At 47.2% G+C, this 43,171-nt stretch carries 28 protein-coding genes and 3 pseudogenes; 14 read left to right on the top strand and 17 right to left on the bottom strand.

Translation table 11 applies throughout. The annotated features are described in order from the left end of the window. The first annotated feature begins 186 nt into the window (after positions 1–186). A pseudogene (locus AKL11_RS21515) lies at positions 187–1,419 on the top strand (ISL3 family transposase). Between the two features lie 431 nt (positions 1,420–1,850). On the opposite strand, the gene AKL11_RS21510 reads toward AKL11_RS21515, so the two are convergent. After that, entirely contained in the window at positions 1,851–2,279 is a 429-nt protein-coding gene (locus AKL11_RS21510) for an acyl-CoA thioesterase (RefSeq protein WP_067521827.1), read from the bottom strand. A 194-nt stretch (positions 2,280–2,473) separates the two neighbouring features. Here AKL11_RS21510 and AKL11_RS21505 point away from each other — a divergent pair, with 194 nt between their 5' ends. Next, entirely contained in the window at positions 2,474–4,117 is a 1,644-nt protein-coding gene (locus AKL11_RS21505) for a hypothetical protein (protein ID WP_067521825.1), read from the top strand. 132 nt (positions 4,118–4,249) lie between these two features. On the opposite strand, the gene AKL11_RS21500 is transcribed toward AKL11_RS21505, so the two are convergent. Then, entirely contained in the window at positions 4,250–5,878 is a 1,629-nt protein-coding gene (locus AKL11_RS21500) for an AarF/UbiB family protein (RefSeq protein WP_157673706.1), read from the bottom strand. Between the two features lie 752 nt (positions 5,879–6,630). Between AKL11_RS21500 and AKL11_RS21495 the strand changes: the two are divergent. Continuing rightward, a pseudogene (locus tag AKL11_RS21495) lies at positions 6,631–7,986 on the top strand (IS1182 family transposase); the annotation flags it as partial. Positions 7,987–8,176: 190 nt separating this feature from the next. Here AKL11_RS21495 and AKL11_RS21490 read toward each other — a convergent pair. The 10 genes from AKL11_RS21490 to corA form a co-directional block, all read right to left on the bottom strand. Beyond that, positions 8,177–10,522 (bottom strand): diguanylate cyclase, encoded by a 2,346-nt coding sequence (locus AKL11_RS21490; protein ID WP_172807354.1) that lies wholly within the window; start codon positions 10,520–10,522, stop codon positions 8,177–8,179. Between the two features lie 169 nt (positions 10,523–10,691). Continuing rightward, positions 10,692–11,681 (bottom strand): alpha-L-glutamate ligase-like protein, encoded by a 990-nt coding sequence (locus tag AKL11_RS21485; protein ID WP_067521816.1) that lies wholly within the window; start codon positions 11,679–11,681, stop codon positions 10,692–10,694. 34 nt (positions 11,682–11,715) lie between these two features. After that, the gene (locus tag AKL11_RS21480) at positions 11,716–13,263 is read right to left on the bottom strand and encodes an inactive transglutaminase family protein (RefSeq protein ID WP_067521814.1); all 1,548 of its coding nucleotides are present in this window, start codon (positions 13,261–13,263) and stop codon (positions 11,716–11,718) included. A gap of 8 nt (positions 13,264–13,271) precedes the next feature. Then, on the bottom strand, positions 13,272–14,408 hold the full coding sequence (locus AKL11_RS21475) for an ATP-dependent zinc protease family protein (RefSeq protein ID WP_172807353.1): 1,137 nt from the start codon (positions 14,406–14,408) through the stop codon (positions 13,272–13,274). Between the two features lie 278 nt (positions 14,409–14,686). Then, entirely contained in the window at positions 14,687–16,030 is a 1,344-nt protein-coding gene (brnQ, locus tag AKL11_RS21470; RefSeq protein ID WP_067521812.1) for a branched-chain amino acid transport system II carrier protein, read from the bottom strand. Positions 16,031–16,368: 338 nt separating this feature from the next. Then, a complete protein-coding gene (locus AKL11_RS21465) occupies positions 16,369–17,562 on the bottom strand; it encodes a sensor histidine kinase (RefSeq protein WP_067521810.1) in 1,194 nt (397 codons plus the stop codon). 23 nt (positions 17,563–17,585) lie between these two features. Next, positions 17,586–18,284, bottom strand: coding sequence for a response regulator transcription factor (locus AKL11_RS21460; RefSeq protein WP_067521808.1), 699 nt, complete (start codon positions 18,282–18,284; stop codon positions 17,586–17,588). Positions 18,285–18,319: 35 nt separating this feature from the next. After that, positions 18,320–18,613 carry a hypothetical protein gene (locus AKL11_RS21455; protein WP_095210597.1) on the bottom strand — a complete coding sequence of 98 codons (294 nt, stop codon included), beginning with the start codon at positions 18,611–18,613 and terminating at the stop codon, positions 18,320–18,322. 12 nt (positions 18,614–18,625) lie between these two features. Next, complete coding sequence (locus tag AKL11_RS21450; RefSeq protein WP_067521806.1) at positions 18,626–19,162, bottom strand: PepSY domain-containing protein; 537 nt, start codon at positions 19,160–19,162, stop codon at positions 18,626–18,628. Positions 19,163–19,292: 130 nt separating this feature from the next. Then, entirely contained in the window at positions 19,293–20,252 is a 960-nt protein-coding gene (gene corA / locus AKL11_RS21445; RefSeq protein ID WP_067521804.1) for a magnesium/cobalt transporter CorA, read from the bottom strand. A gap of 214 nt (positions 20,253–20,466) precedes the next feature. Here corA and AKL11_RS21440 point away from each other — a divergent pair. After that, positions 20,467–21,822: pseudogene (locus AKL11_RS21440) on the top strand (IS1182 family transposase); the annotation flags it as partial. Between the two features lie 190 nt (positions 21,823–22,012). Here the strand turns inward: AKL11_RS21440 and glnD are convergent. Then, complete coding sequence (glnD, locus tag AKL11_RS21435; protein WP_067521799.1) at positions 22,013–24,736, bottom strand: [protein-PII] uridylyltransferase; 2,724 nt, start codon at positions 24,734–24,736, stop codon at positions 22,013–22,015. A gap of 125 nt (positions 24,737–24,861) precedes the next feature. Here glnD and AKL11_RS21430 point away from each other — a divergent pair, with 125 nt between their 5' ends. Beyond that, complete coding sequence (locus AKL11_RS21430) at positions 24,862–25,596, top strand: hypothetical protein (protein ID WP_067521797.1); 735 nt, start codon at positions 24,862–24,864, stop codon at positions 25,594–25,596. An 80-nt stretch (positions 25,597–25,676) separates the two neighbouring features. On the opposite strand, the gene map is transcribed toward AKL11_RS21430, so the two are convergent. The 3 genes from map to AKL11_RS21415 all read right to left on the bottom strand — a co-directional run bounded on the left by map (position 25,677) and on the right by AKL11_RS21415 (position 29,915). After that, positions 25,677–26,474, bottom strand: coding sequence for a type I methionyl aminopeptidase (gene map, locus AKL11_RS21425; RefSeq protein ID WP_067521796.1), 798 nt, complete (start codon positions 26,472–26,474; stop codon positions 25,677–25,679). Between the two features lie 246 nt (positions 26,475–26,720). Then, positions 26,721–28,199: a hypothetical protein gene (locus AKL11_RS21420; protein WP_245673549.1), complete on the bottom strand. Its 1,479-nt coding sequence runs from the start codon at positions 28,197–28,199 to the stop codon at positions 26,721–26,723. Positions 28,200–28,412: 213 nt separating this feature from the next. After that, the gene (locus AKL11_RS21415) at positions 28,413–29,915 is read right to left on the bottom strand and encodes a hypothetical protein (RefSeq protein WP_067521793.1); all 1,503 of its coding nucleotides are present in this window, start codon (positions 29,913–29,915) and stop codon (positions 28,413–28,415) included. Positions 29,916–30,178: 263 nt separating this feature from the next. Between AKL11_RS21415 and AKL11_RS21410 the strand changes: the two genes are divergently transcribed. The 6 genes from AKL11_RS21410 (at position 30,179) to AKL11_RS21385 (ending at position 37,378) form a co-directional block, all read left to right on the top strand. Continuing rightward, positions 30,179–30,565 (top strand): c-type cytochrome, encoded by a 387-nt coding sequence (locus tag AKL11_RS21410; protein ID WP_067521791.1) that lies wholly within the window; start codon positions 30,179–30,181, stop codon positions 30,563–30,565. A gap of 18 nt (positions 30,566–30,583) precedes the next feature. After that, entirely contained in the window at positions 30,584–31,960 is a 1,377-nt protein-coding gene (locus AKL11_RS21405) for a D-arabinono-1,4-lactone oxidase (protein WP_067521789.1), read from the top strand. A gap of 178 nt (positions 31,961–32,138) precedes the next feature. Further along, positions 32,139–33,431, top strand: a complete 1,293-nt coding sequence (locus tag AKL11_RS21400) for an alanine racemase (protein ID WP_067521787.1) — start codon at positions 32,139–32,141, stop codon at positions 33,429–33,431. Positions 33,432–33,433: 2 nt separating this feature from the next. Further along, entirely contained in the window at positions 33,434–34,627 is a 1,194-nt protein-coding gene (locus tag AKL11_RS21395; RefSeq protein ID WP_067521784.1) for a DUF819 family protein, read from the top strand. Positions 34,628–34,630: 3 nt separating this feature from the next. Next, positions 34,631–35,413: an SDR family NAD(P)-dependent oxidoreductase gene (locus tag AKL11_RS21390; RefSeq protein WP_067521782.1), complete on the top strand. Its 783-nt coding sequence runs from the start codon at positions 34,631–34,633 to the stop codon at positions 35,411–35,413. Positions 35,414–35,671: 258 nt separating this feature from the next. Beyond that, the gene (locus tag AKL11_RS21385; protein ID WP_067521780.1) at positions 35,672–37,378 is read left to right on the top strand and encodes a hypothetical protein; all 1,707 of its coding nucleotides are present in this window, start codon (positions 35,672–35,674) and stop codon (positions 37,376–37,378) included. A 44-nt stretch (positions 37,379–37,422) separates the two neighbouring features. Here the strand turns inward: AKL11_RS21385 and AKL11_RS21380 are convergent, their stop codons facing one another. Next, complete coding sequence (locus tag AKL11_RS21380) at positions 37,423–39,123, bottom strand: sugar phosphorylase (protein WP_067521778.1); 1,701 nt, start codon at positions 39,121–39,123, stop codon at positions 37,423–37,425. Between the two features lie 325 nt (positions 39,124–39,448). On the opposite strand from AKL11_RS21380, the gene galU reads away from it, so the two are divergent. From galU to AKL11_RS21365, 3 genes are all read left to right on the top strand, one after another. Next, a complete protein-coding gene (gene galU / locus AKL11_RS21375) occupies positions 39,449–40,285 on the top strand; it encodes a UTP--glucose-1-phosphate uridylyltransferase GalU (RefSeq protein WP_067521774.1) in 837 nt (278 codons plus the stop codon). A 3-nt stretch (positions 40,286–40,288) separates the two neighbouring features. Then, positions 40,289–41,155 (top strand): HAD-IIB family hydrolase, encoded by an 867-nt coding sequence (locus tag AKL11_RS21370; RefSeq protein WP_067521772.1) that lies wholly within the window; start codon positions 40,289–40,291, stop codon positions 41,153–41,155. 99 nt (positions 41,156–41,254) lie between these two features. Continuing rightward, the gene (locus AKL11_RS21365; RefSeq protein ID WP_067521770.1) at positions 41,255–42,466 is read left to right on the top strand and encodes a glycosyltransferase family protein; all 1,212 of its coding nucleotides are present in this window, start codon (positions 41,255–41,257) and stop codon (positions 42,464–42,466) included. Positions 42,467–43,171 lie beyond the last annotated feature (705 nt).

Raw genomic sequence — 43,171 nt, 5'->3', positions numbered from 1 at the left:
GAACTGGGTGTAATTAAAAGTGTTCCCGATGTGGTGAAAATTCAAATTTCATCAGCTGTTACCCCGCATGAATACTCGGTATCAAAAATAGAAAATTCACAAAATTACGGCTCTTTTGAAAAATGAGTGGGTAAGTGTATATTTGCCCACCTTCTTTTTTGTTGCAGAACCTGCCATAAATCACCCATGAAAGACCTGTTTCAGACAGCCCTGGGCATCACCTCTCCCTGGTACATTGAGTCCCTGAATTTCGATGCAGATCAATCGCGTCTGGACATATTCATTAACTTTCAACGAGGAACCACATTCAAAGACCCAGAAGACCCTGCAGGCAAGGAATACAAAGCATACGACACTGTAAGAAAAGAGTGGCGGCATATGAATTTCTTCCAACACGAGTGCTATCTGCATGCCCGTGTTCCACGAGTTAAAAGAGGCGATAACAAGCCTCGCCTGATTTCTCCGCCCTGGAGTGGAAAGCTGAATGGCTTCACTCTTCTGTTCGAAGCCTTCCTACTTCAGATGTGTCGTTCAATGCCGGTGCATCATGTCAGCAAGTTGACCGGGGCCTCTGATTACCGACTGTGGTCACTGCTGGAGCTTTACGTCACTACAGCGCGGGCTGAAGAAGACTACAGCCAACTCCACACCATTGGCATGGATGAAACGTCATCTGCCCTGGGGCACGATTACATAACCTTGTTCGTCGATCTTGAAGAAAGACGWACTGTATTTGTCACCGATGGCAAAGGCAGCGAAACGGTCAAGGCATTTACGACMGATCTGGAAGAACACAATGGTAAGGCGGAGAACATCAAGCAGGTTAGCTGCGACATGTCGCCAGCCTTTATCAAAGGCGTACGGGAACAACTGCCCGAAGCCAGTRTCACCTTTGACAAGTTTCATATCGTCAAGATTATCAACGAGGCAGTAAACAGCGTGCGCAAAGAAGAGGCGAAAACTAACCCGTTATTGGTTGGCGCACGCTATGCGCTTCTGAAAAACGAAAGTAATCTGACAGCAAAACAGAAAGCGAAACGAGATGAACTCTCTATGCCCGGACTTAACCTGAAGTCGGTGCGAGCCTTACAAATAAGGGAAACCTTTCAGTAAATCTATACGGCACCTAGCAAAGAGGAGTTTGAGGCAAGGCTAAACAAGTGGTACTTCTGGGCTACCCACAGCCGACTGGAGCCCATGGTAAAAGCTGCAAAGACCATCAAACGACACTGGGATGGTGTTCTGAACTGGAAAGAAAGCCAGATCAATAATGGTCTACTGGAAGGTTTGAATTCAGTGATACAGGCAGCCAAGCGAAAAGCCCGAGGTTACAAGAAACCACACTTCAAAGTCATGGTTCATTTACTGACAGGTAAGCTGGATTTTACCAGAGTGAACAATGCCTGCTTACCCACTTGAAATTCAAAAGAGCCAAAATTACAGACTGTTGAACACTTTTAATTACACCCCTAGGAACTTACGCGATAGTGAGTTGGCAATTGATAGCTATTTATTGGGCTCAATTATGAGCAGCGTTAGTTCACCAATGTATAGTGATTTGCCTGCTGCTCAGGTGAGCACTCCCGAAGTAACGGAGAGCTCATATTCACCTTTCTCCGGTCTATATCCTGAAAATCGTGAAGTGATAAGACAGCTTTATAGCAGGACAGGAGGTGAGTTTAGGCAATATCCTTTCTTGGAATTTGACTAGATGTTTATTTAAGACACTCGATGAGAGTTAAGAGTGTTGTTTAATGATGTAGTGAGCAGTGCTTGTGTGCGTGTCGCCTTCTTTGTTGCAATGCTCTGTGAGTAAAACGACCAAGCAAAGAAGGCTGTGAGGCAGGTGTCTATTGGCTCTCTATAGAGTTGATGGCTTCTTTCACATCATCACTGAGGATAGCTTTGGTGCCGGTTTTGAAGTTGAACATCACGGCGGTCGCTTTACCCGTGGTGGTGACCTTGCCCAGTTTTTTGCTGACAATCCGGTATTCCATGGTCAGGCGGTCATCCTGAATGTCTGAGACTCGAGAACCAATCAACAGGGTGTCCGGATGAGTGACCGGGATTTTGAAGAAACATTCCGCATGGCTAAGTACGGGACCAATGCCGGTTTTTTTGGCTTTTTCCATCAATTCAAGACGATTAAAGTAATCCAGCCTGGCGGATTCAAAATAACGGAAATAGATCACGTTGTTTACGTGCTGCAAGGCATCCATTTCACCCCAGGCTACTGGCACTTCGGTGATGACCGGAAAATCTTCTAATAACGCTTCCATCGTGACTGCTTCCTCAATTTTTTATTATCAAGCGGTTGTTATCAAACCTTTGAACCTTAAAGGGAAATTACCGGTTAGACAAATGGTTTAGTGGAAACTATTTTGATCTATTGCTGTCAAAACAAGCGGGTAGTTTATCAGTGGTGTTGGATATGATGTTGGAGATCAGGCCGTGCGCGAGGTTAGCGGCGAAAATGGCAAGCGCCTTACTGGCAAAAGCTCTACTGACAGAAGCCCTGCGTAAGCAAAGCCGGAACGCTATTGTGGGTGGTGTATTGGTCTGTTTGTCCGGTATTGCTCTGGGGTATCCCGATGCGGATCGGCAGGGAGAAGTGTATCCGGAGCTTCAGGATGTTCATCGTATTGCTCAGTTTCAAGGCATCAACACTCAGGACGAAACCCTTCGCTGGCAGGTGAATGAGCCTAATTTGATCCAGTGGTTGCTGGCGCCCTGGGATGCGCAAAAAGTGAATGAGGCGCTCTCTTTATATAAAGAAGAGTACGGTTCAATCGCAGATACTGCCGTTAAGGTTGCTTCTATTGCCCGTGATCATTTTGATGCGTCAGGCCATCAGATAACGGAGGCTGAGCTTGAGCGTCTTTTGACGTTTGTGGAATCCAGCGGTTATCTTCAACAGTTTGATCCGCGTGCCAGAGCCATCACGGTAATGGATACTGATGGCCAGTTTTTCCCAAGTGATGTGTTTGTCACGAATAATCTGTCTAACGGCTCGAATGTGGCGGCGAGCCAGAAGACATCCAGCACTCTGATTGCAAGAAATACCCCTGTTATCGTGCTTGGACAGCTGACGCCTGTGTCTTCTCCCGGGCTTGATGCCGCAGAAGATAGCTGGGTTGCTCTGTGGCGGCCGGAGTTTGGATTGAAGTTTGTTAAATCCCGACATATTGCACTGGTTGGCGATGATTTGGTGAACAAACTTCAGTCCGGCTCCGGTGATGATGACCTGTCTGGTCAGCTCAAGTTAACCACCACCACGCGGATTAAAGCAGCAGGTGAGTTTCATCGACTGCCTTTGGGCGTTCCTGTTTTCTATCAGAACGGTGAGTATTTAATGGCTGCTCGCAGCGGGATAGAGGCAGTTTTCCAGCAAACGTCTGCAGGTGCTGTTCGACTGTTTAATGCTCAGCTGATGCCAGTTGGCCTTGCTACTGATCCGTCTGGCAGCTTGGATGATCAAATTCCCAATGTGCCCATGATGCTGAATTATAAAAATTATCTGAACCAGATCAGTAATGTATTGCTGAAGTATCCTGCAGGCTATGTTTCTCCAGCAGAAAATGAAAACCGATACTTTGCTTTTGGTGAAGGCACTGTCGGGCCGGATGGTGAGAGAGGGATGGATGCTTCAACCTTTGCCCTGAAGGTAGTTCAGCCATTTGGCAAATGGTTACCGAGATATTCTGTTCATCAAGTGCAGGAAGGCGTTGAAAACCGTCTGCTTGTAACCACAAACCATGGCAATACAGAAGAGAACTTTCAGGCGATGTTGAACCATTGCTCCGTGGGTAATTTTGCCTCTGTGGGCGCTGGCAATAATATGGCTTGCCTTGGTAGTGTCACTCTGGAACAGCTTGGACAGATAAGCCCTCAGGCAAAAGCCGATGCATTGGCAACAGGGGGAATGATGGAAAGCGATCGGGTACCACTGGTTGCTTTGAGTGCGGTTGGTCTGACTCATCGGGAAGGTGATGGTGTTATCTGGTACATTACCGGCAAAGCGGCGATCTTTCCTGTTTTCAAGTCAGGCTACCTGAGCAGTTTTGTGCGTGATGGGCGATCGCTGTCAATTTACAGCTATTTTCAACTTGTCCCCTAGCTATAGAGGTTGTCGCAAAACCCCAAACATTTCGTTCCCATGCTCCGCGTGGGAATGCATACCCTTGAATTTCAATGAGTTAGAAGTATGGGTTCCCACGCAAAGCATGGGAATCAAGGCTTTTGCGACACCCTAACGACAGTCATAAAATAGATCATCGGGCTCCTCTGCTTTATCAGTTGAGCCTTTGTCTTTAAAGAGACGTGCTTGAGGGATATTGATCGACGCTGGCTCGGTATCTAACTGCGCGAATAGCTTAAGCAGGTTGTTTGTTCTGTGGGAGAGTTCAGGGTGCTCTCCCTCGAGTAGATCGACGTCGTCTTTCCGCTTCAAATCATTAAAGCAGTTAATAAGATTTCCCAGGCATTTATTTAGAGCCACCACTTCTGGTCTCAATGAGAATTCATACTTTGCCATTAACTCGTTGAAAAGTTGCTGCCAGGAAAACTCATCTCTAACTGGAACTTTTTCACTCCATTCATCCCAGAACCACTGTGCTTCTGAGTGTGTCAGGCGCAACAAAATATGAGTGCTTATGTTGGTAAGCTCTTCGGACGTTAAGGGTTGTTGGTCAGCCTTTAAAAAAAGTGCTTCAGCGAATTGCTGTATTTGACTCAATGTCTCTTTATAGGTGCTTCCTAGGGTGTCATATTTGAAAATCAATAAAAATTGTTTCGCAAGTTGAGTGTCATCGAGTAGGTTGCGCAAAGTATCCGGCAGGATAAAGGCATCTCCAAAATCAATCAGGCAGAGTTTGTCATTGCAGTGAATGCCGTTACCGGGGTGTATATCACCATGAACCAACCCGGTGGAGCAGGCAATCTCTAACCAGATATCGAGCAACTTCAGCGTTAGCCCTCGTGCTGCAGGTCGATCGGATTGCATCAACTCAGCAATACTATTCCCTTCAATAAACTCCATAACCAGAACGTCGCGGTTGCTTAGTTCATGTATGACTTTGGGAATCATCACTTCATTGCTGAGGCCCAGGTTATCAACCGCTTGCTGAAAATAGGCAGCATATCGAGTTTCAATCTCTAAATTTGCTTCGGTAGTGATACTGGATATTTTGGCTTTTAGTTGTCGAATCAAAGGTTCTTTCTTATCAGGGGATAATTGGCCAATGACTTTGCTCAGTAATTGCGATAGCGGATGCTGATGTTTTTTTATGTCATCAATTAAATGAGGTCTGACGACTTTTACGGCAACGATCTGCCCACTGGTAAGAGTCGCTTTGTGAACCTGCGCCACGGAGCCTGTTTTAATAGGCGTTGGATCAAAATGTGTGAAGGTGCTATCCCAATTTTCATTGTGATGGTTCAGTGCGGAGGTGACCGCTTTTTGAATGTCCGAAAAGGGAATAGGTGGATTGTTTTCGAGAGTGGGTTTTAGTGTGTTACGCAATGACACAGGTACTTCTGAAGACAGTGCCAGCACCTGAGCGATTTTTATGCCCAGCGGACCAGACTTGACCAGGGTATCAGCAAGATTGTTTTCTGTGTTGAAGCCGAGCCAGGTTTTTGCTTCCAAATATCGCATGTGGAATATGGCATTCATATGTAGCTGAAAAGATTCAGCGATATGGCCTGGCACTTGAATCGCACTGGCACACATATTCGAAACTTGGCTGAAAAACGTCTGAAAGGTTTCGTGTTCTGAAGTGGCTGCATTTTCTTCAAGCGCCATTTGCTGGCCTAACTGGTGACCCAGAGTCAGTCGCTCTTGTTCCTTGTTATCGAGAATGCGATGTTGGATAGTCACCAGCGGTTCTAATTGTTTCAGTCTGGGTTCTGACTCTAGATCTCTGCATAAAAAAGAAAATTTGCCCCCTTGTAGACCTGTACTGCGGAGTGGTTGGGAAAACATGAATTCGCTCTTCAAGTCTTTGCCCATACCTTCAGGGAGGTAATCCTGACACCGCTCAATCAATAGTTGCTTCTGGCTTAGGTACCTGGATATTGCCTCAGGTTTCGTTGGTAAGGTTGGTACATGTGCTTTCGATGCTGCGATTTGTGGTCTTTCTGAAGGGTTATATAACTTAATCAGTCGCGTGCAAATGGTTTTAAATAAAGATGGCTTTTGTGTTGCGCGAATATGTCGGGTGAAGTCTACCTTCGGGGAAGGGCGCCTGAATTGCCGGCTGGCTGAGTTGAGTTTGTGAAGAACTCTATCATTTGCAGACCCATGTTGTTGATTCCGTGGTCTAGTGTGTGAATTGCTACTGATCTTGCCCATGTTTAACGGCTCGATAAACGCTATAAGATCATTAGTTGACCGTACGAACAGCGTAAAGTTCAAATCATAGGTTTGATGTTGTGGCTGGTGCAGTGTGTCGAATGAGGCTGTTGAACAAGGACTGTGCTTGCCAATACTGCGTTATTAATAGCTGAAAATGTTCATTTACAGTATAAAAATTGCATTTATTAGTTTTGTCTTGATTGAGCTAGGAGCCTGTCGGACTTAGAACAACTTTTGAGTATAATACCCGCAAGATCGTAAAAGACAGCCAGCCAATGAACAAATGGACTTTCAGACCCATTGACCGAGACATCCCTGACTTTTTTCCTGCCACTGTTCAGGATTATCTGCCAGAGGTGCATCTTGCTCGCTTTGTTGTAGAGGTGGTTGAGCAGCTAGACCTCACACCTTTGATCAGCGCCTATAAAGGAAGGGGCTCTAAAGCCTGGCATCCATCCCTCATGCTGTCGTTATTGTTCTATGGATATGCAACAGGTGTCTTCTCCAGTCGCAAACTGGAGAAAGCAACTTATGACTCCATCGCCTTTCGATATATCTGCGCCAACGAGCATCCGGATCACGACAGTATCAACACCTTTCGCCAGCGCTTCCGTAAAGAAATCAGTGAACTTTTTGTTCAGATATTGTTGATTGCGCAACAGGCAGAATGGTTGAAGCTGGGAACCATCAGCCTCGATGGAACCAAGATGAAGGCCAATGCCAGCAAACACAAGGCGCTCAGTTACAAGCACGCATGCAGGCTCGAAAAGCAGCTCAAGGCCGAAGTTGAAGAGCTCCTCAGGATGGCTGAAAAAGCAGATACTGAAAAATTGCCAGACGAATTATCCATTCCTGATGAGCTGAAACGCAGGGAAGATCGCCTCAAGGTGATTGCCGATGCCAAGGCAGAAATTGAGAGACGAGCTGAAGAGCGCTATCAGCAAGAACTGGCAGAATATCAGGAAAAAGTTGCCCGTCGTGATGCGATCAGAGATACGGAAAAAAAGCCACGGGGCAAAGAACCGAAAGCCCCAACGCCGGGTCCCAGGGACAAAGATCAAGTCAACCTGACAGATCCGGAGTCTCGCATAATGCCAACGTCTGCTAACGGTTTTGTACAGGCTTATAATGCGCAGGCCGCAGTAGATAACGACAGTGGTCTTATTGTTGAAAATCATATTACTCAGGCGACCAATGACAAACAACAGGTAGCGCCTGCCCTCGAAGAACTGGCCTCTCGTGCAGAGCAGATTGGCAAGCCCAGCGCGATTCTTGCCGACACGGGCTACTTCAGTCAGGGCAATGTGTCTGCTGTGGATAAGTTTGGAGCTATCCCTTACATTGCAGAAAAGAAGGATGCCCATAACAAACCTTTACTGGAGCGCTTTAAGCCCGATGAGCCGATGCCCGCAGGCGATGATGTTACCGCACTGGAGTTGATGCGTTGGCGATTGCAAACCAGGGAAGGACGGGCGGTGTATGCATTGAGAAAAAGCACCATTGAGCCAACGTTTGGGATACAGAAGGAAGTGATGGGATACCGTCAATTTCTGGTCCGTGGTCTTGAAGCAGTGTCTGCTGAATGGGATCTTCTGTGCATGGGTTTTAACCTGAAGCGGATGTTTACGCTGATGCTGAAAGATCTTCAGGAAAGTATCATTTTTATGCAGTTTATTTCAGCTTACAGGTTATTTGTCGCATGCATTTGGATATTTGGGCAAAAGAGACTGACGACATAAACAGCACTTCCAGACTGGATTCTGTGATTTTTGACTTTATTGCGGCCCATCTCCGGTTTTTACTTTCAAGTCCGACAGCCTCCTAGCTACCTTTTACGACAGCCTCTCCATGGGGCAGTCGAACATCCGTCAACTCAGCGCTGATGGCGGTTTTGTTTTTTCCTTTTTCTTTGGCTCGATACATTGCCTTATCAGCATCTGCCATCAGTTTTTCCAGAGAGTCGACGGTGCTGCTCATGGCGGCGACGCCAATACTGATGGTGATGGGTTGCTGGTTGTCTGGTCCACAGAGCTTGGCATTCATAACGGCATAACGAATTCGCTCTGCTACCCGAAATGCCTGCCAGGGTTCGGTATTTGGCAACAGGGCGACAAACTCTTCGCCGCCAAAGCGCCCCAGAATATCCTGCTGGCGTAAGGCTTTTTTACAAAGGCTGGCGGTATTTTTCAAAATCAGGTCGCCGGTGTTGTGCCCCAGCTGGTCGTTAAATTGCTTGAAGTTATCAATGTCCATGAACAGTGCGCAGCACGGCTCTGGATTATGACTGGTTCGTTGGCGATGAATCACGTTTTCTGATTCTTCACAGAAGGCTCTTCGATTCAGCAGGCCGGTTAATGAGTCAAGACTGGCCTGTTGTTGCCAGAATAACGACTGACGATTGGATTGCACCAGCGTGGCGGCGTGGCTGCTGATATCACAGGCGGTTTGCCATGTATTGGCATTCCGGTGTTGTCGCATGGGAATCAGCGCCAGAATGATTTTCTGACTGGGCTCAATACTCAAGGGGAACAACCAGAAAATGGTACCGAATCGATCTTTGAAATTGATTCGTGTGCCTGATCCCGATGCAATTACACTCATCAGATCATTTTCAATGTCCGGTAATTGCTTGCGAAGATTGGCGGCGATATTAAGGTGATTGCCTTCAACCTGCCATTGATCCCCTTGATGTTGCAGCATAATGGCCGGAATTTCTGGAATCACGGTTTCACAGGTGGCCAGAATGCGCTGGGTAATTTCAGACTCTGGCATGGGGGCATCCAGAGTCTGGAGGTGTTGGCGAAGAGCCGATTCAAAAACCCGACGCTTACTGCTGGTGGGCGCTACGGCATTGATAGCAACGCTGTGCTGTAGATTGTGGTAATGCCCGTACCAATAGAACAGTGGCAGTAACGCACCGTGCAGTGAAAGGAAAAAGACTTCATTAAAGGTGGGCATGCTTCTGGGCCACATTTCAGTAGACCAGGACCAACTCAGAAATCCCAGTAAAATAAGGGATGCCGGAAACGCTAATCGTGCCGGTCGGATGTTGTTATAGAGACAATAACCACTGGTAATTACTACCAGAGCCAGGCTCAACAAGAGGCTGGTGGCCGCTACTGTGAGTATTGGGTCTGCCACTGGGTCGGAAGCGGTAATGGCATAAACGACAATGGCAAAGCCCATGGCGGTCAGTGACAATACCAGTCGATCGACGTTGACGCTATACACTGGCAACAGAGTCAGAGAACGATAGCAGGCGATGGCAGTGACGATCACACCGGTGGTGACCAGCATTAACCAGTGGCCGGGGTTTCCCAGCCAGGTGACATTACGAAAAATATCGCCATCCCACATCAGCAGCATTAGAGTCGATGCCAGCATATGGCTGATCAGCAAATACATGGCGCGGGTTCTGTTGTGCATGGTCAGGCCAAACAGAAACACCAACGCCACGATCAACAGCGTAATAGCAGAGCTGATGGCGGCATCTTGATTGCTGAGAGTATCAAAATAGGCCATCGCAGGCCAGAGCTCTGGTAACAGCTGATTCGGTGTTACCTTATTGTGACGCAGGTAAAATGTGCTGGTTTGTCCTGGCGCTGTGTTGAGCTCCAGAGTGTTTTGTTTGATGCCGTTGCGGCTACTGTCCAGCCCCATGGCAACAAGACGATAGCCGCCGTTTGCAGGTGCAAAAACATCCAGTTTGCTGTGGGGGACCTGTCGGAATACCAATAGCCAGTCGTCTGTAGAAAAGCTCGGTTGTGTGACATCCAGTTGATACCAGTCTGCACGGCTCTGATGCTGGGGGGCAGTACTGAGAAAAATAGCTTTTGGGGCATCAATAGGATTTAATTCGACAGGTATGGCACCTTCACCGTTGAGCACTATTGGCTGGGCATGTATTGCGGTGGAATGCAGTAAAAAACAGGAAAAAAAGGTCAGCAACAGAGAATGTATCCAGCGGCGTTTGATAGGCCGTGGAATATGGTCAGCAAGATAGTGGCTGGTTGTCCTTAACACAGAGCCGGTTTCCTTATAGTGATCTACTGATAAGTAGTTACCCGGCGATGAGCAGACAGACCTTGAGCCATAAGGCTGGGCTGCGCTTCTGAACGACCATGTAATACTAACTAATGCTAGCTTTCCTTGCTGTGAAGTTTGCACCCGAGCCTCCTTCCTGGAGTGTTGGAGCAAACCTCATTTTTACACAGTCTTTAGAGTTCTGTGAAGTACAGAACCCTGAAGTACGTGAAAATTAGTGATCACTACGCTGATTATGCCTGATTTGGCCTAATTTTTTAGAGTGTTGGTTGTAAGTTTCTTTTTCGGTGTTTCAATCTGCACCGAAATATTGCTGTGAAAAAGCGACTCGCTCGTCAATAGAAATATCGTGTTTGCGCAGGGCTTCAATGGCTTTCAATCTTGGCTCAATGCCCTGACCGTTGGCGATTTGAATGGCGAGCCCGGGGCGGGCGTTCAGTTCAAGGATTAACGGGCCAAGATTCTGGTCAAGCACCAAATCGACACCAAGATAGCCAAGGCCGGTCATTTCAAAACAGTTGGCAGACAGCTGCAGTATTTTCTGCCAGTGAGGCACGTTCAGTTTGCTGAAGTCATGACCTGTGTCCGGATGATTCTGAACCGGGCGATTATGCTGAACCGTGCGCAGAGGTTTACCGGTGGCGATGTCCAGACCAACGCCTACGGCACCCTGGTGGAGGTTGGCTTTGCCATCGGAGGCGCGGGTGGCTAAGCGCATCATGGCCATCACCGGAAAGCCCCGGAAAACAATGATGCGAATATCCGGCACACCTTCAAAGCTGTAATTACTGAAGATAGGGTCCGCAACAATCAGGCTTTCAATCACCGCCACATCGGTTTTGCCGCCAAGACTGTAAAGACCACCCAGAATGTTGGACACATCCCGGCTGACAGCATCAAACGATAAACTTTCACCGCTGGCTTTGACATAACGATCGCCGTCACGACTGGTGATGACCAAAATGCCTTTACCGCCACTGCCTTTGGCAGGCTTGATAACGAACTGTTCCAGAGGCTCCAGAATGTCTTTTAATTTGCGGATATCCGATTGGTACTCGATCACACCGATGAGTTTGGGAACATCAACCCCGGATTTTTCCGCCATGCGTTTGGTGGTGAGTTTGTCATCCACCAGGGGCAGCAAACTCCTTGGGTTATATCTGGAAATATAGTTCAGGTTTCGGGCATTCATACTGAGAATACCCGCTGTTTCCAATTGTGCCGGGGTGCAGATGGACAGCTTTGCCAGCAGCGTTTGCAGGTAGGAGCTGAAATTACTCATGGCGTGCACTTTCCATGACTTCTCATAACGTAAGTCACCTTGACTGATGATTTTTTATTGAGTGAACCAATGGATAAAAGCGTTTCAACTCCAGTAACCGGTATCCGGTGTATTGACCGAGCAGCAGAACAAGGCCCAACAGGGTTAACATCAGCTCTGGGAAGTTAAACGTCAACTGCTCAACAATAGGATTGGACATTAACAGATAGCTCATGGTGGCAACCAGTAGACTGCCGCCGCCTTCCGTGACTACGTGTTTGGGACCTTCTTCTTCCCAGAGAATGGACATCCGTTCGATGGTCCAGGCCAAGATGATCATGGGGAAGAAGGTCACCGTCAGCGCCTGGGTAATGCCCAGTTTCCAGCTGAGGATGCTCATGGCCGCCATGATCAGAATAACCACGATAATGACCGCCCCCAGCCGCGCGACCAACAACATATTCTGTTGGCTGAGGAACGAGCGAATCCATAAACCAATGGAGACGAGCGAGATAAATATGGTTAATCCTGGCAACAGCTGTGTTTGCAGAAAAGCCATGGCAATCAGAACCGGCATAAAGGTACCGGAGGTTTTGAGGCCAACAATGATGCGCATCACCAGCACAACGAGCACGCCAATCGGGATCAGTAGAATGATTTTAAAGGCGTTTTGAACTTCAAGCGGCAGGGTGTAAATAGAGAAATCAATCAGTGCTGCGCCGTCCTGTTTCGCTTCTGTGATGGCCAGCTCGCGGGTCGGGACATTACGGGAAATCATGGAAAAAGTAACATCGGAGCCAACACCACCCATCACATCCAACAGGGATTTGGCGCCCCGTTGCCACAGGAAAAAGTCTTCCGGTGTGCCACGCTTGGCGGTTCTTGGGTTGAACAGATGCCATTGATTGCCGTCGTATACTTCGATCATATCAACAATAGGCTGTCTTCGTCGTCCATCTTCCAGATGAAGGCCGCGCACGATGCGGGCAGGAATCTCACTCATATTGAGCAAATTAACCAGCAGTTTAGGCAGTGATGTGCCTTCTTCTGTCATGCCCAATAACATGTTGGTGTTTTGGCTGGGCTCTTTGGCAATAAAGTGGTTGATGAGTGTGCCGGCAAAGCTGGAAGGGTCAGAAGAGTGTTCTTTTACCTGCTTCAATAAACTCAAGGCTGCGGTTTGATAGGGTTCTGGCAGTACCGGAGGAATGACGGCTTCCGGTTCATCATGGATCTTTTTGTCATAGTCCGGCTCCAGATGAAGCTTTACTTTATAAAATAAATCCTGTCGACCGTCCGCCTGACGAATACTCCAGACGGCTCGCTGCTGGCCACCTTCATCAATTTGGTTGATGCCATAACCGGGAGAGGCAAAGGATTCATCAAGAATGCGCAGACCGGATTGCTGGTCTGGCAATGTCAGGCTGGCTTGTGCCGGTTCGTCTTCAGCTTTAAACGTTACCCATGCCTCAATGCTCCACACCTTGGACACATCGTGGCTGAACAGGGGAAACCCAAGGGCAAAATGTTTGTACATTGCCAGCCCGAGGCCGGCAACAATGAGCAGGGCAATCATAAGACCCAGCTGAAAACGACCATTCATGCCCTAACTTACTCCTTGGTGCTGGCGGTGCTTGAAAGCTCTGTATTAGAAAGCTCGGTAATGTATTCCTGAGACACATCCACCAGCGCTCGCTTTTCCAGGTAGCTGGCGCCAATCAGTACCGGGAAGTTGTAGTTTTCCCGATCACGGAGTGTAAATTCGGCTTCTGCTTTAATGCCGTCAATGCGAGTTTTCAGCTTGATCACCGGGCGACGATCATTATCATCACCGTGACGTTTAATGCGCACCATACGAACAATCGGTTCTTCAAGAGTAATCATGTCCCCGGAGGTATCGAGAATCTTGAAGCGTACCCAGCGTTTGTCGTCTTTACGGAACAGTTCCATTTCCTTTGCATCGATGGAGGACGTCTGCGCTCCAGTATCAATGCGGGCTTTCAGGATCATACTGGCATTTTTGATCAGTACGTTTTCAATGGCACCGATGGTTTCCAGACCTTTGACGCTGACGGGTTTGATAATAGCCCGGGTGTAGGATTTCTGTGTTACGGGTACCAACACTTTACGATTGCTGGACTTTAACACGAGTTTGGTGGCAATGAATTTCTGGTTAACATCGATCACCGCTAGGTCCTGCATGAAGCTACGACCAATCAACAGCGGTGACTCATATTGGCTGCGATCGGTCAGTGAAACGGGAACAGACTGAGTGATCTCACCAATGGAGATGGTTAATTGAACGACAGGGCGTTCAATGGCGCTGAGTCCGGGGCGCTTGATCCGAATGGTGCCTTTGGTCGGTAGCTCCATGGGAACAGTGCCTTTGGAGGTACGGCTCAGGTCAAATTTCACCCACTTTTTACCATCGCGCTCGAATAGCTGAATATTACGGGCATCCACGGAACTGTTTTCTGCACCAGTATCCAGTTTGGATATCATGGTCAGGTCAAGGTTGGGTAGAGACGCGGTTTCATTCAGGCCTAATACCAAACGACCTTCCAGGTGGGCAGGTGTCTGAATTGTCTGTTCACGAATGGTAATCGTGTGTGTCTCAGGTTGTTTTGGTTTGTCTTCAGGTGCAGGCGGTTGAGGTAATGCCGGTTGGGGCACCGATTGAATTATACGGGAATCGTCTTTTTTTGGACGATCCTTGAATTGTAGAGTCTGGCAACCAGTTAAAATCATGATGGAAAAAATTACAGCGGGAAGGGCCAAGTTGCGGAACATGTGATAAGACTACTGTTCTTTGAAAATAGGTTTTCACGCATCAGATGTGCGCAGCCATGGCTGTTGCCGTTATCAGCAAGAAAGTCCAACAGAATAGTAGCTGAAATACCGGCAACTAAAAGCGCGCAAGCTTACTTGATCCTCTGAAGATTGCAATCCGTAGAACTGCATTAAATCCAAATGGGTCACATTTCTGACTCTTCGCAGGTTGGCAACGTTGCATTAGCAAAGTTGCATTAATTACTTAACGACTCTGGTTGTTTAAATAGTGGGCTTAACGTCAGGCTGATCAGAAACATCGTTAAGGCAGGTAAGACCCAGAGCATGTGATTGTGATATCCCGGGAGGCAATCGAAGACACTTAATAGTTGAGCAAAGAGTGGGTGACTCTGGTCTTTAAGTAGATCAATCACACTGAATAAAAATGCAGTGGCCAGTGTTGAGCGATAAATGAACACAGAGTGTGGCAAGCGGTGCCGGAACAAACCCAACAATATCAGGACAATGGAAATAGGGTACAGCACTAGAAGTGCGGGAATAAACAGTTCAATAATTTCTCCCAATCCACCCATATTGGCAAACACCACGCAGGTTGCACTGACGATGGTTACCACGGTTCGATAACTGACAAAAGAGAAAAGCTCATCGAAATATTCACTGGCGGCGGTAATGCAGCCAATGGCTGTAGTCAGGCAAGCGAGGGTGACGACGCAGGCCAGCATAATTGCGCCCGTGCTGCCAAACATCAAGTGTGCATAGGAGGCCAGAATCTGGCCGCCATTTTCTGGTGATGTAATGATCGCCCGACTGGTAGCGCCGAGATAAAACAAAGACAGATAAACCAAAGAAAGGCCAATAGCAGTGATAATGCCTGTGGTCATACTGTAATGAAAAAGGCTGGTTTTGTCTTGAATGCCGTGGGATTTCAGATTGGTAATGATCACGATGCCAAACATTAAGGCTGCCAGCGTATCCATGGTCATATACCCTTCCAGAAAACCACTGATCAGTGGCGTCTCCTGATAGACTGACAGAGATTCGCCAGGGCTGCCAAGGGGGGCAAAAACCGGCGATAGACCCAGTAGAGTAAGCAGGATGATTAACGCCGGGGTAATGAGTTTGCCAACTGTCTCAAGTAACTTGCCGGGGCGTATGGATAAGTACCAGGCAATGGAAAAAAACACCAGACTGAATATCAGTTGCACATGCGCGTTATTACTGGGCAGAAACGGTTCAATGCCAACCTCAAAGGCAACCAGTGCGGTGCGTGGAACCGCATAGACAGGGCCTATGATCAGATAGATAGAGGACGCAAGGGCAATCACCAATCCTTTCGGCAGCTCCTGACTGATATTATTGAAATCCCCCCCGACCCTGGCAATGGCGACGATACCGAGCAACGGTAACCCCACCCCGGTAACCAGAAACCCTGCGGCGGCGTACCACACCTGCTCTCCGGCCATAAAGCCAATCAACGGAGGAAAGATAAGGTTACCGGCCCCCAAAAACATGGCAAAAGCCATAAAGCCCATGCCAATAGTATTTTGCAGGCTCAGCGTTTGTTTTATAGCGTGATTCATGGTAGTTAAAATCAGTATCCCTTTTGTAGACTTTTTCTCCGGGATTCTGCTCCTGTCAGCATGTGATGAAATGGCCTGAATGGCTTTCAGGCAGCCTGCTAACAGTATGGACGCTATCTGTAAAAGTGGTAGTACCGGTAGTTCCTAAGGAACTGTCCGAAATAAGATCCACATTTACTGAGGTCTTGAAGCATCGTTGAGACCGCTATCCGTAATCCGTAATCCGTAATCCGTAAAGCGAGGGTGGCTTCAGCTTTTTCGGACAACGGACAACGGACAACGGACAACGGTTAACGGATAACGTTAATTGAAATATGAAAGTTATTTCGGGACAAATCCTAAGTTCGGGGGTAGCGAATGACAACACCAAGGCCAGGATGTTGATCCTGTAATTCAATGGAACCGTGATGCAGGCCAGAAATGGCCTTGGCTAGCGACAGCCCCAATCCTAATCCGCCATCGGTGCGACTTTTATTCACCCGATACATTCGTTCAAACACCCGCTCTTTTTCGATTTCAGAAATTCCGGGGCCGTTATCCTGAACTTTTAACCATGCTATTTTGTGTTCAAGGTCAGCGCCTGTGCGGAGCCTGATAACACTGCCTTCGGGGCAATAGCGCAGGCTGTTTTCAATTAAGTTAGCCACCTGTTGAATCAGCAGTTCCCGATCGCCCATGATGGTGACAGGGCTATCTTGCTTGTCATTAATCAGGCTCATGCCGGCATCTTCTGCGACATCACTGTAAATTTCGGCCACTGTGTCCACAATTGTGTTCAGATCTTGAAGTGCAAAGCGACTTCTTCTCGCTCCAGACTCAATTTGAGAAATACGTAAGAGCGCATCAAAGATGGAAGCTAATCGTGCTGACTCTTCCAGAGCGTTGTTTAATTCCCGCGCCACCGTTCCATTTGAGTCTGGCATGACATCCAATAGTTCTTCCTGCAGCGTCAGCAGATTATGGCGTAATCGGGTAATGGGAGTTTTTAATTCATGGGCGATGTTGGCAGAGATATCCCTTAGAGATGCGACCGATCCCTCAAGCCGGGAGAGCATTTCATCCACCGACTGGGAGATACGTGCCAAATCATTAAACGCATGATCCTCCCCGGTGCGGGCTGACAAATCACCTTCGGCAGCACTGTTCAGTACGTGCTCAATTCGGGAAATTCTTTTCTGGCTGTACCGGCTGAGCAGTGTGACGATGCCAGACGTAAACAGTAACGCCAGCAAGCCGGAGAGGATAAAGCCGGAGGTCATGATTTCCAGAACATCGTCATCATCAATGGGGTCATCGTCAATGGTACGACTTTTCCCTCGGACTAATTCCCGGGATTCCTTAACGATTTCCCGATTTTGTTTCTCCAGCTCATGATCCACATAGAGCAGGGTAATCGCAGCCATCAGTACCAGGCTGACAATCATCGTAAGACCAAACAGCAGGCCCTGCTGCACGGCAGAGCTTTTCATCCATTGCGGAGCATGGAATGGAATCCGTTGAAAGAGAGGCTGGCAGCCTCTCAGACCTTTCATGAATGATCTGCTTAAAAATGATCTCATAAAGTGGACTCGGAGGGTTTGAACTCCAGTTTGTAACCCGCGCCTCGGACCGTTTGAATTAACGTATCACCAAAGGGCTTTTCCAGTTTGTTACGAAGCCGGCTGATATGAGTTTCTACGACGCTGGTCTGTGGATCAAAATGAATGTCCCAGACATGCTCCAGCAACATGGTGCGGGTAATGACTCTGGAAGGGTGACGCAGAAACAGTTCAAGAATGCGAAACTCTTTAGGCTGTAGATCCAGATACTGACCTTGACGCATGACCGTTCTTTCCAGCAGGTTTAACGACAGGTCGCCGTACTTTAATTCTGGAGCCGTTTCTGCTGGCTTTGCCTGAGACCGTCGGGACAGGGCCGTGACTCTGGCCAGCAGCTCAGAAAAAGCAAAAGGTTTGGTGAGGTAATCATCACCTCCCGCCTCCAACCCTTCAACACGATCATCCACACCGCCTAACGACGTCAGAAATAAAGCCGGAGTCGTCACCTGGGCGGCTCGCAGGGCTTTCACCAGTGACAGACCATCCAGCCCCGGCAGCATTCGGTCTACAATGGCAACGTCGTATTGTTCGGTCAGGCACAGTGTCATGGCATGTCGACCATCATCAACCACTTCAACCTGATGGCCAGCCTCGCGCAACCCTTTTTCAATAAAACGGCTTAGGCTGACATCGTCCTCTACTAGAAGGATACGCATTAATTATCGATAACTCTTAAAAAGCATCGCTGCGGCTATGCCGCAACGATTGGACTGCAGTTAGGTTCACTTTTGGTTTCTGCCTCAGCCTCTGTGGCAACCTGTAACTTTGCGGCGATGAGCGCAATAATGCCAGCCAGAAAGCAGACGCCCAGTGTGATCACACCCAAAACGATGACCAGAGAGTAGGAGAGCATGCCGAGAATGTTCTTCAGCACATTTCCTCCGCTGGCGTTGGTTTTCAGCTGAGTGCTCAGTTGAGCTTTCAATTGTACAACGATGGCTTTCAGTTTGGTCATGATTGCATTTTTGTCGAGACGTTTTGTCATCTTAACTCTCTATTACGTGGCAGTGTTGGCAGTGAACCGGGTTTCAAGACGACGGTTGTCTTCGCCCAGTAGTTCTACCTCGTATTCCACTTCGTTATGATCGTGATCAATGTCAATGGTCCACGCCCTGCCGTTCATGGCTTTCTCCGTTTGTGTCAGTGCTTTTTCCAGAGAAAGGAATTTACCGCTTTGGATGCCGGAAAAGAGCAGTGCATTTTCACGGGCATCATCACGGTCTTCTTTTTCCATTCTGGAAAGAATGACGGCACCGGTCTGCGCATCGATATCGGTTTCAATCTCCTGTCCATCTTTAGTGGTCAGTGTGATTTCATAAAAGGTTTGGCCCATTTCGACCTCACGCTCTGCCTGCAAAGGTTCAGCGCCGGTGGTATGCTGCCGGGCAATTTTCACGGCCTGCAGCAGTGAGATGGCATCTTCGTTTATAGATGTTGGTGCATCATCGGCAAAGAGGTTGCCTGCGGACATCAGAGTGCTCATTCCCAGAATCGTGGCCAGTGCAGCAGGCTTGAAAATACGCTTCGCTTTCATTCGTCAGTTCCTCGAACTCGGTGACTTAGTGTGAACAGGTGTTTGCCCTGTCGATGTGCACACTATACGACCATAGGTTTTCACCGAGTTTTCCGGAACTATACAATTTTGTAAGGTTGGGTGTGAAAGGTTATAGCCAGCCTTTTCGTTTAAAGAAGAGGAAGGTTGAAAGCGCACTGAGTAACATCAAACCTATCGCCAGCGGATAGCCATATTCTACTGAAAGCTCCGGCATCACTTTAAAGTTCATGCCATAAATACTGGCAATCAATGTCGGCGGCATAAACATGACGGCCGCTACCGAGAAAATTTTGATGATGTTGTTCTGCTCAAGGTTGATGTAACCCATGGTAGATTCCATCAGGAAGTTAATCTTCTCGAACAGGAAGCCTGTATGGGGCGTCAGAGATTCAATATCCCTTAGCATTTCGCGAATATCATCCTTCTGCCCATCGCTGAGAATATTGTTGCAGGCTCTCATGAGGTAACGCAAAGAACGCTGGGTATCCAGCAGGTTTAGTCGGACTTTGCCGTTTAAATCTTCCTGCAGAGTGATGGTGCGCAGTTGTTCATCCACGTCTACATCTCGAATATCTTCAGAGAGTGTATTCTGGCTGACTTCTTCCAGATCTTCGTACACTTCTTCAAGGGTGTCCGCGAGATATTCCACTTTGGCATCAAACAGTGCAATGACAATATCCAGTGGTGTGGCCGCATGGATATGCTGGGTTTTCAGGTGTTTGCGCATCAGCCGGAACAGGCCGGTGGGCTCATCCTGCAGAGTGATCAGCTGATCAGGCCGGAGGTTAAAAGCGACGTTGATGTTTCTCAGCTCATGACCCGCACGATGGGGAAACAGTGAGCGGATATGAATGCCGCTTTCGGTTTCATAGTAACGGGAGGAAATCTCAATTTCCCCAAGGTCGTCTTCATCGGGCAAACAACCTGGAAAATAGGTGTTCAACCATTGATGTTCATCAATGTCCGGTTCCGTTGCTTCCAACCATATAGTGCCCTTAGCCGGAGGAACATCTGGAGTAACCCGGTCAATGGAAAATCGGTTTTCCTGAGCACTATAGGCATAGATCATATGTACTGCCTCTGCTGGTTGGTGTGCATGTTAATAATAAATACCCTTTATTATGATAAAGGGTAAAAAAGGCGCGAAATTGTACGATAATTGACTTTTGCTTGGCTAGGGTCTGTTGACGATGCGTCGCATGCTCAGCGGCTCCTAGGAGCCTGTCGGACTTAGAACAACTTTTGAGTATAATACCCGCAAGATCGTAAAAGACAGCCAGCCAATGAACAAATGGACTTTCAGACCCATTGACCGAGACATCCCTGACTTTTTTCCTGCCACTGTTCAGGATTATCTGCCAGAGGTGCATCTTGCTCGCTTTGTTGTAGAGGTGGTTGAGCAGCTAGACCTCACACCTTTGATCAGCGCCTATAAAGGAAGGGGTTCTAAAGCCTGGCATCCATCCCTCATGCTGTCGTTATTGTTCTATGGATATGCAACAGGTGTCTTCTCCAGTCGCAAACTGGAGAAAGCAACTTATGACTCCATCGCCTTTCGATATATCTGCGCCAACGAGCATCCGGATCACGACAGTATCAACACCTTTCGCCAGCGCTTCCGTAAAGAAATCAGTGAACTTTTTGTTCAGATATTGTTGATTGCGCAACAGGCAGAATGGTTGAAGCTGGGAACCATCAGCCTCGATGGAACCAAGATGAAGGCCAATGCCAGCAAACACAAGGCGCTCAGTTACAAGCACGCATGCAAGCTCGAAAAGCAGCTCAAGGCAGAAGTTGAAGAGCTCCTCAGGATGGCTGAAAAAGCAGATACTGAAAAATTGCCAGACGAATTATCCATTCCTGATGAGCTGAAACGCAGGGAAGATCGCCTCAAGGTGATTGCCGATGCCAAAGCTGAAATTGAGCGACGAGCTGAAGAACGTTATCAGCAAGAGCTGGCAGAATTCCAGGACAAAGTTGCCCGTCGTGATGCGATCAGAGATACGGGAAAAAAGCCACGGGGCAAAGAACCGAAAGCCCCTACGCCGGGTCCCAGGGACAAAGATCAAGTCAACCTGACAGATCCGGAGTCTCGCATAATGCCAACGTCTGCTAACGGTTTTGTACAGGCTTATAATGCGCAGGCCGCAGTAGATAACGACAGTGGTCTTATTGTTGAAAATCATATTACTCAGGCGACCAATGACAAACAACAGGTAGCGCCTGCCCTCGAAGAACTGGCCTCTCGTGCAGAGCAGATTGGCAAGCCCAGCGCGATTCTTGCCGACACGGGCTACTTCAGTCAGGGCAATGTGTCTGCTGTGGATAAGTTTGGAGCTATCCCTTACATTGCAGAAAAGAAGGATGCCCATAACAAACCTTTACTGGAGCGCTTTAAGCCCGATGAGCCGATGCCCGCAGGCGATGATGTTACCGCACTGGAGTTGATGCGTTGGCGATTGCAAACCCGGGAAGGACGGGCGGTGTATGCATTGAGAAAAAGCACCATTGAGCCAACGTTTGGGATACAGAAGGAAGTGATGGGATACCGTCAATTTCTGGTCCGTGGTCTTGAAGCAGTGTCTGCTGAATGGGATCTTCTGTGCATGGGTTTTAACCTGAAGCGGATGTTTACGCTGATGCTGAAAGATCTTCAGGAAAGTATCATTTTTATGCAGTTTATTTCAGCTTACAGGTTATTTGTCGCATGCATTTGGATATTTGGGCAAAAGAGACTGACGACATAAACAGCACTTCCAGACTGGATTCTGTGATTTTTGACTTTATTGCGGCCCATCTCCGGTTTTTACTTTCAAGTCCGACAGCCTCCTAGGAGGTGATAGCATCCAGTTTGGAGGCTTCCCTAAGTACATCACACAACTCTGAGCAGATTTTCCGGCTCATGACTTCATCTTCAATCGGATTCATGTTCCGGTCGGAAATAAAGAAACTGTCTTCTACTTTCTCACCAAAAGTGGCGATTTTAGCGCCTTGCACCTGAAGCTCAAGTTCTGCAAATGTTTTTCCGATGAGTGTCAGCAATCCGGGGCGATCCGTTGCGGTTATTTCCAGAACGGTCTGGCTGGGATCAATCTGATTACTGATGATGACTTCTGGCTCTCGGCTGAAGTGCCTTAACTGCCTTGGTGTGCGGCGGCGAATGACATTAGGGAATCCGTCCGGTGCTGCCAGTACATTCTGCAAGTGATGTTGAATCTCCCGAATTCTGGCAGGGTTGGCGCCGATAGCAGATCCGTCTTCTTCCAGCACCCGAAAGGTATCAAGACTGAAATTGTTATCAGAAGTGATGATTCGGGCATCCTGAATCGCCAGCCCCAGTTGGTGAAAGGCGGCCACAATGGCTGCAAACAGGTTGGGGCGATCCGGCGTGTAGACAAAAACACAGGACCCCTGGTTGTCATAGTCTTCATCCACTTCCGGGATCAGGATCAATGGCGTGTCGGATTGGTGGTTCAGAATACCTTCGGTTTGCCAGACGATTTCTTCGCTTTGATGGCGTTGGAAATAATCTTCGTTAAACAAGTGCCACAGATCATTAATCTGTTTTTTGGCAAATCCTTTGTCGATCAATAGTTGTTGTGCCTGCTCCTGCGTCTCGGCAATTTGTTCATCAAGGTCTGGCAGCTTATCAATCCCACGTTTTAACAGCTGTAGTGTTTGGTTATAGAGCTGTTGCAACAAAGATGCCCGCCAACCGTTCCATAGCCCGGGGTTGGTGGCGTTGATATCCGCCACGGTTAAGAGATACAGGTATTTTAAACGATCGCGTGTTCCGACCTGTCTGGCAAAATCCTGAATGACCTGAGGGTCAGAAAGATCTTTTTTCTGAGCGGTTACGGACATGGTTAAATGTTCTTGAACCAGCCAGACAATAAGTGATGTGTCGTCTTTATTAAGACCATGGGTTCGGCAAAATTGTTGAGCGTCTACCGCGCCTAATTGAGAGTGATCACCGCCACGGCCCTTGCCAATATCATGGTAAAGGGCAGCAATATTGAGCAGTTCCGGTTTTGGTATGCGATGTATTATGCGGGAAGCAATTGGGAATCGGGCGCTCTTTTCATGAGACGTTTTGCCGTAGGCAAAGCTGCGCAGGTATTTGATCAGCAGTAAGGTGTGGGCGTCCACCGTCAGGGTATGAAATAGATCATACTGCATCTGCCCGATAATCTTGCCAAATTCCGGCAGGTAGCGACCCAGAATGCCGTACCTTGCCAGCCGTCTCAATGTGGCTGTCAGGGCATAAGGTGCACGCATTAATTCAAGAAACAGCTTGTTGCAGCGAGGGTCTTTACGGAATGTGCGATCCACCAGATGGCGGTAGTCTCGCATCAGTCGAATGGTTTCTGCGGTGGGCCCGAGGATGGATTGATCCCGGGTCATCAACACAAACATTTCCAGAATCGCCGGGGGGTATTCGGCAAACACCCGATCATTAACGGTTTCAATGTAGTTATTGCAGATCTGAAATCGGTCATTGATCCTGCGCACAAACTGTGGCGAGTGGGCGCTGAGAATATTGTCGTCAAAATGCTGGAGGAGCAGGTCTTTCAGCTGGCTGACAATCATGGCTGTTCTGAAATAGCTTTGCATGAATTGTTCAACCGCCAGAGCGCCGGTGTGATCGTGATAACCAAACTCATTGGCCAGGGCTTTCTGGTGATCAAACAGCAGCCGGTTTTCGCTGCGGCCGGTGAGTGTGTGCAGAGCCCAGCGGATTTTCCAGAGAAAAGCCCGGCATTTTTGCAGTTGCTGATATTCGACAATGGTCAGGAATCCCAGTTCAAGAAGCTCTGCCGGATCGTGGGTGCCGTAATGTCGGCGGGCGACCCAACCGAGCATGTGCAAATCTCTCAACCCACCGGGAGAACCTTTGAGATTGGGCTCAAGGTCATACTCTGTATCATTGTACTTACGGTGTCGTGCACGTTGCTCATCAAACTTGGCTTGCAGATAACGCTGGCTATGCCACATATGTTCAGTATCAATAGAATCCATCAAGCGTATGTGAAGGGATTCTGGCCCGGAAATCACCCGGGACTCCATCAAATTGGTGATGATGGTGAGATCACTGGCAGCCTGTTCGGCACACTCTTTCAGGGATCGAACACTGGAGCCAACTTGCAGGCCAATATCCCAGAGCAGGGTTAAAAATTCTTCAATGGATTTCTGATGCTGCTCGTAGTGTGCTTCCTCAAGCAGAATAAGAATATCAATGTCGGAGCCGGGGTGAAGCTCGCCACGACCATAACCACCCACTGCCAGCAGTGCTACCGGGCAGCCCCGGTTCCAGTTCAGGTGCTCCCAGACCAATCGCAACACCTGATCGATAAACCATGCGCGGCTATACACCAGCTGTTCAATATCCATGCCGTCCTTAAACAGCAGTGACATTTTATCAGTCGCCTCTTTGATGCATTTTTTATAGGCAGGAATTGGGGTTTTGGAGATAGTCAGGTCAGCACGAAACTGACTTTTGTTGAACAGACTTTCTTTGATTTCGTCTGGGATATGCTCGAAGGGCGTATTCATTATTAGTCGTTATCTTTGAACCATTATTTGAAACTCGAATCTAAATGTCCGGTGTCTGTTTACCGGTGTCTGTTTAGTTGAGCTGCAACCGATGTGACAGGAACGAGAGCTGAAGAGATTATGCCATGACTGTAGGTGCAACTGTAAGCCGGAAAGAACCATTCGTGCTTCAAGAGGGAGTGTTTACACACAGTAATCAAGGTAAACATAATATATACGCTGTCAAACAGTGCCCTGATCCTGCATTGATTGTTGGTTTTGCTCATTGCTCAGAAGAGACAAAAGAATGTATTGAGGTAGAGCGTACGGAGTTAGTTGATCGATGGATACAGCCTTTAAATAGTGAGTCATCAAGTAATCGCCCTGATTCTTGTGTAGGTGCAAGGTTGATGTTTCAGGGGGTGCCCAATAAGTCAAAGACTAGCCTTGTTTTTGTTCTGAACCGGGAGGAAGCAGAGCCTTGCTTGCAGTTATGGCGTCCCAAAGAGAAATCATATTCCAAGTCGATTTATATCGATTTGCCATTTCTTCGATTGGAGGGAACTACCGTATTTATCCATAAAGAGAAGTTGAAAGGTGCTCAACCGGTATTTGCTTTGAATAATCATCATCAAGACAGTTGCAATATTCTGTCAGTACTTAGTGAATTATCACTTGTTGAGGTTATTGGAACAGTTCGAGGTAAAATTCGGACTTTTCCTTTGTGTCAGTTGGTATCTAATACCGTGATGACAATATGTGTATCCAAGGAAGCACTGAGAAAGTCTGAAGCTCAACCAGATAGAGAAAATTCTGAAACGAAGAATGAGTGGCTGAAGTTATTGAAACCGGTGAAAAACGGTCGAAGTCAGGTGGGGTGATTAATGTGCGACAGTCTTGGGGAAAGCCGTCGCACATCGCTCAAACTGCGTTAGGGTACCGAATAAGCATAGAGAAAAGTTTAGAAAGACTCCTCCTCAGCCCGCTTAGTCAGAACCTCACAACCAGTGGCTGTGACAACAATGGTATGTTCCCACTGAGCCGAAGGGCGACGATCTTTAGTTACAGCTGTCCAGCCATCACCCAGAAGTTTGGTGCCTTTTTTACCGGCATTGATCATGGGCTCAATAGTGAATGTCATGCCTTCTTGCAGTACACAATCATTCTTATCATTGTAGCCTTCGTAGTGGATGACCTGTGGATCTTCATGGAACACCTGGCCGATACCATGACCGCAGTACTCTTCAACCACGGAGAAATGATTGGCATGGGCGTGGTTGGCAATAACACGACCAATGTCTCTCAGGCGATTACCGGGTTTCACTTGCTCAATGCCCAGATAGAGACATTCCTGAGTCACCTGTACCAGACGCTCGTTAAAAGGCTGAACATCGCCAACAAGAAACATTTTACTGGTGTCGCCGTGCCAACCTTCCTTGATAACAGTAATATCAATATTGAGCACATCACCACTTTTCAGGATTTTCTTATCGCTGGGAATACCGTGACAAACCACCTGGTTGATGGACGTACAGATAGACTTTGGAAAGCCTGGACGACCGGGTGCGGCACCGTAGTTGAGTGGTGCAGGAATGGCTTTTTGCACATTGACGATATGGTCATGGCAGAGGCGATCCAGCTCACCGGTTGAAACACCGGGCTTCACGTAAGGACCAATCATTTCGAGCACTTCAGCAGCCAGACGGCCGGCGATGCGCATCTTTTCAATATCTTCCGGAGTTTTAATGGTTACATTCATGTCTGTTGTGTCGTGCTTATAAAATGCGAATAGGGTAATAGATAGAGCTTATCAGAAACCCTTTAGAAAGTATTCGATCCTTACCTATTCAACGTGTGTCTATGGTTCTGCGAGTCAGGCTTATTAAGTAAGTAAGTAAGTAAGTAAGTAAGTAAGTAAGTAAGTAAGTTGCTTATTTCCTTCGGGATTTTGGATGACTCTTGTTCTTAATGGCTTGTTCTTAATTGCTGCGTGCGTGGAAGAAGATTAAATAAAGGCCAGAACAGAGAGTGCAATAGCGCCTATTGGTATGGCAACCTGAGCGTACCGTGTAACCTGCCAAAAACTCGACAGCCACGTTCTTTCATCAACATTTGAGTTCGAACGAAACTTGAGATCCAGACTCTTCTGGGAAAAGTAATAGTCTTCCTGCCAGCCGGGGCTGAAGATATCCCAGAGGAAATACCATGCGCTGCAGTACCATGCGTCAGGATCGATATCGCAGGATTGGTTATAGAATGGCATGTTTTTCTGGTATACCGTTAGCTTCAGGGTGTATTCCGTATCTGGCGCCAGATGGTCATCATAGCTGAGACCATCATCGGACAAGAAGATCTTGCCAGGGTAGTAGGCAATGGATGGCACCATAGTTCGGTAAAGATTTTTCTCAGGGTAATCGCCATTCTTCAGTTTAAATTCCCACAGGGTCGAACGGCGGATTTTCTGGTCACTGGAGATGGCGTTCAGGGTTTGCTGTATACCTTTGGCTTCATCGATATAGATAGTTGATTTCAACCTCTCTCCAAAGAAGGACGGCTCGTATAATTGAACACGAATAACGACATTTTTCAGTTTCTGGGAAACGTCTTCTGACACTTCGTTGAGTGCGGCAGCTGAGAGGTCTTGAACCCTGACGGATTCGGGAAAGCCCTCTTCTTCTCTGTCGCCGTTTAGCCCCATTGCCGATTGCCAGACTAAAGGTGATATTGGCTCATTGTCGTAAGCTCTGGGCAAGCTTAAAGCATTAGGGGGAAATGAGGCTATGCGGTGTTCAGTTGTTACCGTGAAGCTGATTTTATCATGACCGTTAACGCGGCAGGAGAGGCTTTCCGCTGTCTGGTTATGGACTGCTTGATGAATAGAGTAATCGTTTTTGGGATCCTCAATAGCCAATGCTGGGGTGAGCCAACTATAATTTGTGGCACTTTTATTTTTGACCGTAACAGGCTCCTCTTCCCCGGGTAACAAGTCGTAACCATTGGCCAGTCGATCAATATATCCTGCAATCTCAGGGTTCCAGTTTGCAAACTCCTTCTTTAGAAACGTTACATCAAACTCCAGTTGGCTCGGGCTGCAGTACGTTTTTTCGTGAATAGTGACATCGGTGAAACAAGTCCTTGGTGTAGAGGTGCAGAATGTGTTTCCTTCAGAGTCTGTATCACAGTCCACATCAATACCACAGATACTACCGTCCGTAATCAGCTGACAATCCTGCCAGTCCCAGACAAGCTGTGTCGTATACTCCAACGTTCCAGACCAGAAGGGGGCAGCTTGTTCCCTTAGCTGTACGGCGGCTTCATGACGACTGATGTTTTTCAGATCAAGCCAGGCTTCTTCATCAAAGTCTTCTGCTTGTCGCACATGCAGGTTGGCATTCTGGGTGCACCAAAGGCCTTCAGAGATGAAATTTCTGGTTTTGTGTGCAGGGATGATGTTTCCCGGGCATATCTGGCTATGACGTGCCATGGGAAACGATCGTTGGACGCAGAAATTATCGTAAGCCATCAGCTTTAACGAGCATAAGGTACAGAATAAAGCCAGTCCTGCTAACCGGCTTGGACTGGGTAACATCAAGTTTGATATCACAGGATGCATGGCTATGGCTCTACTTTCGATTCTATTGGCGTCTTTTTGAATTACGATGCTCCTAATGAAGCATCAACAAACCCTGGATACTGATTAGAATGCTTGTCTTTTTTTACGACGCAGAGCCGTAGAATTGTCTCGGGAGAGTAAATCAATCACACCTTGCAGTTTTTTGGCTTCTTCCAGTCGGTTTTCTTGATTTTCAAGTGCGTTGATGGAAAGCGCTATGGAGCCCTTTAGTGTGCCTGCCTCAATCATGGCAACATCTTCTTCAATATCTTCGTCGTCGATATCTTCGTCGATAGTGTCGTTATCCGCTATGTGGGAATCAGGGTAATGACCAAACACCTGCCTGGCTTTTCCTTCGAAGATTCTGCGCTCCTGATCAGTTGCCAGATAATGCCGACGATAGCCATTACGAACCACCCGGAGACCGCCCGAGCGGCTTAATGCCAGCTCTTCTTCGATGTCCTTTTTGATCAGGGCAAGAATAAAGTATTTGGTGTCATACTCATTGCCCCGACCGGATACCCAAGTAAGCCAGGCACTGACGGAGGCCCATTTCTTGCTCACGGCCCTTTCCTGTTCGAAGGTGGTGAGTGCTTCTTTGGCAAGGTTGGCATAGTGAGTTAATTTGTTCTGATCGTAGGTGGGGTTGGCACCAATGGTCATATCACTGAGATAGAAATCCAGATTGAAAATGCGTTTGCTGTATTCAACCGGGATAGCACCAATTTGAATGCCGTAGGTTGCACGAATGTAAGAACGAGCCCAAAACGCTTCGATCAACATATCTTTGGCACGCGCCCGACCTTCATCGTCATGACCGGTACGATAACGATCGGAACGACCAAAACTGTCCACATAGGTTTCCAGAGCATTTTTGGTAAAACGGTTGATGCCTTCATCGATCACACGTTTGTCTTCAGTTCTCATGGCCCTGAGTTGCATGACGTTGCGTTTCATATCCGCAATTTGTTGCGAGGTGAAGAGCGTCATCCCTTTCAGCTGGCTATTGTCGATACCGGTTTGCTGGTGAAAAATGCCGTTGGGTAAAATGATATTGAAGGGCAGGGCTGCTGTTCGATGATTCAGGTTACTGACGGTCATTCGATAGTGATCTGCCAGCGGGCGCAAATCCACCTGACTATCGACAGTGATGGTGACGTCATCTCTTAAGGTGGGATAGTGCTCAAGGGTTTCAACGTCATCCATAAATAAAGCCGCTTCCTGTTTGTAGGCTCGAATCCGGCCAAGGAAGTCATTAATAGGAACCGGTTGAAAGTTGGCTTCATCGGACATTTTTTCAAGTTCGGACGTAATGTTAGTCAGCTCTCTCACGCTGTGATGAAGTCGATCAATCGTTGACAGTAGCAGGTCACTATCCCGCTCGCCGCGCAGGTAAAAATATTTGATGTACTCCCGCTCGATCTCTGTTTTGTCCGATAGGTTGATATTTAACTGATCCCCCTCTCCGGATAAAGAAGCGGGGAGAGCAGAGAGTAAAGAGGGTTGCGGGGCTGCCAGTATGGAAAAACTGAGTACGGATATCAGCAGGCTGAATATAGCCAAACTGTAGTTATGGAAGCGCTTCATTTAAGACACCTGATTGATCAGTGTAAGTAGTTATACATGTAACGGGGCATGCTACTCATTTTGACCGTAACGTAGATGGTAAGTTCAAATATAATTGAGAAAAACAGCCTGTTTTATAGGGTGAAATCCGCTAGTGCATTAATGAATCGACGTAAAGGGTTTTCCTGAAATTAATCTTGTACTATAGTTCTGTTTAAAAGACGGGGGACGGATACCAGACGTCCCTGTGAATACTAATAAAAATAAGATGAGTGCTGTTCTCCATGTGTTTACAACGTGCATTGAAGTACCAGGCGAGTATTCTCCTTCTTTTTGTCATGTTGACTGGCTGTGATCCTACAGAACAAAAAACGTTTGATCCTGCCTTGTCCAGCCAGATTCAACCCCATGATCCTCAGCTCTCAGCGATCTACGATCGTAGCTGTAAAACCTGTCACACGCTGGAAGGCACTGGCGCACCACTGACCGGTGACAGCCAGGGCTGGCAGGTTCGAATGGATAAAGGCATGGATGCATTATTGGACAGCGTTATTAACGGTTCCGGTGGTATGCCGCCTTTTGGTATGTGCATGGATTGTGACGTTGACGAGTTTGAAGCACTGATCACCTTTATGGCGGCACCGGCGATTCCGGCCACGTCTGCAGAATAATAATAAAAGGAAAGCACCATGTTGAATCGTCGGCACTTTTTAATGTCACTGTTAACCGTCGCCGCAGCGGAAGCTATTTCTCCGGCGATCAGTTTTGCTGAAGCCACGGCTAAAGGACAGAAGCGCCGTATTCCCTGGAGTAACTGGTCTGGCTCCCAGAGTTGTTTACCAGAATTCAGAACTGCACCAGCAACGGTTGCAGAACTTCAGGAAATTATCACTTCAGCGACAGGTGTTGTGCGTCCCGTCGGTTCAGGTCATTCCTTCAGCGCTCTGGTGCCGACGGATGATGTATTAATCTCACTTGGTCGTTTATCCGGGTTGATCAGCCATGATGCCGAAAAACTGCAGGCAACCTTATATGGTGGTACTCGCCTGGGTGCTATTGGTCAGCCCCTTGAAGATATTGGGCAGGCGATGATTAATATGCCGGATATCGATCAGCAATCCCTTGCCGGTTGCCTGGCAACAGCAACCCACGGTACCGGCGCTGGCATTGGTTGTATGCCAACCACGGTGAAAGGTCTGGAGCTGGTGACGGCCAATGGTGACATACTTCAGTGCAGTGATGATGAAAATCCGGAGATCTTCCAGGCGGCTAAAGTCTCCATGGGCGCATTGGGAGTTGTCACCAAAGCCACCATTCAAAATGAGGCGCCTTATCGCTTGAAGCGGGAAACCGTCTGGCGGGAGTTTGATGAAATCATGGAAGTGGCTGAATCCATGGCGGACAACAACCGTAACTTTGAATTTTATTACATTCCGTTCACCGGCATGGGGTGGACCGATGTTCATAACTACACCAATGAACCCATCGCCTCCACGGACAGGCTCGACACTAATGATGGTGCCAATGATCTGAAACTGGCCCGGGATTTACTGAGCTGGTCACCAGCCCTGCGTGAGCTGATACTCAGCACGTATATGAAAACTATTGATGACGAAGTGGTGATCGAAAGTTCCTGGAAGAACTATGCCAGCGATCGTAACGTGCGTTTTAACGAGATGGAATATCACTTGCCCCGGGAAAATGGCCTTAAAGCGCTAAAAGAAATTCGTGACGTTCTGGAAAACAACTTCCCTGAAGTCTTCTTCCCCTTCGAGTGCCGTTATGTGAAAAGCGACGATATCTGGATGAGCCCATTCTATCAGCGGGAAACGTTCTCTATTGCCGTGCACCGTTTCTTCGAAGAAGATTATCAGGACTTTTTCAAAGCCATTGAGCCGATTCTGAAAAAATACCATGGTCGTCCACATTGGGGTAAGCTGAATACTCTGACGGCGCAGGACTTTTCAAAGCTCTATCCGAAGTGGAATGAGTTCAAGGCGATTCGTAAAGAACTGGACCCCAATGGTAAGTTCCTGAATCCTTACCTTAAGAGTTTGTTTACCTGAGGTAGGTCGGAAATGTTTCAGATCTCGTTCCCATGGTCCTCCGTGGGAACGCATACCGCAACATACAGTGGATTGAATAGGTTATGTATGCATTCCCACGCAAAGCATGGGAACGAGGAATAGTGAGAGATGGTATCTACCATAAAAAAGGCTGATAATAAAAATGACGAGGCCTTAAATGCATGAACGCTATTTTCAGAATCTGGATAAGGTTCTGAAAAACTCCGGCATCTGCCAGCCAACATTGGTCATCGATAAACAGCGGCTGGATCAGAATATTGACCATCTGAAGTCAGTGGTTGATCGTGGTTTTGATTATCGCATCGTTGCCAAATCATTGCCGTCTATTCCCATGCTTCGCTACATTATGGAGCGCACGGGAACCCGACGGTTGATGAGTTTTCATATCCCTTTTTTGATTCAGGTGGCTAAAGAAATTCCAGAGGCCGATGTGTTGTTGGGAAAACCCATGCCCATCAGTGCAGTGAACGCTTTTTATCAATGGTATCTCAGTGCCCAAGGCGCATTTGATCAACAATCTCAATTGCAGTGGCTGGTGGATTCTGTTGAGCGCCTGCAGGAATACGAACACTTTGCCAAACAGCATGATCTGCAACTGCGCATCAATCTGGAAATCAATGTAGGCCTGAATCGGGGCGGCTTTGAAAATCCGCAATCCTTTGATCAAGCCCTTGGTTTACTACAAGACAGTGCTCATTTAACCCTGTCTGGCTTAATGGGTTATGAAGCCCACATCACCAAAATCCCTGGTTTTCTCGGTGGGCCCGCCAAAGCGTTTCGAAAGGCGATGGCGCGGTATCAGGATTTTGTTCGGCAAATCTCCGACCGGTTTGGTCATGATGTTGTCAAAGATCTCTGCCTGAACGCCGGTGGCAGCACCACCTTTCCACTGTATAAAGAGCAAGGTGTCGTGAATGAACTGGCCACCGCTTCGGCCTTGGTAAAACCCACAGACTTTGACGTATACACATTGGATCACCTGGAACCGGCGGCGTTTATTGCTACTCCGATATTAAAAGATGTCTCTAACCCCAGCCTGCCAATGGCATCGGGGCTTTCTGCATTGTTGAGAAAGATGGGCCTTTCACCAAAGCGTGGATTGTTTATTTATGGTGGTAACTGGCTGGCGTCGCCCTGTTATCCTGAAAAAAGTCAACGGGCTGATCTGTTAGGGCATTCCAGTAATCAGGAACTGTATGAAGTGGCGGCGAATCATCCCATTCAACGGGATGATTTTATGTTTTTCCGTCCAACCCAAAGTGAAGCATTGTTGTTACAGTTCGGGGAATTGGCCGTTATGGATAAAGGTGAAATCAAGGAATATTGGTCAGTGTTTCGTCATCCTGAACAATGCCATGATGCAGGCGCCAATGAAGCTTTTAATAAACATTTTAATAAAACTCTCAATACAAAAAAGACAATAAATCCGGAAGACGGAATTAGGAGTTAATCGTGCCAGTAATCGTTGCTGTTCTTGCCTGCCTGTTGATGCCGGCGTTGCTTATTATTCTCTGCCAGCGCATCAAAATTCTGGATAAATTGGGCGTAGTGGTGTTGTCCTTTGGCCTGGGTATTGCGCTCAGTGGTTTTCTGGATTTAACCGCATTGTTTTCTGGCGGTGATCTAACCGCGGCTCAGATCAGCCTGACAGAAATTTCTATTGCCCTTGCTCTGCCATTATTGTTGTTTTCTATTAATGTGAAGCACTCCATGAGAATGGCAGGCGATACTATGAAAAGCATGGTAGTTGCGGTGGTTGCCGTGGTGATTGTCACGGTGGCAGGTGCCTTTCTCTTCAAGGATGCTCTGGGCGAAAATATCTGGCAGATTGCGGGTATGTCCGTCGGCGCTTACACCGGTGGTGGTGTGAACATGGCTGCTATCAAAACTGCCATTGAAGCTGATCAGAATATTTTCATCACCATGAACACCTACGACATATTGCTGTCTGCGATCTATCTGATTTTTGTGATGACCATCGCCAAATCCATTTTCGGTTTGTTCTTGCGCCCATTTTCTTCGAGCAAAGAGGGGCAGGGAGAAGAATCTGAAAACGAAATGGCGCACATGGCCGATGAAACCGCCAATAGCTATAAGTCACTGGTCAAATTAAAAGCATTCCCACAAACATTGTTGTCTATCGTCTTTTCCGGTGTGGCTGTTGGCCTTGCGCTTGGCTTTTCTTCGCTGTTGCCGGAGTCTGTGTCATCGGTGGCCACCATTGTCAGTATCACCACGTTTGGATTGATGGGTTCTTTTATTCCTTTTATCCGTAAACTGACCAACAGTTTTCAAGCAGGTATGTATTTGATTCTGGTGTTCTGTTTTGCTATGGGTTCTATGACCGATGTACGTATGCTGGCAGAGCTGAATTACGATTTGTTCGCCTACATTGGTTTTATCTTGCTGGGCTCCATGGTGATTCAGGCCATTATCTGCAAAATGCTGAAGATTGATATTGATACCTTCATGATAACGTCCTCTGCCGCTATTATGTCGGTGCCGTTTATTCCGGTGATTGCCGGTGTGCTTAAAAATCGTGAAATCATGTTGCCCGGTTTTGCTGCGGCCATTATTGGTTATGCCCTTGGGAACTACTTAGGCGTGCTGGTGGCCTACAGTACTCGCTATTTGTTGGGTTTATAACCGGTGATTCTCTGGAATAAAACCATCCTTATTGCCGGAGCCTCCTCCGGCATTGGTCGTCGTGTTGCCCTGCAACTGGCCGGGAAGAATAATCGGCTGATCATTTTTGCCCGTCGTAAAGAGCAATTGAAATCTCTTTCAGAAGATATTCTTGCAGCAGGGTCGAAGGTGTTGCTGGTGGCCGGTGATGCCTTAAATAAAGAGCAAGCTGAAGCCGCTGTTTCGCAAGGGGTTATAGCATTTGGCCGTATTGATGTAGCGTTATTAAATGTTGGCGATGGCCCAGCGTTTAATATGAGTAAAACCGGCGTGGATGATGTTTTGGGTAATATGGATTTGAATTACGCCACCATGGTGAATTTCCTTATGCCGCTCATTGCTCAAATGAAAGCGCAGGGCGGAGGTCTCATTGCCCATACTAACTCTCTGGCTGGATTTTTGGGTTTGCCCATGCAGGGGCCGTATTCTGCAGCAAAAGCAGCTTGCCGGATTTTGATGGATACCTGTCGGATTGAGTTAAAACCTTTTGGGCTCAGGTTTGTGTCAGCCTATCCGGGGTTTGTTGCCACAGAGAGGGTGGCTAATGATGGCATTCCCGCTCCTTTTGAAATCAGTGAAACAGTCGCTGCAAGGCACATTATCAAGGCGATGAAAAAGGAACGGGCGGATTATTTATTTCCTTTTATTACCAGCAGCTTGATCAGGCTCGCGTTACTGCTTCCTAAGTCGATCACTGGGTACCTTTTAAGTCGCCTTGTTAGTAAAAGTGTGCCATCTGATTATTGATGGCGCTATTCAATATCCCTTTCTGTTTGTGTGTTTTCATAATCAATTTTAACGATATTTATGAATATGTTAGTGATATTGACTTAATTGTTATTATATTTTCTTCTGATTTTTACTAGACTGTGATTCAATTTTCTATGAATTTGGAAAATAGAACTGTATTGGCTGTGTGCATATTGACTAAGTCCATATCTGAGCCATTATTTTAAAGATTTTAATATTGAGTTTAGAAAGTTTTTATTCTAAGGAGTAGTCATTATGGACAGTATCCCACTTAATTTTTATCAGTCAGCCTCCTATTCTTGGCATTCGAACAATGATAAAAACGGTGTTGAACGATTTTTCCGTGCAGTCGGTGCAGTCTTTTCAGGCGCAATCGGTCAGTATAAGGTAACGGTTTCGGATGCTACGAACTACATTGATAAATTCGGTGGAAAGAGTACGTGGGCTGGGCAAGCGCTTATTAAACATGTGCCGATCAAAGAACGAAAAGCTGCATTGGTTGACGGGTCTGGTGAATTGCCAAGTGTTCGTCGATCGCAGGTCCGGGAAGTGCCAGAAAAGGGTGCAAGTACACCCGTTCCATTACCGCACTCTGTGTCAACAGCATTGGTTGACAGGTCTGAAAAATTGCCAGGTGTCAGTCAACCGCAGATTCGGCAAATGCCTGTAAAGGGTGCAAGTACTTCAGCTCCATCGAAGGTCTCTATGCCTGCTGAGAAAGTTCAGCAACAGAAGGTATCGGTATCACCCGCGGCTTCCCCTGTTTCTGAAACACTCGTAAAGCGGACTCCTGAATTAGTTAAACCTTCGGGGCGCAATTTGGCATCAGGTAGAGCGTCAACCGGCGCTGTTTCAGCAAGTAGTGAAAGTACACTCAATTCGCTGACAAGGTCACACAATGACAAGTCTGAAGCTGAGTCTGTACCTCGCAAAGTGATAACAATAGAAGCATCTAGTATTGCTGCAAACAGTGCTATTTCAACCACTGGCAGCGAAAGTCAATATGGTGTTGTTGATAATAGTAAACCTACTCAAGTTGCTAGCGTTACTCTGCAAAATTACTTTTCACTGGATGATAGTTTTACCAAAAACAGGCAAGCTTTTGAGGAATTCTATCAGACGATTGTAGATGAGAATATTGTAGATTTAGTAAAAGTGCGATTTCCAAAATTTAACGTGACAGACTCAGACAAATTCACATTTAATTATAAAACTGCTTTCATGTGCGAAATCAAAGAATTGATGGCTGTTCAGAGTAAAAAAGAAAATCTGCTTAAGTTGATGAGCGATGCGCATAGTAATAAGGCAAAAGGTGATATCAAGGCTGAAAAGAATGCCAAGGTGGAATTTGTTAAAGTATGCATAGAAAACCAACGTGCCCGTCAAAGTGCAAATTTTCAGAATAGAGAGTATGAAAAGTCCAAGCCAGCGAATATGGCTGGCAGTAGCGCCTTGGTCACACATGGGGGGTTTACGCCTGAACATGCTTTTTCTATTTTGCAGGAGCATCGTGATGCAGCGTATCAGCGAGCAAAAACGTTAAACCAAAAATACTATGAGAAGGACTTTGCGTTTGAGCTGGACCAGGCTAGCCATAAAGCAAACGGTCAATATAATCAGCAAGGAGGGGCTCGGGATATTAAAAATCATACCTTGCAAGCACTTGAGAAACTAATGGAGTCAGGGCAGATAATTGACCTTGAAACGGGAGACCTGATTATTCCTGGTGAGGTTGCTCAATTTTCGGAAAAGCGAAAACAATATGAAAAATATGCAAACAGACTGCATCAGCATTATCGTCACATCTCTGAATACCGTCAGTGTCATGACCCAAGTAATCCGAAAGAATCAGAAAATATACAGGATATTTTACAAATCATTCAGCAGGTTGTTCAGGTGCAAAATGACTGCAAGAGCCAGTTCTGTTTGGATGATTCTGAGAGGCTGCAGCAGTTGGCATAATTTTAGAGTTAATTGATTGCATGCATGATATTAACAACTCTCATTCAGACTAACCATAATGATTGATAGGGTTCAATTAAGCTTGGTTTCTTCTGATTGTGGGATAAAAGGTTTAACTTATTTATAATCTGGCTGTTACTTAATTCAATAGGATTAGCGGTCAGGTTATGAATTGCCGTCAGGGATCTTCCCCCTGTCGACTTTCTGTTGAAAGCAAAAATCCCCGTTTTTATGTGCAAAATAGCTTGAGTGGCATCAGGATGAAAGCACGGTTCATTCTGGCGAATTTCAAGAATATCTTTCAACGTATTGAAAATCAGCCCTTGAATGGATGCTGGGTTATCAAGCTCTGGCATCAGTTCTTCCATTTTCCATTTCCGACGATTGATAGAACGAGTACGCCCCGATCGTTCAACACCCGAAATGTCATTGGGTGTTGCCAGCAGACTATGAATATACAGTGCAGGAATGCCTTTCATGCCCAGCATAATAATTTGTGCGCAAAGAAACCGTTGAACCTGCCATTGATCTTCTCCACGACGGGTGCCTTTCATGGCGTCAAATAATGAAATATTAATCTCGTACGGTTTTTCACCGTTATCCGGCATGGAGCGCATGCTCACAAAGCCGCCAAAACGGTGCATGCTGTCTACCAGCTCGGCAACATCACTATCCGGAACTACCCCTTCCAGAGATCGCAAACCAATACCATCATGGGAAGCGGTGAAATTCAGTACCGTACAACCTTCTGGAAAATCCGGTAATGCACTGGCCCAGCGCACCAAATGTTTTTCTGTGCCCCGATTCAGTGCATGAAGCACCAGCGGTGGTAGAGCAAACTGATACACCACATGGGCTTCATCGCTGTTGCCAAAGTAGCTGAAATTCTCAGGATCAGGAACGTTGGTTTCAGTCAAAAGCAGTGCGCCGGGGCAGACTTCTTCCATAATCAGGCGGATTGCTTTCACAATGGCGTGGGTCTCGGGCAGGTGTACACAGGATGTGTTTAATTCTTTCCATAAAAAAGCAATGGCATCCAGCCGCACAACACTGGTGCCTTTGTTGAGATAGAAAAGCACAATATCGATCATGGAAATCAGAACGTCCGGGTTTCTGAAGTTCAGGTCGATCTGGTCTTCACTGAAGGTTGCCCACACATGTCGTGTGCCTCGCCGGGTTTGAATAGGCACCAGCAGAGGTGAGTTCCGGGGACGTGTGACCATGGAAACATTGGTGTTCGGATTTTCTTCAATAAAGTAGTCTCGACCAGGCTGGTTGCCGCCGACAAAATCGGCAAACCAGAGGCTTTCCCGGGAGATGTGGTTAATCACCAGATCCGACATCAAACGAAAATTGTCGCTTATGGCAAGAATATCGTTCCAATCCCCAAGCATTGGGTTCACCTGCAGATAATCAATCACCGAAAAGCCATCGTCTGAGCTGTAAGGGAAGTATGGAAGAATATGAACGGTGGATATTAGGCTCTCCAGCTGTTGATCCAGAAAGTCTTTTAACACCTGAAGTGGTGGGCGATCGCCGTCTGTAAGGCTATCACCGTAAGTGATCAGAAAAACATCACGCTCAGACCAGGCGGGCTGTGCGGGTGTTGGGGAAGTCGCCATAAAGTGCTCCACCCGGCGAACAATAATACTGGCGATGTCGTCACTTTTTTCACCATAGGGAACACTCAGCAATGCTGAAAGGGACTGGTGAAGTTCAGCAAAACCCGGTGGAACTCTCTGCATAATTCATCTCCTTTCTTTATTCTGTTAGATACCCAACCGTTAAGAAACCTCGTTCCCATGCTTTGAGGTTGTCGCAAAAGCCCTGGTTCCCACGCTCTGCGTGGGAACCCATACTTCTAACCCTTTGAAAATTCAAGAGTATGCATTCCCACGCAAAGCATGGGAACGAGAAGTATGGGCTCTTGCGACAACCTCTTAAACGTTGTCACTCTTTAACGGTGTAACGTTTATATAAAGCAGTTTCTGTACCATATCCGTTAGAAAAGGGTGGTTGGCACAAGTCGTGCATTGTTTTGGGGCAAATGGTTAAAAAAGGAATGCTCCATTGATTAGTAAATGTCTGTTTCCCGTTGCCGGTTATGGCACTCGTTTTTTACCGGCCACCAAATCCATGCCCAAAGAGATGCTGCCCATCGTGGACAAACCCCTGATCCAATATGCCGTGGAAGAGGCCATGGAAGCAGGGTTGACGGATTTGGGTTTTGTAAATGGCCGCAACAAACGAGCCATACCGGATCACTTCGATATTAATTACGAGCTGGAAGCAGAAATCGCCGGCAGTGGCAAAGAAGAAAAATTGTCGTCTATTCGGGATGTCATGGCGGCCTGTACTTTTTCTTATACACGACAGAATCAGATGCTGGGGCTTGGTCATGCCATTGCCTGCGGAAAAACGTTAATTGGTGGTCAGCCTTTTGGGGTGATTCTGGCGGATGATCTTTGCACCAACGATGAAGGCGCCCTGGTGATGGCGCAGTTGGTGAATCTCTATAAACAGTTCCGCTGCACCATTCTGGCGGTGCAGGAAGTGCCCGCGCAAGAAACGGAAAAATACGGTGTGATTGCCGGTGAAGCGTTGGATGACCATTTAATCCGCGTCACGGATATGGTGGAAAAGCCGGCACCTGCGGATGCGCCAAGTAATCTGGCTGTGATTGGTCGCTATGTATTAACGCCGGATATTTTCGACATTATCGCCGACACCGAACCTGGTAAAAACGGCGAAGTGCAATTAACCGATGCCATTCTCACTCAAGCTAGAAAAGGTTGTGTGATCGCCTGTAAGTTCAAAGGCAATCGTTTTGACTGTGGCAGCATTGAGGGGTTTGTCGAAGCCACTAACCGCATTTATCAGAAACGACTTGAACAACAGGCTCGCTAATTTATGAAGTCTAACGGCGAGAAGTGGCTGGTGTTCACGGATCTGGATGGCACGTTGCTGGATCACGATTCTTATGGCTGGGAAGATGCCGGCACGGCGCTGAAATTATTGGCAGACCATGATATTCCGGTGATTATAAACACCAGTAAAACCTTGCCGGAAGTGGTTGCCTTACAGCGGGAACTCGATCTCAAACATCCTTTCATTACTGAAAATGGCATGGTGACAACCGTGCCTGGCGATTATTTCCCTAACCAACAGGACACAGAAACAACCCATTTCTTCCATGGTTTGCCTTACCGGTATATACGTCGATGGTTAACCAACATTCGACAGCAGCACGGTTTTCGGTTTCAGGGATTTGGTGATCTGACAGTGAATAACGTTGTTGAACTCACCGGCCTTTCAGAAGTGGCAGCAACACAGGCAATGAATCGTAAGGCCAGTGAGCCTTTAATCTGGATGGATACTGAAAAAGCACTGATGCAATTTAAGCAATTGTTGAACGATGAAGGCTTGTACTTAACCAGGGGCGGGCGGTTTTATCATGTCTCCGGTAAAGGCAATAAAGGTCAGGCGTTGTTAAGTCTGTTGCAGCGATTTCAGTCTGCCTACCCCGATACCTATTGGAAAACCATCGGCCTTGGGGATGGTATGAATGACCAGCCAATGCTGGAAGCAGTGGATTACCCAGTGCTGATTCGTTCTGAACATGGCGCGGCGCCAGATGTATGGCATCTTAGCAATGGAATTGAAACCACAAACACAGGTTCCAAAGGCTGGAATGAAGCGATTCAAACATTGATTCAAAAACATATACCCAAAGCATTTCAAGTTGCTACGCGACGGCAAACGAGTGAATCCCCATGAGCTTACAGCTAGTAAGTGATTGGGGTGAGCGAGAGCAGCCAACAAAGTAGCAACTTGAAAGGCGACGGGTATATTCATTAGGACATAGGACGGTTAGTCATGGGCGACTTCTATCAAAATGGCATTATTACCAACTTTCACAACTTGCGCGTACGCAGTACAGAAGATATGGAACGCGAGCTGCAGGCGTTTTCCAGTCAACGACCGATGTCGTTGGTGTTGCCGTCTCTGTACTCAGAGTTGGAAGGCCCTGCCCTTGGCAATATTGTTGATGAATTAAGTAAGGTTCGTTACCTCTCGGAAATAGTGATTGGCCTTGATCGTGCTGACCAGAAACAGTATGCCAATGCCCGTGACTTTTTTGCCCGGCTGGATCAGCATCACCGGATTCTCTGGCAGGATGGCCCTCGTCTGCGCAAAGTCGATGAACTGTTGGCCAGCAAAGGGTTGGCGCCAAGAGAGCCGGGTAAAGGACGAAATGTCTGGTACTGTTACGGTTATGTGTTGGCTTCCGCTAAATCGGAAGCGGTGGCATTACACGACTGTGACATTGTGACCTATAAACGGGATCTGTTGGCAAAACTGCTGTATCCAGTGGCTAACCCTTCATTCAGCTATGATTTTTGCAAAGGCTATTATGCCCGGATTGCCGACCATAAATTGAACGGCAGGGTCAGTCGTCTATTGGTCACACCGCTATTGAGAGCGTTGAAAAAGATTCTCGGCCCCATGGAGTATCTGGAGTATTTAGACAGTTTCCGTTACCCGCTGGCGGGGGAATTCTCCATGCGCACCAGTGTCTTTAATGATATTCGCATTCCCAGTGACTGGGGGCTGGAGATTGGCGTGCTTTCTGAGGTGAAACGTAATTACTCAAGCAAACGACTGTGTCAGGTGGATATTGCCGATATTTATGACCACAAACACCAGCCCCTGTCGGAAGATGATGTGAACAAAGGGCTCTCAAAAATGAGCCACGACATCATTAAGGCCATTTTCCGCAAGCTGGCCACCAATGGTGTGCAGTTTAATACGGAAACCTTTCGCACAATCAAGGCTACCTATTACCGGATCGCGCTGGATTTCATTGAATCCTATTACGACGATGCCATGATGAATGGTTTGCACGTAGACCGTGACAGCGAAGAAAGGGCGGTAGAACTGTTTGCGAAAAATATTATGGAGGCTGGGCAGCACTTTCTTGAGCATCCCATGGAGCGTCCCTTTATTCCCAGCTGGAATCGGGTGATATCTGCAGTGCCAGACATTCTTGAACGTTTATACGATGCTGTTGAAGAGGATAATAACTAAGGAAAAGAGAGGGTAACTCCCGGTTGTTCTTTGAGAAAAGTCATTCAGTGGATGCGTCCTGCAATTCTGAGCGTTGCGGTCACCGTCATCTTGGACAAGCCCACTGTCTGCGATACTGGGTGGGTGCAGGGTTGAGGCTCGAGAAGTAGCGAAAAAATGATCATATGATCAGGAATGTATTCACACCTTCCCTGGGGGGCATAATCTCTATATTAAGTAAGGATTTGAGCATTCATCTTTCTTGGTTTATGAACTAACGCCGGTAAAAACTGTCGTAACACTTAAGTTTTGTTATAAATAAGAGAGTCGATGATGTCTAACGTTAGTTTTGTCGTGAATAGGAGTTTTTGTAATGGCGAGCAATTTAGTGACAATTGTAGTGATCGACCTGGAATAGCAAGAGACGAGAAACGAGAACTGGATAAAATGTAAAACAAGAACCCTGATAGAAGGTTGGGAAACCTTGCCTGCGGTATATGCAAATGAGGGGCAAACCATCAAATGCAATGACGTTCCCGAATCAAAAGGGGTTATTCATCAGCAATTCCCGCCGAGTTGATTAAAGTCAATAATATCAAGGGCTAGAGACTGATCTACTAGTTCAGAAATCGCAGACTATTAAGTAACATATACGACATTACATCATCATTGTCATTTTACTGTGAAACCATCTAACCGAAAGACGATTGCTGAGAAACTGATCAA

It is taken from the genome of Endozoicomonas ascidiicola (assembly GCF_001646945.1).
Taxonomy (GTDB): Bacteria; Pseudomonadota; Gammaproteobacteria; order Pseudomonadales; family Endozoicomonadaceae; genus Endozoicomonas; species Endozoicomonas ascidiicola.
This window is presented reverse-complemented; position numbering and strand designations above follow the sequence as displayed.

What these genes read in the sequence shown, in the direction of transcription:
- AKL11_RS21465 (WP_067521810.1), bottom strand. Translation starts at nt 17,562, where the DNA reads ATGAAAGGTCTGAGAGGCTGCCAGCCTCTCTTTCAACGGATTCCATTC.
- AKL11_RS21450 (WP_067521806.1), bottom strand. Translation starts at nt 19,162, where the DNA reads ATGAAAGCGAAGCGTATTTTCAAGCCTGCTGCACTGGCCACGATTCTG.
- AKL11_RS21475 (WP_172807353.1), bottom strand. Translation starts at nt 14,408, where the DNA reads ATGATTTTAACTGGTTGCCAGACTCTACAATTCAAGGATCGTCCAAAA.
- AKL11_RS21405 (WP_067521789.1), top strand. Translation starts at nt 30,584, where the DNA reads ATGTTGAATCGTCGGCACTTTTTAATGTCACTGTTAACCGTCGCCGCA.
- AKL11_RS21505 (WP_067521825.1), top strand. Translation starts at nt 2,474, where the DNA reads ATGGCAAGCGCCTTACTGGCAAAAGCTCTACTGACAGAAGCCCTGCGT.
- brnQ (WP_067521812.1), bottom strand. Translation starts at nt 16,030, where the DNA reads ATGAATCACGCTATAAAACAAACGCTGAGCCTGCAAAATACTATTGGC.
- AKL11_RS21420 (WP_245673549.1), bottom strand. Translation starts at nt 28,199, where the DNA reads ATGGCACGTCATAGCCAGATATGCCCGGGAAACATCATCCCTGCACAC.
- glnD (WP_067521799.1), bottom strand. Translation starts at nt 24,736, where the DNA reads ATGAATACGCCCTTCGAGCATATCCCAGACGAAATCAAAGAAAGTCTG.
- AKL11_RS21485 (WP_067521816.1), bottom strand. Translation starts at nt 11,681, where the DNA reads ATGAGTAATTTCAGCTCCTACCTGCAAACGCTGCTGGCAAAGCTGTCC.
- AKL11_RS21385 (WP_067521780.1), top strand. Translation starts at nt 35,672, where the DNA reads ATGGACAGTATCCCACTTAATTTTTATCAGTCAGCCTCCTATTCTTGG.
- AKL11_RS21410 (WP_067521791.1), top strand. Translation starts at nt 30,179, where the DNA reads ATGTGTTTACAACGTGCATTGAAGTACCAGGCGAGTATTCTCCTTCTT.
- AKL11_RS21460 (WP_067521808.1), bottom strand. Translation starts at nt 18,284, where the DNA reads ATGCGTATCCTTCTAGTAGAGGACGATGTCAGCCTAAGCCGTTTTATT.
- corA (WP_067521804.1), bottom strand. Translation starts at nt 20,252, where the DNA reads ATGATCTATGCCTATAGTGCTCAGGAAAACCGATTTTCCATTGACCGG.
- AKL11_RS21510 (WP_067521827.1), bottom strand. Translation starts at nt 2,279, where the DNA reads ATGGAAGCGTTATTAGAAGATTTTCCGGTCATCACCGAAGTGCCAGTA.
- AKL11_RS21455 (WP_095210597.1), bottom strand. Translation starts at nt 18,613, where the DNA reads ATGACAAAACGTCTCGACAAAAATGCAATCATGACCAAACTGAAAGCC.
- AKL11_RS21430 (WP_067521797.1), top strand. Translation starts at nt 24,862, where the DNA reads ATGACTGTAGGTGCAACTGTAAGCCGGAAAGAACCATTCGTGCTTCAA.
- AKL11_RS21370 (WP_067521772.1), top strand. Translation starts at nt 40,289, where the DNA reads ATGAAGTCTAACGGCGAGAAGTGGCTGGTGTTCACGGATCTGGATGGC.
- AKL11_RS21415 (WP_067521793.1), bottom strand. Translation starts at nt 29,915, where the DNA reads ATGAAGCGCTTCCATAACTACAGTTTGGCTATATTCAGCCTGCTGATA.
- map (WP_067521796.1), bottom strand. Translation starts at nt 26,474, where the DNA reads ATGAATGTAACCATTAAAACTCCGGAAGATATTGAAAAGATGCGCATC.
- AKL11_RS21480 (WP_067521814.1), bottom strand. Translation starts at nt 13,263, where the DNA reads ATGAATGGTCGTTTTCAGCTGGGTCTTATGATTGCCCTGCTCATTGTT.
- AKL11_RS21400 (WP_067521787.1), top strand. Translation starts at nt 32,139, where the DNA reads ATGCATGAACGCTATTTTCAGAATCTGGATAAGGTTCTGAAAAACTCC.
- AKL11_RS21380 (WP_067521778.1), bottom strand. Translation starts at nt 39,123, where the DNA reads ATGCAGAGAGTTCCACCGGGTTTTGCTGAACTTCACCAGTCCCTTTCA.
- AKL11_RS21365 (WP_067521770.1), top strand. Translation starts at nt 41,255, where the DNA reads ATGGGCGACTTCTATCAAAATGGCATTATTACCAACTTTCACAACTTG.